Origin of the sequence: Pseudomonas sp. EA_105y_Pfl2_R69, from assembly GCF_963970915.1 — a bacterium.
Taxonomy (GTDB): domain Bacteria; phylum Pseudomonadota; class Gammaproteobacteria; order Pseudomonadales; family Pseudomonadaceae; genus Aquipseudomonas.
This window is the reverse complement of the sequence record NZ_CAXAOO010000008.1, coordinates 112089-167823: the sequence shown is the minus strand read 5'-3', so window position 1 is coordinate 167823 and position 55735 is coordinate 112089. Positions and strand designations below refer to the sequence as shown.

51 protein-coding genes (2 of these 51 only partly in view) are annotated in these 55735 nt (G+C 64.1%); 24 read left to right on the top strand and 27 right to left on the bottom strand.

Annotated elements, in window-relative coordinates:
• Positions 1-466: the 5' portion of a GntR family transcriptional regulator gene (locus AACY13_RS20030; protein ID WP_339463340.1), read on the bottom strand. 188 nt of this gene lie to the left of the window's left edge; only the first 466 of its 654 coding nucleotides appear in the window; its start codon is at positions 464-466; the stop codon falls past the left edge of the window.
• A 145-nt stretch (positions 467-611) separates the two neighbouring features.
• Complete coding sequence (locus AACY13_RS20025) at positions 612-1382, bottom strand: SDR family NAD(P)-dependent oxidoreductase (protein WP_445262597.1); 771 nt, start codon at positions 1380-1382, stop codon at positions 612-614.
• Positions 1383-1504: 122 nt separating this feature from the next.
• Between AACY13_RS20025 and AACY13_RS20020 the strand changes: the two genes are divergently transcribed.
• The gene (locus tag AACY13_RS20020) at positions 1505-2896 is read left to right on the top strand and encodes an aspartate aminotransferase family protein (RefSeq protein WP_339463338.1); all 1392 of its coding nucleotides are present in this window, start codon (positions 1505-1507) and stop codon (positions 2894-2896) included.
• A 126-nt stretch (positions 2897-3022) separates the two neighbouring features.
• Positions 3023-4390, top strand: a complete 1368-nt coding sequence (locus tag AACY13_RS20015) for a glutamine synthetase family protein (RefSeq protein ID WP_339463337.1) — start codon at positions 3023-3025, stop codon at positions 4388-4390.
• A 63-nt stretch (positions 4391-4453) separates the two neighbouring features.
• Here the strand turns inward: AACY13_RS20015 and AACY13_RS20010 are convergent, their stop codons facing one another.
• Together AACY13_RS20010 and AACY13_RS20005 are read right to left on the bottom strand one after the other, a co-directional pair.
• Complete coding sequence (locus AACY13_RS20010) at positions 4454-5044, bottom strand: NADPH-dependent FMN reductase (RefSeq protein WP_339463336.1); 591 nt, start codon at positions 5042-5044, stop codon at positions 4454-4456.
• Complete coding sequence (locus tag AACY13_RS20005) at positions 5041-5892, bottom strand: sterol desaturase family protein (RefSeq protein ID WP_339463335.1); 852 nt, start codon at positions 5890-5892, stop codon at positions 5041-5043. Before AACY13_RS20005 ends, AACY13_RS20010 begins: the two co-directional genes overlap by 4 nt.
• Positions 5893-5964: 72 nt before the next feature.
• Between AACY13_RS20005 and AACY13_RS20000 the strand changes: the two genes are divergently transcribed.
• The 4 genes from AACY13_RS20000 (at position 5965) to AACY13_RS19985 (ending at position 8885) form a co-directional block, all read left to right on the top strand.
• Positions 5965-6936: an AraC family transcriptional regulator ligand-binding domain-containing protein gene (locus AACY13_RS20000; protein WP_339463334.1), complete on the top strand. Its 972-nt coding sequence runs from the start codon at positions 5965-5967 to the stop codon at positions 6934-6936.
• Between the two features lie 108 nt (positions 6937-7044).
• Positions 7045-7776 carry a substrate-binding periplasmic protein gene (locus tag AACY13_RS19995; RefSeq protein ID WP_339463333.1) on the top strand — a complete coding sequence of 244 codons (732 nt, stop codon included), beginning with the start codon at positions 7045-7047 and terminating at the stop codon, positions 7774-7776.
• A 125-nt stretch (positions 7777-7901) separates the two neighbouring features.
• Complete coding sequence (locus AACY13_RS19990; RefSeq protein ID WP_339463332.1) at positions 7902-8387, top strand: acyl-CoA thioesterase; 486 nt, start codon at positions 7902-7904, stop codon at positions 8385-8387.
• Positions 8388-8480: 93 nt separating this feature from the next.
• Positions 8481-8885 carry a DUF3301 domain-containing protein gene (locus AACY13_RS19985; protein ID WP_339463331.1) on the top strand — a complete coding sequence of 135 codons (405 nt, stop codon included), beginning with the start codon at positions 8481-8483 and terminating at the stop codon, positions 8883-8885.
• Positions 8886-9149: 264 nt separating this feature from the next.
• Here the strand turns inward: AACY13_RS19985 and AACY13_RS19980 are convergent, their stop codons facing one another.
• The 3 genes from AACY13_RS19980 to AACY13_RS19970 form a co-directional block, all read right to left on the bottom strand.
• Entirely contained in the window at positions 9150-10028 is an 879-nt protein-coding gene (locus tag AACY13_RS19980; protein WP_339463330.1) for an alpha/beta fold hydrolase, read from the bottom strand.
• Between the two features lie 98 nt (positions 10029-10126).
• Positions 10127-11437 (bottom strand): serine hydrolase domain-containing protein, encoded by a 1311-nt coding sequence (locus tag AACY13_RS19975; RefSeq protein WP_339463329.1) that lies wholly within the window; start codon positions 11435-11437, stop codon positions 10127-10129.
• 76 nt (positions 11438-11513) lie between these two features.
• Positions 11514-12299: an alpha/beta fold hydrolase gene (locus AACY13_RS19970; protein WP_339463328.1), complete on the bottom strand. Its 786-nt coding sequence runs from the start codon at positions 12297-12299 to the stop codon at positions 11514-11516.
• A gap of 180 nt (positions 12300-12479) precedes the next feature.
• Here AACY13_RS19970 and AACY13_RS19965 point away from each other — a divergent pair, with 180 nt between their 5' ends.
• Positions 12480-13100 (top strand): TetR/AcrR family transcriptional regulator, encoded by a 621-nt coding sequence (locus AACY13_RS19965; protein WP_339463327.1) that lies wholly within the window; start codon positions 12480-12482, stop codon positions 13098-13100.
• Here the strand turns inward: AACY13_RS19965 and AACY13_RS19960 are convergent.
• Together AACY13_RS19960 and AACY13_RS19955 are read right to left on the bottom strand one after the other, a co-directional pair.
• On the bottom strand, positions 13097-14458 hold the full coding sequence (locus AACY13_RS19960) for a DUF1329 domain-containing protein (protein ID WP_339463326.1): 1362 nt from the start codon (positions 14456-14458) through the stop codon (positions 13097-13099). The two genes, AACY13_RS19965 and AACY13_RS19960, sit on opposite strands and share 4 nt — an antisense overlap.
• 12 nt (positions 14459-14470) lie before the next feature.
• Positions 14471-16213, bottom strand: a complete 1743-nt coding sequence (locus AACY13_RS19955) for a DUF1302 domain-containing protein (protein WP_339463325.1) — start codon at positions 16211-16213, stop codon at positions 14471-14473.
• 475 nt (positions 16214-16688) lie between these two features.
• Between AACY13_RS19955 and AACY13_RS19950 the strand changes: the two genes are divergently transcribed.
• A complete protein-coding gene (locus AACY13_RS19950; RefSeq protein ID WP_339463324.1) occupies positions 16689-17549 on the top strand; it encodes an extracellular medium-chain-length polyhydroxyalkanoate depolymerase in 861 nt (286 codons plus the stop codon).
• A gap of 53 nt (positions 17550-17602) precedes the next feature.
• Complete coding sequence (locus AACY13_RS19945) at positions 17603-18379, top strand: hypothetical protein (RefSeq protein WP_339463323.1); 777 nt, start codon at positions 17603-17605, stop codon at positions 18377-18379.
• 29 nt (positions 18380-18408) lie between these two features.
• Here AACY13_RS19945 and AACY13_RS19940 read toward each other — a convergent pair whose 3' ends face one another.
• The gene (locus AACY13_RS19940; RefSeq protein ID WP_339463322.1) at positions 18409-19371 is read right to left on the bottom strand and encodes a CobW family GTP-binding protein; all 963 of its coding nucleotides are present in this window, start codon (positions 19369-19371) and stop codon (positions 18409-18411) included.
• 214 nt (positions 19372-19585) lie between these two features.
• On the opposite strand from AACY13_RS19940, the gene AACY13_RS19935 reads away from it, so the two are divergent.
• Positions 19586-19939, top strand: coding sequence for an NADH:ubiquinone oxidoreductase (locus AACY13_RS19935; RefSeq protein WP_339463321.1), 354 nt, complete (start codon positions 19586-19588; stop codon positions 19937-19939).
• Between the two features lie 133 nt (positions 19940-20072).
• Here AACY13_RS19935 and AACY13_RS19930 read toward each other — a convergent pair whose 3' ends face one another.
• From AACY13_RS19930 to dksA, 4 genes are read right to left on the bottom strand one after another with little or no spacing between them, the layout of a single operon-like run.
• Complete coding sequence (locus AACY13_RS19930; protein WP_339463320.1) at positions 20073-20720, bottom strand: DUF1826 domain-containing protein; 648 nt, start codon at positions 20718-20720, stop codon at positions 20073-20075.
• Complete coding sequence (locus AACY13_RS19925; protein ID WP_339463319.1) at positions 20717-20842, bottom strand: hypothetical protein; 126 nt, start codon at positions 20840-20842, stop codon at positions 20717-20719. The genes AACY13_RS19930 and AACY13_RS19925 overlap by 4 nt, the downstream gene beginning before the upstream one ends.
• Positions 20843-20857: 15 nt before the next feature.
• Positions 20858-22063 carry a zinc metallochaperone GTPase ZigA gene (zigA, locus tag AACY13_RS19920; protein ID WP_339463318.1) on the bottom strand — a complete coding sequence of 402 codons (1206 nt, stop codon included), beginning with the start codon at positions 22061-22063 and terminating at the stop codon, positions 20858-20860.
• A gap of 4 nt (positions 22064-22067) precedes the next feature.
• Positions 22068-22496: an RNA polymerase-binding protein DksA gene (dksA, locus tag AACY13_RS19915; RefSeq protein ID WP_339463317.1), complete on the bottom strand. Its 429-nt coding sequence runs from the start codon at positions 22494-22496 to the stop codon at positions 22068-22070.
• Positions 22497-22572: 76 nt separating this feature from the next.
• On the opposite strand from dksA, the gene folE2 reads away from it, so the two are divergent.
• From folE2 to AACY13_RS19900, 3 genes are all read left to right on the top strand, one after another.
• On the top strand, positions 22573-23463 hold the full coding sequence (gene folE2, locus AACY13_RS19910; protein WP_339463316.1) for a GTP cyclohydrolase FolE2: 891 nt from the start codon (positions 22573-22575) through the stop codon (positions 23461-23463).
• 62 nt (positions 23464-23525) lie between these two features.
• Positions 23526-24029 carry a GNAT family N-acetyltransferase gene (locus AACY13_RS19905; protein ID WP_339463315.1) on the top strand — a complete coding sequence of 168 codons (504 nt, stop codon included), beginning with the start codon at positions 23526-23528 and terminating at the stop codon, positions 24027-24029.
• A complete protein-coding gene (locus AACY13_RS19900) occupies positions 24017-24253 on the top strand; it encodes a hypothetical protein (RefSeq protein ID WP_339463314.1) in 237 nt (78 codons plus the stop codon). The genes AACY13_RS19905 and AACY13_RS19900 overlap by 13 nt, the downstream gene beginning before the upstream one ends.
• Before the next feature lie 167 nt (positions 24254-24420).
• Here AACY13_RS19900 and AACY13_RS19895 read toward each other — a convergent pair whose 3' ends face one another.
• On the bottom strand, positions 24421-26352 hold the full coding sequence (locus AACY13_RS19895; protein WP_339463313.1) for a DUF2207 domain-containing protein: 1932 nt from the start codon (positions 26350-26352) through the stop codon (positions 24421-24423).
• Position 26353: 1 nt separating this feature from the next.
• Entirely contained in the window at positions 26354-26920 is a 567-nt protein-coding gene (locus AACY13_RS19890) for a LemA family protein (RefSeq protein ID WP_339463312.1), read from the bottom strand.
• 214 nt (positions 26921-27134) lie between these two features.
• On the opposite strand from AACY13_RS19890, the gene AACY13_RS19885 reads away from it, so the two are divergent.
• The 8 genes from AACY13_RS19885 (at position 27135) to AACY13_RS19850 (ending at position 34659) form a co-directional block, all read left to right on the top strand.
• The gene (locus AACY13_RS19885) at positions 27135-27539 is read left to right on the top strand and encodes a ribonucleotide reductase subunit alpha (protein WP_339463311.1); all 405 of its coding nucleotides are present in this window, start codon (positions 27135-27137) and stop codon (positions 27537-27539) included.
• A 252-nt stretch (positions 27540-27791) separates the two neighbouring features.
• A complete protein-coding gene (locus tag AACY13_RS19880; RefSeq protein WP_339463310.1) occupies positions 27792-28514 on the top strand; it encodes a hypothetical protein in 723 nt (240 codons plus the stop codon).
• Complete coding sequence (locus AACY13_RS19875; RefSeq protein WP_339463309.1) at positions 28511-29506, top strand: DUF6976 family protein; 996 nt, start codon at positions 28511-28513, stop codon at positions 29504-29506. The genes AACY13_RS19880 and AACY13_RS19875 overlap by 4 nt, the downstream gene beginning before the upstream one ends.
• 242 nt (positions 29507-29748) lie before the next feature.
• Positions 29749-31623 carry a DUF294 nucleotidyltransferase-like domain-containing protein gene (locus AACY13_RS19870; RefSeq protein ID WP_339463308.1) on the top strand — a complete coding sequence of 625 codons (1875 nt, stop codon included), beginning with the start codon at positions 29749-29751 and terminating at the stop codon, positions 31621-31623.
• The gene (locus AACY13_RS19865) at positions 31620-32345 is read left to right on the top strand and encodes a 3'-5' exonuclease (protein WP_339463307.1); all 726 of its coding nucleotides are present in this window, start codon (positions 31620-31622) and stop codon (positions 32343-32345) included. Before AACY13_RS19870 ends, AACY13_RS19865 begins: the two co-directional genes overlap by 4 nt.
• Positions 32346-33082: 737 nt before the next feature.
• The gene (locus AACY13_RS19860) at positions 33083-33700 is read left to right on the top strand and encodes a class I SAM-dependent methyltransferase (protein ID WP_339463306.1); all 618 of its coding nucleotides are present in this window, start codon (positions 33083-33085) and stop codon (positions 33698-33700) included.
• A gap of 131 nt (positions 33701-33831) precedes the next feature.
• On the top strand, positions 33832-34137 hold the full coding sequence (locus AACY13_RS19855) for a cupin domain-containing protein (protein WP_339463305.1): 306 nt from the start codon (positions 33832-33834) through the stop codon (positions 34135-34137).
• Between the two features lie 93 nt (positions 34138-34230).
• Positions 34231-34659 carry an LIC_13387 family protein gene (locus AACY13_RS19850; RefSeq protein ID WP_339463304.1) on the top strand — a complete coding sequence of 143 codons (429 nt, stop codon included), beginning with the start codon at positions 34231-34233 and terminating at the stop codon, positions 34657-34659.
• 988 nt (positions 34660-35647) lie between these two features.
• On the opposite strand, the gene AACY13_RS19845 is transcribed toward AACY13_RS19850, so the two are convergent.
• Positions 35648-37315 carry a BCCT family transporter gene (locus AACY13_RS19845; protein ID WP_339463303.1) on the bottom strand — a complete coding sequence of 556 codons (1668 nt, stop codon included), beginning with the start codon at positions 37313-37315 and terminating at the stop codon, positions 35648-35650.
• A gap of 274 nt (positions 37316-37589) precedes the next feature.
• On the opposite strand from AACY13_RS19845, the gene AACY13_RS19840 reads away from it, so the two are divergent.
• The gene (locus tag AACY13_RS19840; protein WP_339463302.1) at positions 37590-38330 is read left to right on the top strand and encodes a substrate-binding periplasmic protein; all 741 of its coding nucleotides are present in this window, start codon (positions 37590-37592) and stop codon (positions 38328-38330) included.
• 217 nt (positions 38331-38547) lie between these two features.
• Here the strand turns inward: AACY13_RS19840 and AACY13_RS19835 are convergent, their stop codons facing one another.
• The 3 genes from AACY13_RS19835 to AACY13_RS19825 all read right to left on the bottom strand — a co-directional run bounded on the left by AACY13_RS19835 (position 38548) and on the right by AACY13_RS19825 (position 42662).
• Positions 38548-39771, bottom strand: a complete 1224-nt coding sequence (locus AACY13_RS19835) for a PepSY-associated TM helix domain-containing protein (protein ID WP_339463301.1) — start codon at positions 39769-39771, stop codon at positions 38548-38550.
• A 68-nt stretch (positions 39772-39839) separates the two neighbouring features.
• Positions 39840-41930, bottom strand: a complete 2091-nt coding sequence (locus AACY13_RS19830; RefSeq protein WP_339463300.1) for a TonB-dependent siderophore receptor — start codon at positions 41928-41930, stop codon at positions 39840-39842.
• A gap of 216 nt (positions 41931-42146) precedes the next feature.
• A complete protein-coding gene (locus tag AACY13_RS19825; RefSeq protein WP_339463299.1) occupies positions 42147-42662 on the bottom strand; it encodes a DUF3617 domain-containing protein in 516 nt (171 codons plus the stop codon).
• A 291-nt stretch (positions 42663-42953) separates the two neighbouring features.
• Between AACY13_RS19825 and AACY13_RS19820 the strand changes: the two genes are divergently transcribed.
• Positions 42954-44849, top strand: a complete 1896-nt coding sequence (locus AACY13_RS19820) for a DUF294 nucleotidyltransferase-like domain-containing protein (protein WP_339463298.1) — start codon at positions 42954-42956, stop codon at positions 44847-44849.
• Positions 44846-45565: a 3'-5' exonuclease gene (locus AACY13_RS19815; protein WP_339463297.1), complete on the top strand. Its 720-nt coding sequence runs from the start codon at positions 44846-44848 to the stop codon at positions 45563-45565. Before AACY13_RS19820 ends, AACY13_RS19815 begins: the two co-directional genes overlap by 4 nt.
• 296 nt (positions 45566-45861) lie before the next feature.
• On the opposite strand, the gene AACY13_RS19810 is transcribed toward AACY13_RS19815, so the two are convergent.
• The 7 genes from AACY13_RS19810 to AACY13_RS19780 form a co-directional block, all read right to left on the bottom strand.
• Positions 45862-47517, bottom strand: coding sequence for a BCCT family transporter (locus AACY13_RS19810; RefSeq protein ID WP_339463296.1), 1656 nt, complete (start codon positions 47515-47517; stop codon positions 45862-45864).
• 344 nt (positions 47518-47861) lie between these two features.
• The gene (locus AACY13_RS19805) at positions 47862-48353 is read right to left on the bottom strand and encodes a GNAT family N-acetyltransferase (RefSeq protein ID WP_339463295.1); all 492 of its coding nucleotides are present in this window, start codon (positions 48351-48353) and stop codon (positions 47862-47864) included.
• 468 nt (positions 48354-48821) lie between these two features.
• The gene (locus AACY13_RS19800; RefSeq protein ID WP_339463294.1) at positions 48822-49241 is read right to left on the bottom strand and encodes a DUF1850 domain-containing protein; all 420 of its coding nucleotides are present in this window, start codon (positions 49239-49241) and stop codon (positions 48822-48824) included.
• The gene (locus AACY13_RS19795) at positions 49238-51265 is read right to left on the bottom strand and encodes a TRAP transporter permease (RefSeq protein ID WP_339463293.1); all 2028 of its coding nucleotides are present in this window, start codon (positions 51263-51265) and stop codon (positions 49238-49240) included. The genes AACY13_RS19800 and AACY13_RS19795 overlap by 4 nt, the downstream gene beginning before the upstream one ends.
• Positions 51266-51513: 248 nt before the next feature.
• Entirely contained in the window at positions 51514-52467 is a 954-nt protein-coding gene (locus AACY13_RS19790; RefSeq protein WP_339463292.1) for a TAXI family TRAP transporter solute-binding subunit, read from the bottom strand.
• Between the two features lie 584 nt (positions 52468-53051).
• Positions 53052-54404, bottom strand: a complete 1353-nt coding sequence (locus AACY13_RS19785; protein WP_339463291.1) for a sigma-54-dependent transcriptional regulator — start codon at positions 54402-54404, stop codon at positions 53052-53054.
• Between the two features lie 171 nt (positions 54405-54575).
• Positions 54576-55735, bottom strand: the 3' portion of a protein-coding gene (locus AACY13_RS19780; RefSeq protein WP_339463290.1) for a sensor histidine kinase. It continues 595 nt past the right edge of the window; only the last 1160 of its 1755 coding nucleotides appear in the window; its start codon lies beyond the right edge, outside the window; it ends in the stop codon at positions 54576-54578.

Sequence of the window (55735 nt, the reverse complement as noted above, 5' to 3'; positions counted from 1 at the left end):
CGACCTGCAGCCACAGTGATTCGATGCTGCGCAGCAACACCGGGTTACCGCAGGCACTGTAGAGGTGCAGGTGGAACTGGCTGTTGGCATCCAGATAAGCCTGCACCTGGCGCTGCTCGATGGCTTGATCCATGCGCGCCACGCATTCGCGCAACTCGGCCAGGTTGGCCGGAGTCAGACGCGGGGTGGCCAACTCCACGGCCAGGCCTTCGAGGCCCAGACGCACCTGGAAAATGTTCTGATAACGCTCGCGGGTCATCGGCGGTACGCGCACCGAGCGCTGCGGCTCGCCTTCCAGCGCGCCCTCGGCGACCAGGCGCTGCAGCGCGGCGCGTACCGGCATCGGACTGGTGCCCCAGGCGGCGGCCAGGTCACGGATCTTCAGGCGCTCGCCGGGATGGAAGCGACCGGCCAGCAGGGCGTCGCGCAGTTGGTGGTACAGCTGGTCCTGCAGATTATCGGCCATGCTTCTAGCGTCCTTGCGGCGGGGCGGGTAGTTGGGCCAGGGTCAGTAGGCAGTTGCGCATCTTGATTTCCTTGTTGGGTTTGGACGTAGGGTGCGCTGCGCGCACCGGGATTCGACTCGGGCTGGCTGGTGCGCACGGCGCACCCTACGGGGCCTTGTTTTCGATCAGGCAGTTGCCACCGTCGACTACCAATACTTCACCGGTGATATAGCTGGCCTCCGACGAGGCCAGAAAGGCTACCGCCGCCGCCACTTCCTCGGGCCGGCCGGCGCGGCCGAGCGGCGTGTACTCGGCGGCATGGCGCTCCTCTTCGGTGCTGGAACCGGTGGCGATCCAGCCCGGTGCCACGCTGTTGACCGTGATGCCCTGTTTGGCCACTTCCAGCGCCAGGCCCATGGTCAGGCCGAGCATGCCGGCCTTGGCCGCGCTGTAGGCGGATTCGCCGGGGTTGCTGCCGCGGGTGCCGGTGGTCGAGCTGATATTGACGATACGCCCGTAGCCACGCCGGCGCATGCCCGGCAGCACACCACGGGTGAGCAGGAAAGCCGTGGTCAGGTTGCGGCTGATGGACAGGTTCCAGGTCGCCAGGTCCATCTCGCTGACTTCGGCAAAGGGCTCGGGGCTGCCCTGCATGGCCATGCCGGCGTTGTTTACCAGCACGTCCACCTGCCCCCATTGCGCCTCGGCCCAGGCAACCAGCTCGGCGACCTGCTGCTCATCGGTCAGATCGGCGGCCATGGCCCGCGCCTCGATACCTTCGGCGCACAGTTCGGCGGCGCGCTGTTCGACCCGCGCACTGCTGGCGGTGAGCAGCACGCGCATGCCCTGCCGTCCCAGACGACGGGCGCAGGCCAGGCCGATACCACTGTCGCTACCGGCCCCGCTGACCAGGACCACGTGTTGCGTACCTTCCATTTTCATCGTCACCTGTGATCACAAATTTTGCCAAATTTAGCGCAATACCGCTCAGAAGGCACCTATTGACTTATTTGTGATCACAAATAATCATGTTCATAAATTCGAACAAGGTGTTCAACATGACTTCAAGTGGTATCAGCCCAGCCGCCGTAGCTACGTTCGCCAGCCGTGAGCGTCAACGCTTTATCGAGCGCAATCCCAAGTCCGTGGCCCTGGCCGAGCGCGCGCGCAACTCGCTGTACGGCGGCGTACCGATGCACTGGATGGCCGACTGGTCGACTCCGGTGCCGCTGTTCGTCGAACGGGCCAAGGGCGCGCGCTTCTACGACGTCGACGGCCACGAATACATCGACTTCTGCCTGGGCGACACCGGCACCATGTTCGGCCACTCGCCGGACCCGATCGCCAAGGCCATTGCCGAGCAGGGCAACAACGGCCTGACCACCATGCTGCCGGGCGAGGACGCGGTGGTCTGCGGCGAGCTACTGGCGGCGCGCTTCGGCCTGCCGTTCTGGCAGGTCACCGCCACCGCCACCGACTCGAACCGCTACGTGCTGCGCTGGGCGCGCGAGATCACCCAGCGCAAGACTCTGCTGGTGTTCGACGGCTGCTATCACGGCACCGTCGACGACGTGATGGTGCGCTGCATCGACGGCGAAACCGTGCCGCGCAGCGGCCTGATCGGCCAGGCCTACGACCTGACCCAGTACAGCCGCTCGATTCCCTTCAACGACCTCAAAGCGCTGGAAGCTGCGCTGGCCCAGGGCGACGTCTGCGCGCTACTCTGCGAGCCGGCGATGACCAATATCGGCATGGTCCTGCCCGAGCCTGGCTTTATGCAGCAATGCCGCGAGCTGACCCGTAAATACGGTGCGCTGCTGATCATCGACGAGACCCACACCATCTCCACCGATATGGGTGGCTGCACGAAACTGTGGAACCTGGAACCGGACTTCTTCGTGGTCGGCAAGCCGATCGCCGGCGGCGTGCCGTGCGGCATCTTCGGTTGTAGCGCGGCGATGGCCGAGTCCATGACTGAATCACGCAAACGCGCCAGCGAAGACAGTCACGGCCATGGCCACAGCGGCATGGGCACCACCCTGTCGGCCAACGCCCTGGCCATGCACTGCATGCGCGCCAACCTGGAACAGGTCATGACCCAGGCCGCCTACGACCACATGCTGCCGCTGGCCAAGCGCCTGGCCGACGGTTTCCGTTCGCTGATCGGCAAGCACGACCTCAAGTGGTCGGTGACCGAGCTGGGCGCGCGCAGCGAGTTCCAGTTCTGCCCGCAGTCGCCGAAGACCGGTGCCGAGGCCGAGGCGGCGTTCCACGACGAGCTGCAGATGGCCCTGCACCTGTACCTGATCAACCGCGGCATCCTGATCACCCCGTTCCACAATATGACCCTGTGCTGCCCGAGCACCACGGCGGCGGATGTGGACCAACTGATCGCCATGCTCGACCAGGCCCTGAGCGAGCTACTGGCCATCCCCGACGCCCGCGAATAAAAGCGCATCAGAACGTAGGGTGGATGACGCTGTTTTCATCCACCAATAGCCGCCCCTGGTGGATGGATAAAGCGCCATCCACCCTACGCCACGGTGCACATGCTGCACCCCAGGTGAGAGACCACCATGCAAATCGCCGATGTTCAGGAAGCCCACGACTTTCTCGCCCAGCACCCAGAAGTACGCCTGATTGAACTGATGCTGATCGACGCCAACGGCATCCCGCGCGGCAAGCTGCTGCACCGCGACGAGCTGCTGGCCATCTACGAGAACGGCCGGCCGCTGCCCAGCTCGATCCTGGCACTGACCATCCAGGGCGAGGACGTCGAAGAAAGCGGCCTGGTCTGGGAAGTCGCCGACGCCGACTGCTGGACCTATCCGCTGCCCGGCAGCCTGACCTTGCAACCCTGGCGCAGCACGCCCACCGGCCAGCTGCAGGTGAGCATGCACCCGACCCAGGGCCTGCCCGCCGCCCCTGCCGACCCACGGCATGTGCTGATCCGCGCCATCGACCGGCTCAAGGCAGAGGGCTACCACCCGGTAATGGCAGTTGAGCTGGAGTTCTACCTGCTGGATAAAACCCGCGACGCCAGCGGCCGCCCGCAACCGGCATTGCAGGCCAACGGCGTGCGCCCGCAGGCACCGCAGGTGTATGGCGTGTATGAGCTGGAGCAACTGCAGCCATTCATCGACGACCTCTACGCCGCCTGCGAAGTGCAGGGCCTGCCGGTGCGCACGGCGATTTCCGAATACGCCCCGGGCCAGCTCGAGCTGACCCTGGAGCACCGCTTCGATGCCCTGCAGGCTGTGGATGAAGGCGTGCGCTACAAGCGTCTGGTCAAGGGTGTGGCCAACAAGCATGGGCTGCAGGCCTGTTTTATGGCCAAACCGTTCGGCGATCAGGCCGGTAGCGGCCTGCATATGCATGTGAGTTTGGCGGATGAAAACGGCAACAACCTGATGGCATCCGAAGACCCGCAGGGTACGCCGCTGCTGAAATATGCGATTGGCGGCATGCTGGCCACGCTCAACGACGCCCTGGCGATCTTCTGCCCCAACGCCAACTCCTACCGGCGCTTCCAGGCCAATAGCTACGCGCCGCTGGCCAAGAGCTGGGGGGTGAATAACCGCACCGTGTCGCTGCGCGTACCGGGCGGCCCGGCCAAGAGCCGGCACGTCGAACACCGTATCTGCGGTGCCGACGCCAACCCTTACCTGGCGGCAGCAGCGATTCTTTCCGGTATCCACCATGGCATCCAGAACCAGATCGACCCGGGCGAGGAAATCATCGGCAACGGCTACGAGCAGGTCCGCGAGACCCTGCCGACCGACTGGCTGACCGCCCTGCGCGCGCTGGAAAACTCCAGCTGGGCCAAGGACGCATTGGGCGAGGAGTTCCTCAAGGTTTTCCTGGCGATCAAATGGGCCGAGTTCCGCCAGTTTATGGGCGAGGTCGGCGAGCAGGACTGGCGCTGGTACCTGAGCCACGCCTGAGTGGTGCAGCGACGCGCTGGACAAGCTGGGCGTTATCCAGCGCTGCCCGGCGCAGCGCGCTCGCTACATGCCGTTGCCGAACTGCGGCCGGCTCCAGTCGATACGCTGGGGCAGACCACGCAGGGCTTCGCGGTAGTGCAGCAGCACGTCCAGGGCCCAGTCGGCGCGTTCGCGGATGCGCTGGTCGTCGGCATCGGCCGCCGGCCCGTGATTCATCACGGCTTCGACCTGACGCACGATCAGCTGCTCGGGAATAAAGCAGATGCGGCAGTTCTTGTGGCTGGAGGCGCGCAGCTCGCTGAGCGGGTAAGCCCCACCCTGGCCCGACGACACCCCCACCAATAGCGCCGGTTTGTGCGCCAGCTCGGCGCGCCCGGCGTAGAGGAAGAAATTCTTCAGCGCCGGGCAGGCCATGCCATTCCACTCCGGGCTGAGCACCACCAGGGCGTCGGCCTCCTCCAGCTGTGCGGCCATGGCCGGCCAGGCGGCCACCTTCTCCTCGCTCGGCCACAGCGGCAGCGCGGCGTGCCCCAGATCCAGCACCTGACACTGCGCACCACGCGCCTGCAAACGCTCCGCCAGGTAGTGGGCGACCTTGGCGCTCTGGCTGTCGACGCGGCTGGAGCCGGCGAGCAGTACAATCTTCGCGCTCATTGCGCCACCTCTTGCGCCAGAGGCTCGGCGCGTGGCGCGGGCCGGCGTACCAGCGGCCAGAACAGTTCCTGCTGCCAGCTCACCGGTGCCATGTCCTCGATGCCGTAGTGCGCGGGGCGACGCCGGGTGATCTTGGCACTACCGAACAGCACGTCCCAGAAGAACAGCAGATTGCCGTAGTTGCCCTTGTAATGGGTCACACCGTCGTCGGCATCCAGACCATGGTGGGCGGAGTGGGTCGATGGCGTGGAGATGGTGCGTTCCAGCAGCCACATCAACGGCCGCAGGGCGCGAATCTTGTACAGCTTTTCGTCCCAGGCCACGCTGCTATGGGCACCGAAGATCACCAGCATCTTGACGATCAGGTAGGCGTAATACTCAGGGGCCAGGCCCAGGTAGATCAGCGCGGCGGAAAACCAGATGCCCGGCATCAGCAGGTAGTAGAAGCTGTTGTTGCGATAGACGATGCGCACACTCATATAGGGTGCCGAATGATGCGCGCGGTGCAGGTTGTAGAGCACCGGCACCTTGTGGCTAAGGCGATGCCACCAGTACTGGGTCATGTCGTCGAACAGTAGAAACAGCGCAATACCGGCCACCCACGGCAGGTCGGCAAGCGCCCCGCGCCACTCCGGCACCAGCTCACCCAGCCCGGTTCCGGCCAGAAACATGATCAACGGAAAGGTCAGGCCCAGCAGCAGGCTGGAGCCGATGATCTCCTGCAGCACATCGCGCCGCTGCCCGCGCGGCTGGAAGAAACAGCCCAGCACCAGCTCGAGGAGGATAAAGCCGAGGAAGATCAGACTGACCACGGCGATGGGATTATTGGCAATGGAGCTCAGGTTCATGGCAACCTCATCAGACAGGTTCCGGGTGCCCCCGGGTTGCCTTTATCAGACGCCAAGCGGCCCCCTGCGACCATGCGCGAAACGGACAACAATCGGCCAGAAGTGGCCAACCTGGCCAATCCGGCCACCCAGCGTTTCCATCGCGGAGCCATGGGCCAGGTGCTGCAACGCTACCTCAGTCAGCACCGGCCGCAGCAGGCGTACAGCCTGGTGCGCCTGGAGCAACTGTGGCAGCAGGCCGCCGAGCTTGACCCGGCCATCGGCTTGCACCTGTTCGGCCTGTTCACCCCGACGGACTGGCATCCACTGGCCCACCTCAGCCAGTTCTGCAGCAACATCGGCGAGTCGCTGCACTGCTGGCAGCGTTACGTGCGCCTGGGTTCGGACATGGATCAGGTGCGCCTGAGCGAGTACGACGGCGGCATCGTCCTCGAACTGCTGATCGACGCGCCGGCCGAACTGGAGCGCTTCCTGATCGAGCATTACACGGTGATGGCCCTGACCCTGATGCGCCAAGGCAGCGGCCAGGCACTGGCGAATATCCGCAGCGAGTTCCGTCATGCGCCGCCGAGTTATCAGGCGGACTATCTGCAGTGCCTGGGCCACATGCCGCGCTTCAACGCGCCGCGCAATGGCCTGTATCTGCCGCGCAGCGACCTGGCCGTGCCCATGCGCCAGCAGCACCCGGTGCTGGCCGAACTGATCTGCGAGGGCCTGGATCGCCGCCTGGCGCGACTGCAGCAACTCAGCGGCTGGGCGGCCCGAGTCGCCGAACAGGTGCGCAGCGACCTGCAGCATGAACGCCCTCCCAGCCTGGAAAGTTCCGCCAGCGCCCTGCATCAGAGCCCGCGCACCCTGCGCCGGCGCTTGCAGGAACAGGGCATGGGCTTTCGCGAGGTGCTCGACGCGGTGCGCGCCGAACTGGAACAGGGCCTGGAACTGCAAGGCCTGAACAGCAGCCAGATCGCCGCCCAACTCGGCTACGCCGACAGCCCCGCCTACCTGCACGCGCGCAAGCGCTGGCGCGAGCCGAAACAAGCCTAAGCGCGCAACCGCCCCGGACTGGGGGAGCAGGACGGGCGCGCTACCTGAGCCACGCACAAGGCGCATTTGAACTAAGCTGCATGGCATATGGGGCGGGGCGGGCGCGCAATGACACGATGGCTGCTGCTGGCAGTTTTACTGCTTGGCACCCTGGCCCGGGGGGAGCCCGTACGCGTGGGCATTGAGGCCCACGACTATTACCCCTACTACCGGGCCAAGGCCGAAGGTGCGCCTCAGGGCTATGCCGTGGAGCTGCTGCAGGCCTTCGCCAGGTATCAGGGACTCGAGCTGGAACTGCGCGCCCAGCCGATCAACCGCCTGTACCACAACCTGCTCGAGGCGCAGAGCCTGGACCTGCTGTTCCCCGACAATCCGTCCTGGTCGCGCCAGGCCAAGCACGGCAAACACCTCTACTACAGCGATGCCGCCGTGCAGATAGTCGACGGCACCCTGGTCCTCGGCGAACACCGTGGCCAGGGCCTGGCGCGCATCCGCAAGCTGGGCACGGTGCGCGGCTTCACCGCCGAGGCCTGGTTGCCGCTGCTCAACCAGGGCCGGGTAATGCTGGTCGAGGCTCAGGATATCCAGAGCCTGATTCGCATGCTCGAGCGTGGGCGCATCGATGCGCTGTACGCCAACCCCGAGGTGGTGCGCTACCACCTGGTGGAAATGGGCATGGGCGCGCAGCGCATGCAGCTGGATCAGCAACTGCCACTGAGCTACACCAGCTATCACCTCAGCAGCCCCAGCCAGCCCGAGCTGATCCGACGCTTCGACCGCTTTCTGGTCGAACGACACGACGAGCTGGCCGAGTTGCGCGGCCGTTTCGGTTTGCGCTGAGTGCGCTGACGGCCCATCGCCCTCCCCGCCGCTCACCCGCCACGGCTGCAAAAACGCCTTATCCATGTCACCCTGACGCCACGACGAGCAAGTCGCCTGCTCGCTCAATACCTGCGGAGTGCACCATGGAACACGGCAATACCCAGCTGTCGATGACCGTACTGATGACCCCGGACATGGCCAACTTCTCCGGCAATGTCCACGGCGGCACCCTGCTCAAATACCTCGACGAAGTGGCCTATGCCTGCGCCAGCCGCTATGCCGGCTGCTACGTGGTGACCCTGTCGGTGGACCAGGTGATTTTCCGCGAGCCCATCCATGTCGGCGAACTGGTGACCTTTCTCGCCTCGGTCAATTACAGCGGCCGCACCTCCATGGAGATCGGCATCAAGGTGATCACCGAGAATATCCGCGAGCGCTCGGTACGCCATACCAACAGCTGCTTCTTCACCATGGTGGCGGTCGACGAGCAGGGCCGCCCGGCCGCCATACCGGCCCTGCAACCGCACACCGCCGACGGCCACCGCCGCCAGCGTCAGGCCCTGCAGCGCCGGGAGATCCGCCACGAGCTGCAGCAGCGCTACCAGGCCCTGAGTGAAGAAAAGAGCTGAGCCCTGCCCAGCCGTGCCCTCGCAGGCCAGTGGCCGGGGCTAAGCATGCACGGGCAGATGGGTTAAGCTCGGCGTCTCGCTGTCGGAGCCACCATGATCGAGCTGTTTGATGTATTCCTGCTGATGCTGTTCGCCAGCGCCTGTGCCTGGCTCTGGCGCGGCCACGGCATCCGCGAACGCGCCCTGCTGCTGACCCAGCAGCACTGCAGCAAAGTCGATGTCGAACTGCTCGACGGCAACGTCGCCCTGCGCCGGCTCGCCCTGCTGCCCGATGCCCGCGGGCGCAAGCGCCTGGCCCGGGTCTATGGCTTCGAGTTCACCGTCACCGGCGAACAGCGCCATGAGGGCAGCATCACCATGTTCGGCCAGCAGCTGGGGCGCATCGAACTGGCTCCCCATCCCTTTCGTACGCCGCCGCCCGACAGCGCGCCGGTTATCGATCTGCAGCGCTGGCGCTCCAGCCGCGAGCATAGCGACGGCCGCCCGCCCGGCGATTGACCGGCCGTTGAAAAGGTTCTGTCACCCGGCACAAAGCCTGGCTTGAACATCAAGTGCGCAGCGGGTGCGTCAGGAAAGCGGTCATCAGCCTGCCGCGCCTGGTGGGCTCCGCAGCGGCTCTGTAGGCGCGGGCTTGCCCGCGATCAGCCCCCTTCGCGGCCGAGGCGGATGACGTTCTTTATCGATCCATAACCTGCGCAGAAGCGGTGGATGGATAAAGCGCCATCCACCCTACAAAAGCCGTCTGCAACACATAACGGCCGCTCAGCTGCGCTGCAGCAGAAAATTGCCCACCCGCGCCGCCGTATCCTCCGGCTGCTCCTGCATAAAGCAGTGCCCACCGGCCACCACATGGGCGCTGACATGACCGTTGCCGGCGCACCAGCGGGCCACCGATTTGGCCACGAAGGGGTAGCTGCGCTGACCGTAGAGCACCTGGGTCGGCGTCGTCACCTTGGCCAGCGACGGCCACAGGCGCTTGGGGAAGGAGCTGAAGATATCGGCCTCGCGGCTGGGCCGGCATTTCAGCTCGACGCCCTTGTCGCTGTCCTTCAGGGCATGCTGGACATAGGCGGCAAAGGCCTCCTCGGTCCAGCCGCGGAACATCCCGCGGCCATGCAGGGCGGCATGCGCGCTGGCGCGATCGGGCCAGCTGCTGCGGCGCTTGTGCGCCTTGCTGGCGAGGGTGTTGCGCCGGATCAGGCCGACCACATCGGACAACGCCATCACCCCGATCATGGCCGGGGTGAACAGCACCGGGTCGAGCAGCACCGCGCGCTGGAACTGCTGAGGTTGCTGGGCCAGCATCAGGCTGGTCAGCACCCCGCCGAAGCTGTGCCCAAGGGCGAAGCGTGGCACCGCGGCAAAGTCGCCATTGCCCGCGGCAAAGGCCTCCAGGGCCAGCTCGGCGCTGCGGTTCCAGCCGTGGAAGCGGCCTCCGTGATCCGTGTCGCCATGGCCCTGGACATCGCACAGCCACAGGTCGAAGTCCTCGGCCAGGCGTTGCAGCAAAGGCGTATAGACCCGCCCGCAGTAACCGTTGCCATGCAGAAAATGCAGCAGCGGCTTGCCCGAAGGCGGCGAATGCCAGCCGCGCAGGGTAAAGCCCGCGCTACTGTCATGGGACCAGGGTTGTAGATGCATAGGGCGGCTCACTATCGTCCAGAGCCGCTAGTGTAATGCCGCCACGCCCGCTGCCGGCTAGCAGGCTGTTGAAAACTCCCTGCGTTGGCAATGGCCTGCTAGCTTTTCCGCCCGCGCGCCCAATCGGCCAGGGCCTCCAGCGCCGGCCGGGTGGTGTTGAAGGTAGCCCCGCTGCTGGCCTGCGGGTGCGAGGACAGCCGCACCACCACCAGGCCGACCGCCGGGTTGATGTGGATCATCTGCCCATGAGCCCCCAGGGCCTCGTAGGCACCGTCGCGGTTGTGGCTGATCCAGAACTGGTTGCGGTAGGAATAGCCCGGCTGCCAGGTGCGCCCGCCCGCCTTGAAGGCCTCGCGGTCGCCGCCGGCGCGGATGGCCGTCAGCACCTCGGGGGCGATGATCTGCTGGCCGTTGAAGGCCCCGTCCAGGCGCAGCAACTCGGCCAGGCGCGCCAGGTCCCGCGGGCTGACATTCAGCCCCGCGCCGGCCCATTCCGCTCCGGCCGCATCGACCATCAGGTAGGCGTCCTGTTCCGCCCCCAGCTTGCCCCAGAGCCGCTCGGCGATCAGCTCGGCGCTGCTCTGCCCGGTGGCCCGGCGCAGCAGCCAGCCCAGCACCTCGGTATGGGCGGTACGGTAGTGGAACTCGACGCCGTGGCGGCCCTGCTCGCCGATGCTTGGCAGGTACTCATAGAGGCTGGCGGCCCCCTGAAAGCCGGGTGGAGCCGGGAGGATGCCCGCCGCCACGGCATACTTGAACAGGTCGGACTCGGGCCCGTCGAAGGTTTCGCGGTAGTCGACGGCCGCGGTCATGTTCAGCACCTGCTGCACCGTGGCCCCCTGCCAGCCGCTCTCGGCCAGCTCGGGCAGGTAGTCGCTGACCAGGGCTTCGCCATCGAGCACGCCCTCGTGCAGCAACTGGCCCGCCAGCAGACCGACCACCGACTTGCTCAGCGACCAGAGCATATGCGGCTGCTGCGCCTGCATGCCCGGCGCGTAAGCCTCATAGATCAGCTGGCCGTCGAGCAGGATCAGCGTGGCATCGGCGTAGGTGTCATTCAGGTACTGGGCGAAACCGAGTTCGCCGTCCGGGCCGGAAAAACGCAGGGCGTCGATTTCCGCGCGCAGGTCTTCACCCTGTGCCAACAGGCTCGGCGGACCGTTGCCGCGGGGCACGTTGCGGCTGGGCATCAGCTCGCGCATATGCTGAAAGGCCCAGCGCGCCTGCGGATAACGGGTCAGGTAGGAAGCGCGGCTGACCTGCCTGTCCGCTGCGGGGGGAAAGCCCTGCATCAACTGCAGTCGATCCATGCGCACCATCTCCGGCTCCGGTAGCTCCGGCTGCGCCAGCACCGAGGGGTTGCACAGGCTCGCGGCCAGGCCGAGCAACAGCGGGTAGGCGAATTTCATGGGCTAATCCTGGCCTGGGTAGGCGCGCTGCGGAATAAAAACGGGCGTCGTCAGACGCCCCAAGGTCACGCTCAACCTATTGCCGTGGCCGAATAAAGCGCTCGATCAGGCTGTTCAACTGCTCCGGCTGATCCAGCGGCGTGGCATGCCCCGAATCGCTCACCACCTGCAACTCGGCATTGCGCAGCTGGGCGACGTAGGCCTGCTTGTAGGCCAGCGGGGTGTAGTCGCGGTCGCCGGCGACGATCAGCATCGGCGTGTCGACGCCGTTGACCGCCGGCAAGGCCGACCAGCCGAGAATTGCGCGGATGGCGTGCAGGTAGGACACCCGGTCATTGGCCCCGATACGCATGGCGGTGCGCCGGCGCAGCTCGCCCTGCTCGGCATAAGGAAACAGCTTGCGCGCCAGCAGCCGGCCCATGGCCTTGAGGCCGAACAGGCGGATCAGCCCCAGACGCAGCAGCACCTTGGCGCGCAGGCTCCAGGAATCCAGGGGAAAGCTCGGCGCGCTGTTGATCACCACCAGGCGGCCGACCAGCTCCGGCTGCTGCGCCAGCAGCTGGAAAGCGACCATGCCGCCCATGGAGATGCCCACCAGCACGCAGCCAGAAATGTCCTGGACACGAATAAACTCGGCCACATCGTCGGCCAGTTCGGCCACGCTGACCGGGCCGCGCAGGGGCTCGCTGGCCCCGTGGCCGCGCAGGTCGAGGGCGAAGACTTCGGCGAAACGTGACAGCGCATCGATCTGTGGCTGCCAGTCCTGGGAGGATGAACCCAGGCCGTGCAGCAGCAATACCGGCAGGCCGCGGCCCTTGCGGATATAGGCACAGCGGCCATTGCGTAATTGAATATAGTGCATGGATAAACTCCTTTTAATACAAACTTCGGTGCGTGCTTATTCCTGCCATCCTGAATCGCGAGAATAATCAGGAAACATCGATTAAATGGGGAAGATTGCCAACTTAGTTATTAGCTGAGCGTTTGCCTTATCCCGGTGGAAAACCTAGAATCGGCCTGCGTCTTATAGAGAGTTCTCCCCATGTACAGCATTTCCAGCCCGACTCAGGCTCGCAGTAAAAAAGCCCTTGAGCGCTTTCTCAACGTGGCTGCCGAACTGCTCGCGGACAACCGTTTCGAAGACACCGGCATCTCCCAGATCGCGGTGCTGGCGGAGTCCTCGGTGGGCACCTTCTACCGCCTGCTGGGCGACAAGGACGTGCTGCTCTACGCCGTGCACGAGCGCTTCGTCGAGCAGGGCCGCAGCGCCATCGACAGCCTGGTGCAGGACCTCAGCCAGCGCGAGCTGCCGCTCAGCGGCCAGATCGAAGCCTTTATCCAGGGCATAATCGCCCTGTTCGAGGGCCGCGAAGGCCTGCTCCGCGCCCTGGTTCGGCGCAGCTCGGCGGACCTGCAGTTCCGCCAGCGCTTCCACCAGCTCAATGCCTATATCGGCCAGACCTTCTGCGCCATCGTGCTGGCCCGGCGCGATGAACTGCGCCACCCGCAGCCGCAGCAGGCCGCCGACCTGGCGGCGCATATGCTGCTGGCCAGCCTGAATTACCTGACCATGGTCGGCACCCTCGGCGAAACGCCTCGGGAAGTTATTCCCGAGGAACTTTCCCGGCTGATCTGTAACTACCTGGAAGTTGCCAAACATTAACGTCGGCTGTCCCGGCGTAATTGCGCAGGGGTAAAGTCCGAGGGTTTCAAGGCAATATCAAACTGATTGGCCGGTTCTTCATTGGACAATATGCCGATGACATAACGACCGCCGATCAGGTCATATACCGCATCGCCCTTGGTCCAGATCAGCGGCTGATCGTAGAGGTTGATGGTGTAGGACTCGCCGACCCGCCACAGGGTGTCGCGGTTGTCGTAGTGGTCGACCACCAGGATCTGATAGCTGTCCTCGTCGAAATACATATCGCGCTGCTTGTACTGGTGGCGCATCCCCGCCTTCAGCGTGGCCCGTACATGCCAGACCCGGTGCAGCTCGTAGCGCAGCAGGTCCGGATTGACGTGGCCGCGTTTGACGATATCGCTGTACTTGTTGCTCTTGGCCGCCAGGCGGTAGCTGTTGTAGGGCACATAGAGTTCCTTCTTGCCCACCAGTTGCCAGTCGTACTTGTCCGGCGCGCCGGAGAACATGTCGAAGTTGTCGGTGGTGCGCATGCCGTCCGACGAGGTGCCGGGCGAGTCATAGGCCACGTTCGGTGCCCGCCGCACGCGGCGCTGGCCGGAGGCATAGAGCCAGGCCAGGCGCGGCTCCTTGACCTGGTTGACGGTCTCGTGCACCAGCAGTTCGGTGCCGGCCAGGCGCGCCGGGGCCAGGACCGACTGGCGGAAGTAGAACAGCACGTTGCCATTGCTCTGGCTGTGATCGCCGGCGGCTTCGTTGAACAGGAACAGGTCCTCGATCTTGGTCATGAAATAGTCGCCGCTGGCCTGGGGCACGGCCTGGGCGTAGTAGCGCTTGACGCTGTCGCCGCGGTAGCGCACCAGGTGGTTCCACAGCACTTCCAGGCCCGACTGCGGCAGCGGGAAGGGCGTGGCCAGCTTGAAGTCGGCGATGCCGTTGCCGTTTTCGATCAGCTTGGCCGAGGTGGCGTTGTGCTTGGCTGCGGCATACACCTTGTCCGGGTAGGAGGCCGAGCGCCGGGTCGGGTAGACGTTGAGCTTCCAGCTGTCGCTGAAGCGGGTGAGCATGGCCAGCTGGCCGGGACTGAGCTGTTCGCGGTACTGCGCGGCGTTGGCCGCGGTGATGCTGAACAGCGGCTGATCGCCGGCATAGGGGTCGCGGTAGCCCAGAGCCGGATCGAAGGCGTTGCCATCGCGGGCCAGGCCGCCGTCCCAGGCGGGGATGGTGCCGGCGGCATTACCGGCCTTTTCCGCGCCGATCGGGGTCAGCTCCTGACCGAGGCGCGCGGCCTGCGCCGCAGCCACCTGGGCCTGAACCAGACCCGCACTCAGCAGCAGGGAACCGAACAGGCTGGCGCGCAAGAATCCTGAAGTCTTCATGGTGATCACGTCCTAGAAACTGTATTTGATGTTGAAGCCGAGGTAGTCGCGGTCGCTGCTCTTGTTGGCCAGGCCGCCGCCGCTGTAACCGACATATTTGACCCCAACCGTCAGGGACTCCTGATAGATCGCATCGAGGCCCAGCGAATAGCTTTTGCGCTCTTCCAGCAGGCCGTTGGTCAGCTGTGGCGCAACGCCATTGATGCCGTACTGATAGCTGACGCTGGGCACCAGATTGACCACGTTGAACACGTTGCTGTAGGTCAGCGACAGGCTGCTTTGCGCACCCCAGGCACTGGACGTGGCACCGTAGTAATCGACATCCGACTCCAGGCCCTGCACCCGGCTGCCGACCACCTCCGTCAACAGGGTGGCGGCATTGGCCCCGAGCAGGTTGTTAAAGCTGTAGATACCCACCAGCGAGGCTTGCCACATGGCCTTCTCTTCGAAGCCATCGAGGCGCGTGCCCACCTCCATGCCGGCCAGGTTGCCCAGCAATGCAGTCGGCAGGTATTCACCCAGGCCGAGGGCAATCGGCGCATTGGGCCGGTAGCTCAGTTCGCCAGCCAGCGACAGGCCATTGAAGACGCTGTCGCCGCCGATGCTGGTGTTGAAGCTGAGGCCATAGAGGTGGCGCTTTTCCAGGTATTCGGCGTAGTAGCTGGAGCTGGTGCCGACCGGCAGCGCGCCCACCACAGGCAGCACCACCGGCTGGCCCACCGTCAGGCCGAGCATCGGCAGGTTCATGTTGTAGCGCAGGTAGTAGAAGCCCAGCTCGCTGTCGTTCAGCTCCGGCACCATCCAGCGCATGGCCACACCAAACTGCGCGGCATCATCGGCGTCTACATCCTTGCCCCGCGGGATATAGGTCGTCGGCAAGTAGCCGCGCAGCAGGTCATTGACGAAGCCTGGCCCAAGGCTATCGGCGAAGGCTTGAGCCTGCTCGGGGCTGTCAAAGGCTTGACCACCGAGCAACGGTTCCTGCAAAGGGGGGAGCATCAGGTAATTGCAACCACCACCGAGCACATCCAGGGTGGAGAAATAGGTGCCGCAAGGGTCGATCTTGGTTTCCTCCCAGGCGCTACCGGGCTGCCAGTAACCCTCGATGGACAGGCCGTCGCTCAGCTCGAACGAGGCATAGCCCATCAGGGTCGGCATATAGGCTTCTTTCAGCTCGGAGCCTGGCGCGCGCAGGGCGTTGAGGTCCACCGGGTTGGTCGCGCCGATGCCGTTCTGATAGAACAGCCCTTCGCCCCAGTTGATCACCTGCCGCCCGAGGCGGGCATTCAAGGCGCGCTCGCCAACCGTCCAGCTGCCGTAGACGAAGGCATCCAGCAGATCGATGCTGGAGCCGGCATCGTCCAGGCCCTTGTTCGAGATCTCGCGGTGGCGACGGTTATCGTCCTTCAGTTCGAAATCGTAGAAGCCGCGGCCACGCAGGAAGATGCCGTAATCGTCCTGAAAATTCAGGTCCATCTCGGTCACCACCTTGGCCACCTCGGAGAACAGCGCACCCTTCTTGAAGTTGAGGTTGCCGTCGTCGGAGTTGATCAGGGCGCTGTTGTCGCCCTTGCCGCCATTGGCGCGGGCGATCAGCCGGCGATCCTGGCTTTCCATGCGGTAGTTCACCCCGTAGGACAGGGTGGTATCCAGGGACAGCGCCCAGTCCCCCGAGCGCGTCTGAAAGGCATTCGCCTGGCTCGCCGCCAGCACCGCCAAGCAACCCGCCGCCCATGCTGATCTCTGTGTCGCCACGATGATCTCCTGCTGTGTTGTTTTTATCGGAACCGGAACATCGGTTCCGATAAAATAGTAGTCCATTGACCTTTTGGCAAGCCCGGCAAAGATTTTTTTCTTCCGGTGGTGGCCGGCGCTAGAGAGTCCGCGGCGCTGCAGCGCCTGAACTTGGCGGGTCGGCTCACTTGACGGAATCGGAATTCAGGTTTCTATTTAATGGGCGACAGCAAGGAAGCACCCCGTGTGCGTCAGGAGGACACCCCTAGAGGGTGCTTACAAAAGTAGCGAGCGATGGCCAGGCAAGGCGCAACGACCGACGGGAGTAACAGCCGTAGGCTGGTCCGAAGGACAAGCGCCAGCGCGTAAATCAGCCGAGAAAGCGGAGTGTACGAGTAGTACATGAGCATTTTGAGGCTGAGTTCAACGCCGCATGGCCGAGCGCAGTAATTTGTAAACATCCTCTAAAAAACCAATAAGAAAGTGGAGAACCACCATGCCTATCACTGCCAAACCGCCTGTCCGCTGGCTGGGCCTGATCGCCCTGCTGGCGTGCTGTTTCGCCACCCCGAGCTGGGCCGACTCGCCCTGCAGCGAACGCAAGAAAAGCCTGTTCCTGCCCGGCAAGGTCAGCTGTAGCCACCAGTCGACCTGGATTTCCTCAGGCCCCCTTACCCTGCGCAAGGTGATCTACCAGACCCCGGCCGGTACGCCACCGGCGGGCGGCTGGCCGGTGGCGTTGTTCTATCAGGGCTCGTTCTTCGCCCTGGACGACTTCGTCTATTACAGCAACGAGTGGCTGGGCAAGCTGTACAACGAGGGCAAGACGATCAAGGCACTGCTCGATCAGGGCTATGCGGTGATCGCCCCCAGCGCCCCGGCCGACCTGTTCTGGCACACCAATATTCCCGGCCTGTCGGGCGAGCTGTACCCCACCAGCACCGATTTCACCTTTCTGACCAACCTGTTCCAGGCCATCGACAACGGCCATTTCGGCCCGCTCAACGGTCAGCGCAAATACGCCACCGGGATCTCTAGCGGCGGCTACAACACCAGCCGCATGGCGGTGTCCTTCCCTGGACAGTTCAAGGCTCTGGTGGTGCATTCCGGTTCCTACGCCAGCTGCAGCGGCCCGCTTTGCTCGGTGCCGGATACGCTGCCGGCCGACCATCCGCCGACCTACTTTATCCATGGCTTCGTCGACGCCGTAGTGCCCTGGTGGAGCATGGATATGTACTACGACCGCCTGCTCCAGCAGGGCATTGCCACCGGCCGCTACACCGAACCCCTGGGCCAGCACGAGTGGTTCGACGCCTCGCCGGGCAAGGTACTGGCCTGGTTCAACGCCCACCCCTGACCCTTCACCCAGCAGCGGCCGGGCGCAGGCTCGGCCGCCTCCAGGATGCCCCCATGATTGCTTACCACCTCCGCCTGTTCGGCCTGCTGGCCGCCCTGCTCGCCTGCACCGCCGGCCAGGCCGCCGCCACACAACAGGCCGCAGCGCTGCAGCAGATACGCCTGAACCTCAGTGGCTCGCTCGGGGATTTCTACCTGCTGTATGGCGTAGACAACGACCCCGCCCACCTCGCGGCGGCGCGGCGGCGCGGCAGCCAGATCGACAGCCTGCTCGGCCAGCTTGCGGCCCCCAACGACAGCGCCGGGTTGCCCGTGCTGGAGCAGCTGCGGCGGCAATGGCCGGCTTACCGCACGCTACTGCTCGAGCTGACAAACAGCCTGCAACAGCGGCAAACCCCGAGTGGCGGAGCGATAGCCGAACTGCTTCGCCAGCATCACCAACTGACGCAACTGGGCGAGACCCTGAGCGGCTATTACCCGACGCCGGCGAACCCACTGGCGGGGCAAAGCCAGGCGCTGGCCATGCAGTTGCAGACCCTCAACAGCGACTACCTCGCCCACAGTGTCGGGGCCAATGTTCTGGGTGGCGACAAGGAGCCCCTGGATAGGCAAACCCAGGCCTTTAGCCAGGGGCTGCAGCAACTGCAGCAGACCCGACCGGGCGGTGAGGCGCAGCGCCTGCTGCAGAAGATTGAGCGCAAGTGGCGCTATATCGAACCCTCGCTGCGGCACTATCAGCAGGACAATATCCCCTCACTGGTCAACCGCTACAGCAGCCGAATCATCGAAGAGCTGGCGCTATTGCCAAGCCTGGCCCAAGCCGCACAGTAGGCGTCCGCCCTTGGCCTGGCAGCCCTGCATCACAGCCGGCAAGCGACAAACCCCGCCTGCAACGCCGCCACATCCTGCGCCGCGGCGAAGATCAGCTCCAGGCGCGAGTCCTTGCGCCACTCGCTGTTCTGCCAGTGCAGGGGCTGGCCATCCAGGGCATTGGCCGAGAGCCAGCCGGCATTGGTCTGCAGCACCAGCTTGGCTCGTCGCCAGGCCAGCCCATGCAGCCACTGCTGCACCTGCATCAGCTCGAACTGCTGACTCGGATGCCAGCGCCAACCGATGCTCCACCCCTCAACCTGCGCCTGGACCTGGCAGATCGGCTCCGCCGGGCTGCGCCACAGTTGCGGCAATGTCGCGGCACCTGCGAGCAGATCATCCAGCGTGCCGCCGCTAGCGGCCCGGGCAGCAAAACCGGGTAGCTGGCTCAATGGCAAGGTGCCCTGGGTCGTCCACAACAGCGGCCGCGCGGGCAGCTGCGCTTGCAGCCGCGCCCTGGCCGCCTGATCGAGGTTTTCGGCCTTGTTCAGCAGCAGCAAACCGGCACTGCTCAAGGTCGCCTGCTGACTCTCGGGCAGCGCCGCGCCGGCGGCCAGGTCCATGGCATCCAGCACCAGCACCGGCTCCTGCACCGCCAGTACATCCAGCCAGGGCGGCTCGCGCAATTGCTCCAGCAGTTGCAGTGGATGGCCCAGACCGGAGGGTTCGATCAACAGGCGATCCGGTTTGGCCTTGCGCAACAGGCGACTCAGACCGACCTGAAAAGGCACTCCATTGACGCAGCACAGGCAACCGCCGGCCACCTCGCCCAGGGCGATGCCGTCGTCGTCGGTGGTCAGCAGGGCGGCATCCAGGCCGACCAGGCCGAACTCGTTGATCAGCACCGCCCAGCGCTCGCCGGCCGGGCGCTGCGCCAGCAGGTTGCGGATCAGGCTGGTCTTGCCCGCGCCCAGGGGGCCGGCAATCAGGTGGGTGGGGATATTCTTCAACATGGGCCTATGGTGCGGCTTTGCCTGCCGGGAGAGAACCCCGCGCAGGGCGCAGACTGAATAAAAGCCGCATGCTAGAGTCGGCAGACTGACTGTTGGCCAGGCCAGCGCTCGCACTGGCCACGATAGCGTTTCGCGGGCATGGGCTAGGCGCCCCCGCCGCTCCTACAGAATCCACCTGTACCTGGCAATTGCCTGTTGATCGAGGTCTTTAACGATGCGCGCCGTTCTACTGCTTGGCTTATCCCTGTTATCCACTCTGGCCTGGGGCGAGGCCTGTGTGGTGCATAGCCAGGCCGAGCGCCTGGATGTGAAGGTCTGCCAGCAGAACCGCAGCATCCCGCCCAACCTGTTTCGCAGCGGCTTCTGCCAGCCGCAACTGAAGGGCCAGAAGGTCGAAGTGGCCTTTGTCGAGCAATGCCCCATCGGGGCCTTCGGCGTGTGCCGCAACTCCACGGTGGGCGGCACCCCGTACAAGCAGGACGTGCATTATTACGGCGTTGCCACGGACGCCGCCTACCTCAAGCCCTTCTGCGAGCAGCAGAGCAAGGGTGTGTGGATGGCGCGCTAAGCGTCATCAAAGCGTAACCCTGTCTATGTTCTAGTTGGCCTGGATACCTCCCCTTGCATGCCGGGTCACGCGCCGGTATGCCTTTCTGGTGTTTAAGGCTGCTTTATCCGCAGCCTATTTTTTTGCCTGATACTCAGGCCAGCCAGTCCAGGGTCAGCAGCAATCGGCGCTGACCGGCCGGTGGTTGCGGTGAGCGGTGGATCAAACCGCCGCCCTCATTGCCGAGCCATTTCTCGCCCTTGGCCAGCAGCACATGGCCTGCATCGGCACGCTCGATCAGCGCGGCATCGCCGGGTTCGGCCGCCGGGTCGCCGAGGTGACGACGGGCCATCACGCCTTCCGCCAGCCACTCGCTGCCAACCCCGGCGTAGCTGGTGATCAGCCGCACCGGCACATGATCGACGTGAAAGCGCGGGCACATGGCCTTATCCAGAATGCGCAGGCGCAGGCCGATGCGTGTAGCGTCGAACAGGCAGGCAAAGGCGCTGACCAGCCAGCTCAGATCCTGCACAAAGGCCGTCTGCCCCGGCAGATCGCCGTAACCCTCGAGCAGGCCACTGAGGTTCGGCGGGCTCTCCGGACTGGCCAGCTCGAGCACGCTGGATTGCCCCAGCGCCTCGCCCCGGGCCAGCAAGGCCGTGGCGAAATCGCCGATCTGCGCCGGCAACTGGCGCTGCCAGACGGCCAGATTGACCTCATCGCGCAGCACCTCGCCAAGCACCTCGATCTGCTCGCCGCCGACCTGCCGCAACGGCTGACCGGCGGTTCCCGCCGCCCTCATCCGGCGCTGCGCGCCACCTTGATCCACAGGGATGGGGTGAATGCGGCAATCCCGCAGGGAGCGGGAGCCGCCTCCCAAAGGGAGAAGGGCATATTGATGGCGTCGCTGCGCGACTTTCGCATTTATGGACGCCAGCATCAGGCGACCTCCTCATGCCAGGATCCGAAGGGGTCCGGCAGCGCCCGCCAGGCGTCCACGCCTAGGGCCATTTCCGCATCGCTCAGCAGGCAGGCATCCAGCTCCGCGGTCAGCTGGGCGAAATCGATGTTCTGACCGATAAACACCAGCTCCTGGCGACAGTCGCCGCTCTGCGCCTGCCAGTTCTTCATGATCGCCTGCAGGCCTTCGTCGTCCTCGGGCCACTGGCTTTTCGGCACAAAACGCCACCAGCGCCCGGCAAAACCATGGCGCATCAGGCCGCCGGCCTGGGACCAGCTGCCGGCCTCCTGGTATTTGCTGGCCAGCCAGAAGAAGCCCTTGGAGCGCAGCAGGCGGCCATTGCTCCACTCGCGGTTGATGAAATTGAAGAAGCGCTCGGGGTGCAGTGGCCGGCGCGCGCGGTAGGCGCTGGAGGCGATGCCGTATTCCTCGGTTTCCGGCACATGCTCGCCGCGCAGCTCCTTGAGCCAGCCCGGTGCCTGGGCGGCGCGCTCGAAGTCGAAACGGCCGGTGTTGAGGATCTTGGAAAGCTCCACCGCGCCCATGGCCATCGGCAGAATCTCGGCATGGGTGTTGAGGCCACGCAGGATGGCCATCAGCTCTTCGCGCTCATGGCTGCCGATCAGGTCGATCTTGCTCACCAGCAGCACATCGGCGAACTCCACCTGCTCGATCAGCAGATCGGTGATCGAACGCTCGTCCTCCTCGCCCAGGGTTTCGCCGCGGCTGGCCAGGCTTTCGGCCTGGTGGAAATCACGCAGAAAGTTCATCCCGTCGACCACCGTCACCATGCAATCCAGGCGCGCCAGATCGGCCAGGCTCTGGCCGTCTTCGCCACGGAAGGTAAAGGTCTCGGCCACCGGCAACGGCTCGGAAATGCCGGTGGACTCGATCAGCAGGTAGTCGAAGCGACCGTCCCGGGCCAGGCGGCCGACTTCCTCCAGCAGGTCTTCGCGCAGGGTGCAGCAGATGCAGCCGTTGCTCATTTCCACGAGTTTTTCTTCGGCGCGGTTCAGGCTGACATCACGCTGAACTTCGCTGCCATCGATATTGATCTCGCTCATATCGTTGACGATCACCGCCACTTTCAGACCTTCGCGGTTTTTCAGGATGGCGTTGAGCAAGGTGCTTTTGCCGGCACCGAGAAAGCCGGACAGCACGGTTACGGGAAGGCGATTGGTCATGGTTTCAGGCTCCATCGGTGTGACGCAGGTGTTTTTCGCGCTGTTCCTGGCGCTCCTTGGCTTCGACGCACAGGCTGGCGGTGGGCCGCAGCAGCAGACGCTTGAGGCCGATCGGTTCGCCGGTTTCGACGCACCAGCCGTATTCGCCGCGGGCCAGCCGGTCGAGGGCTTCGTCGATCTTGTCGAGCAGCTTCTTTTCCCGTTCCAGCAGGCGCAGTTGCCACTGCCGCTGTTCCTCGGCGCTGCCGATATCGGCGGGGTCGCTGCTGGTTTCGCGCTCGCGCAGGCCTTCGAATTCTTCGCCGATGCGCCTTTGCAGCTCGCCGCGCTGGCTGAGCAACAAGGCGCGGAAGAACTGCTGCTGAGCGGTATTCATATAGTCATCCGCCGGCTGGGCGAGCAGCTCGGCGTGGGTAAGTGGGGTTGCGGTCATCATCAGGATTCACTGGCTTTGCGATTTACTTGTTATAACATAACATTTAAATCCACAACCGAGCGGCAGATTTCTGATGAACGCACTGACATTGCCGGATATAGCCGCGCAAACGCCGGCCCACGAACAAGCCCTGGACTGGGTCGGCATGCAGGGCATCGCGCTACCTATCAACCTGGCCGGGCAACGCATCAATGCCCGCGCCGATGTCGGGGTCAGCCTGGATGACGGCAGTGCCCGCGGCATTCATATGTCGCGCCTGTACCTGGCCCTGCATGCCCTGGAGCACAGCGCGCTAAGCCCGGCGACGCTGCAGCAGCTGCTGGGCGAGTTTCTCGACAGCCATCAGGACCTGTCGCGGCAGGCGTCCATCAGCCTGCGTGGCGAGGTCCTGCTCAGCCGCCCGGCCCTGGTCAGCCCCCTCGCCGGTTGGAAGTCCTACCCCTTCGAGGTGCGTGCACGTCAGGGTTTATGGGGGTTTCACGTGGAACTGCAGGTAGAAGTGGCCTATTCGTCGACCTGCCCCTGCTCCGCCGCCCTGGCCCGCCAGCTGATCCAGCAGCGCTTTCTCGAGGACTTCGCCGGCCAGCCGCTGGAGCATGCCCAGTTGCTGGCCTGGCTGGGTTCGCCCCAGGGCATCGTCGCCACGCCGCATAGCCAGCGCAGCACCGCCACCCTGCAGGTGCGCCTGAACCAACAGGCCGATGAACTGCCCTTGATCGAGCTGATCGACCGCGCCGAACAGGCCCTGGGCACCGCCGTGCAGACCGCGGTCAAGCGCGCCGACGAGCAGGCCTTCGCCCTGGCCAACGGGCAGAACCTGATGTTCTGCGAAGACGCCGCGCGCCGTCTGCACAGCACCCTGCTGCTGCAGCCCGGGTTGAGCGCCTTCAGCCTGCGTGTGGTGCATGCGGAAAGCCTGCACGCCCATGATGCCGTGGCCGCCAGCGCCTGGAACTGGGGTTAAGACGATTTACCAGGCCAGCACGCAGCGCTACCCTGCCGGGTAAGCCATTGCAGGTAACCCAGATGACAGAGCCCCTGCCCGCCGCGTTCAGTCTGCGGGCCTACCAAGCCCGCGACCTGCCAGCCATCGTCGGTCTGTTTCAGGCCGCGGTCAGCCAGCTGACCGCGCAGCACTACGACAGGGCGCAGCGTCAGGCCTGGGCTCCAGCGCTTTCTGACATGCCTGCATGGCAAACACGTTTAGCCTCACTTGACCTGCTTATCGCCGAAGATGGCCAGGCTATCGCCGGTTTTATCGGTTTCACCAGTAACGGCCATATCGATTTGCTATTCACCGCCCCCGTCTATGCCCGCCAGGGTGTCGCCACGGCCCTGTATGCGGCGGCCGAACAACGCCTGCGGACGGCCGGAGCCCGCGAGCTGTTTACCGAGGCCAGCCTGACGGCGCGGCCATTCTTTGCCCGCCAGGGCTTTTCTGAGGAACAGGCACAGACGGTGACGCGCGGCGCTGTTACCTTGCCGCGCTTCGCCATGCGCAAAATCCTGGAGCCGCAATGGACACCCTGACGATTATTCTGCTGGCAGCCGTTGTGCTGGCGGCCTGCGCCCTGGCGCTGTGGAGCTGGCATAACCAGCGCAAGCTGGAGAAGCTGGATGAGCGGATCAGCCGGCAGAGCGAGCTGATCGAGCAGCTCGACAGCGTGCTGGAAAACCCCCAGCTCAGCGAGGCCGAGCAGCTGGAGAAAAGCGAGGCCCTGCTGGCCAAGCTGCAGGAAACCCGCAAGCCTTAGTCCCCTAGGATCAGTCGCGATCAGACGACGCGACCCCATCCCCTGTAGGAGCGGCTGGGCGGCACTCCGCCCTGGCCGCGATGTTGTTGCATTGACCGTGATCGCGGGCAATAACTGGGCGTCCCCCCGCTCCTACAAAAGCGCGCAACAGATAACTAAACCGCGCCCTACCAGCCGCCGCCTCCTCCGCCGCCACCGCCGCCACCCGACGACCCACCACCGGATGATCCACCACCGCCGCCCGATGAACTGCTCGAGGGCGGCGATGAAGCCAGCGCCGTGGCGCTGCTCAGGCCGGCAGCCAGGGCGCTGCTCATGGCCAACGGGGTGCTGAACTGACTGCGGCTGTGGTACCAGTCGGGTCGATAGTCACGCTGCGCCGGGTCGATCAGGCCGCTGGCCAAAGCCGCACTGAAACGCGCGCTCCACTTGTCCTCCACGCCCAGGGCCATGGCATAGGGCAGGTGTTTCTCGTACAGCGCGATGCTCATCGCCGGGGCATTGCCGGCCAGCGCCAGGGCGTCGCTCTCGGCCAGCTGCAGGTAGTCGCGGTAGCCCTCCAGGCCGTCGAGCAGTCGCCGCCCCTCGACCGACGGGGCCGGCAGCAGGTAATAGAACAGCATCACCACCAGCACATAGACGCAGAGCAGCAGCAAGGCCGGCAGCGACGCCACCTCGCTGAGCATCCACAGGCCGATCGGCAGCGGCCAGACAAACATCAAAGCCGCCAGACTCAGGCCGATCCGCCTACCCCAGGTGGGTTGTTGCCAGGCCATGCGCAGGACAAACAGCGACGGCACGCCAAAGCCCAGGGTAAACATCACGCCGCCAAAGCCGACGCCCCACTCGTCCGCGCCACGGACCCCGGCAAACACCATCAACATGCAGGCGGCAATCGCCCAGAACAGCCCCCAGGCCCAGATGCCGCGGTTATGACTGAACCAGTGCTTGCCCTCGCTCTTGAGGCGGTTGATCACATGCTCCTGAGCCTCCGCCAGGCGGCGTTCGTAGCGAGCGCCAAGGACCAGTGGCTTGCTGTCCTTGTCCTTGGGAAACAGCAAAGCCAAAGGCTCCCGCTCATTGGCTTGACGCTGATCATCCGGCGCGGCCCCCAGCGAGACCACAAACCCCTTGGCCCTGGGCCTGTCCTGCAACTGAATCAGCCGGCGTATGGCCCAATCGGTGAAGCACACACTGAGCACCCGCGCCGAGTCGTAGACGCCACGCAAGCCGCGGTGCCAGAGGTAGCCGGCCTGCACCGCGCTGATGCCCTGCGGAGCCTCGAACAGCGGGATGATCAGGCCCTTCTGCGGATCGCGGCCGACCCGCTTCCAGGCGCGCAGGTAGAACAGCACCAGGCCGACCAGCAACAGCGCGCCCAGGCACAGACCGAGGTTATCCAGCAGCAGGCGAGCACTTCGCTGCCACATATTCGGCCGCGCCACCAAGCCCGCCGGCCAGTCCACGGCAAGCGTCAGGCCGTGTTGCGCCGGCAAGACTTGCGAAGTGACCAGGCGCAGATGATCGTCGCCCTGCTCGACCACCTCGTACGCCTTGCCCTGTTCGCCATCACCCCCGGTATAAGCCGCCAGCTGGCCAATTCGCGCACCTGGCGGCAGCTTGACCTCGACCGAGGCCTTAAGAATCGGGAAGACCCACTGATTACCGGTGACGTTCCAGTACAGCTCGTCGCGGCCTTCGTGATGCAGCAGCTGCCGCTCGACCCGATAACGCAGCTCGTACTGGTAGCGCCCCGGCTGCAGCCGGTGGGACGCCGAGCCGATGTAGTAGCGTACCCAGGCACCGTTGCGCTCGGTTGTCACCTGCTCGGGCTGGCCGTCGCGGGTCACGCCCAGCAGGCTGATCGGGCCGCTTTTGTTCAAGCCCAGGGCCTGCCTGTAGCTGACCGGCAGATCGCGGTAGATACCGCGCTTGATCTGCTCGCCCTCGGCCTGCACGGTAATTCGCTCGGTCACCAGCAGGCTGGCGTCTGCCTGCACCTGCAGGGTCACGGCAAAGTCTTCGATCACCTCGTCCGCGGCAACCCATAACGGCAGCAGGCACAGGCTCAACAGCGCAACGCGCATTCCTTGCAACATGTCAGAACTCCATTTTTGGCGACTGGGCATCACGCGGGTCATCCAGGCTGAAATACTCGGCCTGGCTAAAAGCAAACGGCCGCGCCACCAGGTTGCTCGGCACCGACTCGACCAGCACATTGAGCTCGCGCACCGCGCCATTGTAATAGCGCCGGGCCATCTGGATATGTTCCTCGACCTCGCTGAGGTTGCGCTGCAGGTCGAGAAACTGGCCATCGGCCTTGAGCGCCGGGTAGCCCTCGACCAGGGCGAACAGCTGGCGCAGCTGGGTGCTCAGATGCGCCTCCACCGGCGCACGCTGGCCCAGCGGCGAATCGGCCAGCTGCACCGCGCGCATGCGCTCCTGCACCAGCGCCTGCAGGCTGTCCTGTTCGTAGCGCATATAGTGCCGCACACATTCCACCAGCGCCGGAATCAGGCTGGAACGGCGCTTGAGCTGCACATCGATACCGCTCCAGGCCTCGGCCACCCGCGCGCGGTTGAACACCAGGCGGTTGTAGTAATAAATCCCCAGACCGCCCAGCCCCAGCAGCACGGCCAGCCCCCACCAGAATCCCGCCCCTTGCATAGCCACTCCTTGATCAGCAGGCCGTTGAACATCATCAGTTCGCCCGCGTTATCCGCCCGCCGGCTAACACCATAGCCGGCACCGACCGCGCGTGCGGCACTGTTACGCGATCGGCGCGACGCGCCGTCTATACCTTAAGAGATATGGTCAGGGTCGGCACCCCATGGCAGTGTGGCTTATCGCAGCGCTTATTTTCTCGTACGGATGGACTGTCATGGATATTGCCGAATTCGCCGACCTGCTGGCCGCCGCCAAGGCCCAGCCGGAACCGCAACGCTTGCTGCTGGTGTTCGTTTGCGCCGAGCTGCCGGAAGACGCCAGCGCAGAGGAACGCCAGCGCCACGCCGAGAACCAGGGCGGCTCGCTCAAGCCGGTGCTGTGCGTCGACAAGCTGCCGGACGAACTGGTGGATTTTGCCGGGCTGCTGGCCGAGTCCAGCCGCACCGGGGTGGCCTGGGACCTGGTGTTCGCCGCCGGCCTGGGCGGACGCGCGGGCATGGTGCCGAGCAGCGACGAGGCCGAGCAGCCCTTGAAGATGATGGTCGGGGCCATCGAAGCCGGCAGCATCGGCAACTTTATCGCCTTCGACCGCACCGGGCAGGCGGTGAGCTTTTACTAGGCGGCTGTCCGAGAATATGAAATTTTGTAGGTTGGGCTGAGCTCCGCGAAGCCCAACAGGGTGGTTTTGTTGGGCTTCGTTCCTCAGCGCCAACCTACATTTGCAGTCGATTGCCATTCTCGGACAGCCTTCCAGGAGGCTGTCGCCGTACTAGTGCACAAGTCGCAACGACTTAGTGCCAAGGTCCCCTGGCTCGCTGCGCCCCCCCATGTGAAGGTCCCTGGACTGTTAAACCACAACAGGGAGGTCCGGGTGAAAGACGCAGAATTGTGCCGCTGGCTACTGGAAGTGAACGAGCCCTGGGAGGTCAGCCGGGTGCGTGTCGATACCCACAGCCGCGAGCTGCATGCCTACCTGAGCAGCGGCAAGAGCTGGTTCGGTCGCTACCTCGGCGAACAGCCGCGCTCACGCTGGCGGCATGTCAATATCGGTGCCTACAAGACCTATATCCACGCCAGCCTGCCCGAGCAGCACGGCCAGGCCGCGCAAGCCTTCCTCGGTAAAAGCGCCAGCGACTTCACCCATGGCCTGGCCCGGCGGGTGATCCAGTGCCTGCAGGATGGCCTGCGCTATCGCCAGGTCTGCGCCCTGCTGGATATCGACATCCACCTCGCCTGGCAGATCAAGCACGCGATCGAGTCGGGCCAGCTGAGCACGGCGGATACCGAGCTGCGGGCGCGCCTGCAACTGGACGATCCGGCCGGGCAAGCCGCCAGCAGCATTCCCGCCAGCGACGACCGCGCATGGCTGCGCCTGCTGGCGCTGGATTGTCCGTTCGAGATCCGCCTGCTGAGCCTGAAACTGCTGCTGGCCCGCGCCCGTCAGGACTTCGCCAGGGCCCATGACCCGGATATGCGGATCCTCAGGATCAACGAACTGCGGCGCTTCTTTATCAAGCACGAAAAGCATCTGCAGCACGAGATCGCCCAGCTGAACAACGAACCGCAGCAGGCCACGGAGGGCGACCAGCCATGAACCACGCCAGCGCGACAAGCGCACTGCTGGACCTGCGCCAGGCCAGCGCCTTGATCGAACGCGGCGAAACCCTGGCCATCGCCGGCCACCTCGACTGCCTGACGGCGCTGCCCAGGGGCAACTGGATCGGCGGCACCACCCCCTACTTCATGGCCAGCGAGGGTGGCACCTGTCGCCTCGACCGGGTGTTCGTCCAGCCGTTCGGCCAGCGGGCCGGGGAGATCCTCTGCTATGACCGCGAGCGGCTGCCGCACATGCTCGAAGACGCCCCGGAAAATGGCTTCAGCATCGTCATTCTGCCGGCCGCCAGTGCCGTGCTCGAGGACTATGCCCGCGAGGCCCCCGACTACCCCGACATGTACATCAAGCCGATTGTCGGCTGGGTCGCGGGCGTGCACCTGGATCAGCTGGGCAGCGCCCAGGCCCAGGTGATCGACGGCCGCAGCGGTCGCTGTTACACCGACCAGGCCATCGTCCTGCACATCCCCCTGCCGCCCGAGCAGGCGGCGCTGGTGCATGCGGTGAACCTGTTCACCCCCGGCGCGGGGCCGACGCTGCGCTTCGCCGAGACCGGCTTTGCCGCCCGCGACTGCCTGATCGATGGCGTGCGCGGCAGCTTGCTCGAGCTGATCCGCACACGCGGCATCGACACCCGCCTGCCGCTGGTGGCCGACTACTGCGGGGCCATGATCAATGTCAGCATCCTGGCACTGGAGTCCGAGCCGGGGCTGGTGTCCTTCTACGCGCCGGTGTTCGCCGGGGTCGACTACCGCTTCGCCGACGCGGTCGAGGACTACAGCGCGCGCTTCCTGCAGGCCATGCCCAGCGACGGCGGGCCCATCCTGTTCGGCTGCAACTGCATCCTCAACTACCTCTATTCGCAGTTGCAGGGCCGCCAGACGGCGCGCCTCACCGGCCCCATCACCTTCGGCGAAGTCGCCTACCAGCTGCTCAACCAGACCGCCGTCTACCTGACCCTCGAGCACAGCTGAAGCCATGGCCGGGCGCTGCCGGGAGCCAGCCCCGGCAGCGAAACAGTCGCGTGCTCGCGCCGGGGCAGGTTATGGTTAGCCCATACCGCTCATCCGCCACCCTGCCGCCGCTGTTCGAGCCGCCGGCCGTCATGTGCAAAAGGCGGCGAGTCTTTCCGGCGCTCCCGCGCGGCCATAAGCGCCGTGAACCCGCACAGGCGTAGCCGGCGGCGGTCGGCCCGCCCCACCTTCAAGAGGCCCCCATGCAGATCGAGTTACTGGAGATCCGCGACCACCTGCAGCGCTTCCCGCCCTTCGATGCCCTGCCCGAGGACAGCCTCGACGCCATCGCCCGCCAGGTCGAGGTGGCCTACTTCAAGGCCGGCAGCGACATCCTCCTGTACGGCGCACAGATTCATGAGCTGCACTATGTGCGCAGCGGCGCGGTGGAAATCTACCGGCGCAACGGCGAGCTGTACAACCGCCTGAGTGAGGGCGACATCTTCGGCCAGGCCGGCCTGCTGCGCAGCAACAAGGTGCGCTTCCCGGCGCGGGCCATCGAAGACAGCCTGATCTACTTTATCCCCGGCGAGCTGTTCGGCCAGCTGTGCGAGGCCCACGACAGCTTTGCCGACTTTGTCGAGGCCGAGGGCCAGTCACGGCTGAAATCGGCGGTGGAAAGCCAGGGTCAGGCCAGCGAGCTGACCCAGCTCAAGGTGCGCAAGCTGATCTCCCGCCAGCCGGTCTGCGTGCCGCTGCACACCTCGGTGCAGCAGGCCGCCCAGGTGATGACCGAGCAGAGCGTATCGTCCCTGGTAATCACCGACGGCGAGGCGGCCGGCGCCGCCATGGTCGGCATCCTCACCGACCGCGACCTGCGCACCCGGGTGCTGGCAACCGGGCTCGACAGCGCGGCACCGGTAAGCCAGGTGATGTCGCCCGACCCCATCACCATCCAGGCCGATGACAGCGTTTTCGAAGCCATGTTGTCCATGCTGCGCCACAATATCCATCACCTGCCGGTGGTGCAGCGGCGTCGCCCCCTGGGCCTGATCAACCTGTCCGACATCATCCGCTACGAGTCCCACAGCAGCCTCTACCTGGTCAACAGCATCTTCAACCAGGCGAATGTCGCCGGCCTGCAGAACCTCCTGGCGGACCTGCGCGGCACCTACGTGCGCATGGTCAACGACAATGCCACCGCGCAGATGATCGGCAGTGCCATGAGCGGCATCGGCCGCGCCTTTACTCAGCGCCTGCTGGAGCTGGCCGAACAGCAACTCGGCCCGCCGCCGGTGCCCTACTGCTTTATGGTGGCCGGCTCCATGGCCCGCGACGAACAGCTGCTGGTCACCGACCAGGACAACGCCCTGGTGCTCGACGACCGCTTCGACCCGGCGCAGCACGACGCCTACTTCGCCGCCCTCGCCCAGTTCGTCAGCGACGGCCTGGCGGCCTGCGGTTACAGCTACTGCAAGGGCGGCATCATGGCCAGCAACCCCCAGTGGCGACAGCCGCTGCGGGTCTGGCGCGACTACTTCCAGCAGTGGATCGACCAACCCAACCCGCAAACCCTGCTCAACAGCTGCATCTTCTTCGACCTCGACGGCGTGCATGGCGAACGCGAACTGGTGGAAAACCTCCAGGACCTGCTCGCGCAGAAAGCCAGCAGCAACCCGGCCTTCCTCGCCGCCCTGGCGCGCAACGCCCTCAACCGCACGCCGCCGCTGGGCTTCTTCCGCACCTTCGTGATGGAGAGCGACGGCCAGCAGAAGAACATCATCAACCTCAAGGGTCGCGGCAGCGCGCCGCTCACCGACCTGATCCGCGTGCACGCCCTGGCCTGCGGCAGCAAGGCGCAGAACTCCCTGGAGCGCCTGGACGCCATCGCCCAGACCAAGCTGCTGCAGCCCGAGGCCATCAGCCAGCTGCGCTACGCCCTGGAGTTTCTCAGCCTAGTGCGCATCCGCCATCAGGCCCGGGCCATCGAGGAAGGCCGCGAACCGAACAACTACATCGAGCCGGAAAAGGTCTCCGCCAGCGAGCGGCACAACCTCAAGGAAGCCTTTCAGGTGCTCAGCAACGCGCAGAAATTCCTCCGCTTCCGTTACCCGGCGCAAGCGAGTCAGGCGCTATGAGCGGCCTGGCCAAGGCCGGCACCGCCGAACTGTTCGACTGGGCCGGGCACCTCGCCAAGCTTGCCGAAAGCGCCAGCGACCCGCGCCTGCAAGCCTTCTACCGCGCCGGCACGGTAAGCGCCGACACCCCCCTGGAACAGGTGCCGCTGCTGGCCCTGGACGTGGAAACCACCGGCCTGGACGCCAACCAGCACGCCATCGTCAGCCTCGGCCTGCTGCCCTTCAACCTGCGCCGCATCCGCTGCGGCCAGGCGCTGTACTGGGTGGTCAAACCGGCCTGCGAGCTGAGCAGCGAGTCGGTGACCTACCACCACATCACCCACTCGGACATCCGCCACGCCCCGCGCATGGGGCAGATACTCGACGAGCTGCTGACGGCCATGGCCGGCAAGGTGATGGTGGTGCACTACCAGAATATCGAGCGCAGCTTTCTCGACCAGGCGCTGCGCCAGCAAGTGGGGGAAGGCTTGCAATTCCCGGTGATCGACACCATGCAACTGGAAGCGCGCCTCTACCCCAAACGCCAGCCCGGCTGGCTGGGCCGGTTGCTGGGTCGCCAACCAGTCTCCATCCGCCTGGCCGACAGCCGCCTGCGCTACAACCTGCCGCAGTACCAGGCGCACCATGCGCTGACCGACGCCCTGGCAACTGCAGAGTTACTGCAGGCGCAGGTCGCCGCGCGGTATTCGGCGGATACGCCGGTGGGGGAATTGTTGAGTTGAGAGCGCGCTTTTGTAGGAGCGGTGGGGACGCCTAGTCCTTGGCCGCGATGCTCTGCGCCCTCCTGCGTATTCGGCACACCATCACGTTTGCTGATGCCTCTAGCACCGTAGGGTGGGTTGAGCATCGCGATACCCATCATTACCCGGCTATTACAAAGGCGTTCGGCACAACACCCTATGCGCTGATGCTTCGTGTTGCGCCCCCTCGGGCGCGTCACTTGATTCGCTACGCTCACCCTTAGGGCCAGCCTGCGGCTGTTACTGCGCTTCGCTCCGTTTCCCTCGCTCCGGTATTGCTCCGGGGGCCGGCGTACATGGGCCATCCCTGGCCCATTACGCCTCTCGCCGCATCCATACGGCTCGTCCCCCGACGCAACACCTGCGCTCGGACTCCTGACGGGGATTTAACGCGCGGTTGATATTTCGGCGGCTGACGGAAAAAAGAGCAAAGGCAAAACCTGGCCGTATCTCCGTCATCGACCGCCGTAATGGACAGCCTCGGCACTAATGGACTAGCTTTGCCCCAAGCCTGCCAGTATTTCGCCAGCAGTCCGGGCTTGCCGTTCTCTCTGTCGCGTTTTCCCCAGGTGCCGCTGCCCTTACCGCGGCTACCTTCGAGCCAGACAAGGATTTATAAGGCGATAAGGAAGCTTATGCGATGCGCACCGCGGCAGACCGCGACATATATGCCGCCTAATTAATAGTTAGCTTTGGGGCAAAACTGGAATATATGACAAATGAAAGACTCAAAGAAATTTTGGGATAAATCTGCAGAAAAGTATATTAAAAGCCCCATTAAAGATGAAGCTACATATCAACAAAAGCTAGCAATTACCCAAGAGTTCCTGAGGTTGGATTCGAAGGTGCTAGAGTTCGGCTGCGGCAGCGGTGCCACCGCAATTTACCATGCCCCTCATGTTGAATATGTTGTTGCTACAGATATATCTGACAAAATGATAGAGGCGGCTCAGAGAAAAGCGCTCGAAGCTGGAGTAAAGAACATTTCTTTTCAGCAGGGCACACTAGACAGCCTAAAGCTCAAAAATGAAAGTTTTGACGCTGTGTTGGGGCTAAATGTGTTACATCTTTTGGCCGATGCAGATGGTGCAATTGCTAATGTTCATCGAGTTTTAAAAAGTGATGGTGTATTTGTTTCAAGCACATCACTAATAGCAGAAATCAATTTGGTTTTTCGATGGTTGATCTCTGGAATGCAGTTTCTTGGTTTGGCTCCTTATGTCAGTCGATTTACAAAGATCCAGCTTATTTCTAAATTAATGAATTCAGGTTTTACTATTGAGCGAGAATGGCAAACAAGCCATGAATCGATATTCATAGTCGCTAGAAAAGGCTAGTCAAGACGTTGTGTGCAAGCTAACAAGCGGCTGTTATCGCCCCTTCGGGGCTGGGACGGCCTTTTCGCCGCTTCGCGGCTGCAAGTCCGCCCTAAAGCCGGGCGTTATGTACCACAAGGAAGGAAATACGTATGCCAGGGAAGTATCCGCAAAGAATCAAAGAACTACCGTTATTTGATGGACGCTTTGATGCCTATCAACTTGAAGCGAAAAATAGCACTGTTCTTTTTGCCTCGTACCCGCCTGGAACATCTATTCCGCCTCATACCCATGAAACAGATAATCATGGTGTGATTACACGCGGCGAGCTAATACTTACCATGGATAATAAAACCACCAGAATCGGCGTTGGTGAGTGGTATCACGTGCCTGCAAATGTTGAGCATTCAGCATCATTTGAGGTGGCCACAGATGAAGTCGAGTTTTGGTTTGTGTGAGTACATAACAATTGGTATCGCTCATTTCGCCCACTAGGGCGGGCTAAAGCCCGCCCCTTAGCTTAATCGCTATGCCAGTACAAGGAGCTCCGCATGCTTACAAAATATTTATATATCGCAGGCTGCATCCCATTTCTTGCTCTTGGCATCCTGCATACGCTCTACACAATCGCAGACACGTACAATCCTAAAAAGCTAATACCATATAAAGCTGGTGTTATGGGACTCATGAAAGAGTCAACCTTAGCCATCACCAAAGAAACAAATGTGTGGCGTGCCTGGGTTGGCTTTAACATCAGCCACGGTATCGGCATACTGTTTTTCTCAACCACTTATTTATACCTATCAATCTTTAACACACCCTTCCTTGCAGGCTCTCTATTCTTTATGAGCGCGGCACCAATTATTTCATTAACATACCTTGTACTGTCTAAAAAATATTGGTTCAGCATTCCTACCGCAGGCTCAGCTATCGGTCTACTCTGTTTCGTTGCCGGGGCATTTTCGCGGGTATATGCATAACAAAGGGCACATGCCTGACCCTTAGCTTAATCGCCAGGTTGCATGGAGAACCCCAGCATGAGCACCTTCAAAGCCTGGCAGTAAAGGGGACAGATTTATTTTCTCCGTCGCCGGCTTCTACTGGTTTCGCCCTTACGGCGAGTTACTTTCTCTTTGCTTGTGCAAAGAGAAAGCACACCCGACATCCGGGTTTCGCTTCGCTCAACTTCCCTCACTCCGGTGCTGCTCCGGGGGCCGGCTTACAAGGGCCGTCCCTGGCCCTTTAAGCCTCTCGCCGCACCCATGCGGCTCGTCCCCCTGCACAACACCTCCACTCGGCCTCCTGACGGGACCAGGACGCGAGCTTACGAGATTTCCCTAGTCTCAAGCTTACGGCGTCTGTTTTTTGCTTTGCTTTTGAGCAACGACTGCGCAGACGACGCCCAAATCCCCTTCAGGAGGCCGAATGGAATCGCCGCGTAAGGGGTTGAGCGACATGGATGTCGCGAGAGCCGCGATGGGCCAGGGATGGCCCTTCGTCGGTGGGCCGCATCCGGCGTGCCCCTGGAGTGGTGATGGAGTGAGGGAACCTCGGCGTAGCCGGGGCCGTATGTAGGGGTGCCCTTCTTTTTGGTTACTTTTTCTTGGGCAAGCAAGAACAACGTAGCGAAGCGAAGTAACAGCCGCAGGCTGGCCCGAAGGGTGAGCGCAGCGAATCAAGTGACGCGCCCGAGGGGGCGCAACACTAAACATCAGCAAACGCGCTGCAATGCCGAACACCAAAGCGTCGCGGCTAAAGCCCCTCCCACATGTGCTCAACATTGACCCATGCGCGGCTTCCCCTCCCACAATCCATCAGCGCACACGATGCTGTGGGTGCCAAGCAAAGCATCGCGGGCAAGGCTAGGCACCCCCGCCGCTCCTACAGGTGGCCGGTGCCCGCCGCGCAAACCCCGCGCATAAAAAAGCGCGCCCGTAGGCGCGCTCTGGTATTACCCGACAGTCGTGGTCAGCGCGGTTCGCTCATCAGGCCTTTGACGATCGATACGCAGCCCACCAGCAGCACGATGGTAAACGGCAGGCCGGTGGATACCGCCATGGCCTGCAGGGCCACCAGGCCGCCGCCGAGCAGCAGGGCGATGGCCACCGCGCCTTCCATGATGGCCCAGAAGGCCCGTTGCGGCACCGGTGCATTGACCTTGCCGCCGGCGGTGATGGTGTCGATCACCAGGGAGCCGGAGTCCGACGAGGTGACGAAGAACACGATCACCAGCACGATGCCGATAAAGGAGCTGATCTCACTCAACGGCAGCTCGCCGAGCATGGCGAACAACTTCAGCTCCAGGGCCGCATCCTGCACCCCGGTAAAGCCGTCACCGAGCAGTTGGCCGATCGCGGTGCCGCCGAAGGCGGTCATCCACAGCACCGACACCAGCGACGGCACCAGCAGCACGGCGATGAGGAACTCGCGCACCGTGCGGCCGCGGCTGACCCGGGCGATAAACATGCCGACAAAGGGCGACCAGCTGATCCACCAGGCCCAGTAGAAGGCGGTCCAGCCCTGGCTGAAGTTGGCGTCTTCACGGCCGACGGGGTTGGACAGCTCGGGCAGATAGGCCAGGTAACTCCCCAGGTTGCTGAAGAAACCGGTGACAATCGCCAGCGTCGGCCCGGCCAGGATGATAAAGCCGAGCAACAGGATGGCCAGCACCATGTTGATTTCCGACAGGCGCTTGACCCCCTTGTCCAGGCCCGCCAGTACGGAGAGCAAGGCGATCGCGGTGATGCCGGTAATCAGCAGCACCTTGCTGATGTCGGTGGCGGCGATGCCGAACAGGTGGTCGAGGCCGGCAGCCGCCTGCTCGGCACCCAGGCCCAGGGAGGTGGCCAGGCCGAACAGGGTGGCGAACACCGCGAGGATGTCGATCACATGCCCCGGCCAGCCCCACACCCGCTCGCCCAGCAGCGGGTAGAAGATCGAGCGGATGCTCAGCGGCAGGCCCTTGTTGAAGGAGAACAGCGCCAGGGCCAGGGCGACGATGGCGTAGATCGCCCAGGGATGCAGACCCCAGTGGAAGATGGTGGCCGCCATCGCCAGGCTCGCGGCCTCCTGCGCATTACCGGCGGCCGCGCCCAGCGGTGCCCAGTCGGTACGCAGGCCGTCTTCGCCGACGCTGATCCCGCCCATGGCCGAGCCCAGGTGCGACATCGGCTCGCCTACGCCGTAGAACATCAGGCCGATGCCCATGCCGGCGGCGAACAGCATGGCAAACCAGCTTGCGTAGCTATGGTCCGGCGTCGCCTCCTTGCCGCCCAGGCGTACCTTGCCCAGGGGCGAGACGATCAGCCCCAGGCACAGCAGCACGAAGATGTTGGCCGCGCCGATAAAGAACCAGGCCAGGTTGCTGGTCAGCCAGTTGCGAATGGCGCTGAAAATCGGTTCGACCTCGGCCTGCAAGGCCAGGGTCAGGACCACGAACAGCAGAATGGTCAGCGCGGAGATGCTGAACACCTTGCCGTGGATATCCAGGTTGAACAGGAACCTGCCCTTGATATTGTCCTGTCCGACCACATAGTCGGTATCGATCAGGTTGGCGGCCCCGCTCGGGGCTGGAATGCCACCCGGTATTTCCGCTTCTGGCTGCGGGGTCGTGTCAGAGGAAGGGTCTTTTCCCATATGGAATGCTCCTTAGGCGTGTGGCTACATTTCGCGCATGAGGACGGATTGCCCTACTCGTACAGCTGCCAAACCGGCAGCTGCGCCAAACAGGGTAGCAGCCACAGCCCATCCCTGCAGGCACAAAGCCAGAATTGGCGGCCATTGCGGCCAGTTCAGCGCCCGCTTAACTGGCCATAACGTCAGATATTTCCGGCTTGAGCTCCCCCAGGAGCAGGCAATTGGCTATGGTTGCTGTAGCCCCCCTATGCCGTCATGTCGAGAGTCTGCCCCAATGACAGTCCTTCTTCCGCTGCTGGTCTGTCTGACGCTTGCCTTCAGCCCTGCCCTGCGCGCGCAGACCTTTACCGTGGGGGTCGAACTGCAGCCCTATATGCCCTACTCGAATGTGCAGGACGGTCAGTATCTGGGCTATGGCCGCGACCTGCTGGACGCCTTCGCCGCCCACCAGGGCCATGAGTTCGTTTACCGGCCCCTGCCCGTGCGGCGTCTGCTCAACGACTTTCTCGGCGGCCGGGTGGATTTGAAATACCCCGACAACCCGCGCTGGAACGCCGATATCAAGCGCGGCCATCAGGTGCACTTCAGCCGCGCGGCGGCACCGGCCATCGACGGCATACTGGTCAAACCCCAGCACCTCGATCAGGGCAAGGCGCGTCTGCGCCGCCTCGGCACCCAGCGAGGCTTCACCCCCTGGCCCTATCTGGAGGACATCGAGGCAGGGCGGATCATCCTGATCCAGGCCAACCAGATCGACTCGCTGCTGGCCATGGCCCTCAGCGACCGAGTCGACGGCGTCTACCTCAACCCGCAGGTGGTGGCGCACCACCTGCGCAGCAACGGCATGGACAGCAATGCCCTGGTGTTCGACCGCAACCTGGCCTATCAGGATGACCACTACTTTCTCTCGAGCATCCAGCACCCCGAGCTGATCGAGCAGTTCGATGCCTTTCTCAGCAGCCAGGCCGAGCAAGTGCAGGCCCTGAAGGCACGCCACGGCATTGTCGAGCCATAGCGCCAGGCTACCAGGCCCTTACAAAACCATGTGCCAACTCCCTGTTGCATGGGGCGCTTGGGGGGAGTGACCTGCTTGCACGGGCCAATGGGTAGGGTGACGCGGGGCCGCCCAGGCCGTGCGCACCGAGAATTTGCAGCCGTCCCTGGTGCGCACGGCGCACCCTACGAGATACCCGCTTCGCACTTAAGCGCCGGCGCTGACGCCGAAACATCGCCTAACGCAACGCGCCCTGAGCCAGCAGGTCGCTGTGCCGGCTGCGTTGCCCGCTGCGCACCCGCGAGCGGCGCTTCTTCGCCCAGATCACAATGCCGGTCAGCGACAGCATGGCCACCGCCAGCCCCAGCAGCGACACCAGGATGCGCCCCGGCAAACCGAGAATGCGCCCGGAGTGCAAGGGAAACTGCGCCTGCATAAAGATATCCCCGGCGCTGCCGCTGCCCGGTATCAGGGTGCCGGCGATGGCCCCGCTCTGGCCGTCCAGGTACAACCAGGGATTGCCCAGACCGCCATCGCCGTGGTCGTTTTCCGCGGTGTAGAAACCCACGCCGTAGACATCGAACTCCGGCGAATAGAACACCCCGCCGGGCGGTTTCTCCAGGCCCAGGCGCGTCGCTTCGGCGGCCGCCAGGCTGACTGCCTCGGCGCGGCTGATGCCCGGTTGCGGCTGCTCGTCGAGGCTGACCGGGGTGCGGCTGGCGAAGGGGCTGGGGGTCAGCGGCGAGAACAGCTCAACCAGCGGCCGGGTCACCTGCACATTGAGGTTCATCGACACCGAGGTCACCGCCAGGATCAGCAGCAGGCCCCAGATCCACACACCGCCAGAGCGGTGCAGGTCGAAGTTGAGCTTGTAGCCGCCCTGCTGCCAGCGAAAGGCGAACGACTTGCGCCAGGCGCGCCAGCTGGGAAACGACAGCCACAGGGCGATAAAGCAATCCAGGGTCCAGACGATGGCGATAATGCCAAACAGCAGAATGCCCAGTTCGAGGCCGAAGCCGTCGGGGATATGCAGGCTGTAGTGCAGCTTGTAGAGGAACGGCATGAGGTTTTCGCGACTCAGCGATAGCGCGCCCCACATGCGCCGGCCCTGCTCCTCGCCGGTCACCGGGTCGAGGGCCAGCTGGTTGAAATCCAGCTCATAGGCCTTGCCGGTGGCCGGGTCGATGCGCGGATTGACGCTGACGCCGAAGGCGTGACCCGGCTCGGTGTACAGCGGCATAAAGCCGACCTGCAGCCGCGGGTCGCGCGCCTCCAGCTGGGCGGCCAGGGCCTGCGGCGTCTGCGCCGGGCCCTCGCTGCGGGCCTCGAACAGCTGCGGGTTAAGCCATTCGTCGACCTCGTGATCCCAGGAGATCACCGCCCCGGTCAGGCCGGAGACGAACAGGAACACGGCGATAAACAGGCCGAACCAACGGTGCAGAACAACAAAGGCGGAACGCATGGGCTTTCTCGTCGGGGTAGGCGGCCATGCCTGCCGCAGCCTTGCGAGCCGCGGCAGGTGCCGGTTTGCTAGTAGTTCCAGCTGACTGTCATGCTGGCGTTGCGCGGGGCACCGTAATAGGCCTGGGTCCAGTAGAGGCTGGTCAGGTACTTCTCGTCGGTGAGGTTGTTGAGGTTGGCCGACACCGTCCAGTTGCGGTCGATCTCGTAGCTGGCCATCAGGTTGACCAGGGCGTAGGCGTCCTGCTCGGCGATGCCGTTACGGATATCGTCCTGCCAGCTCATGCTGGCCCCGACCTTGAGCTGCTCCAGCCCCGGGATGCGGTAGGTGCTGGAGGCGCGCAGCATATGCTTCGGCGAGTAGGTGACGGCGTGCTTGTCCTCGGCATCGCGGATATCGACGAAGGTGTAGCCGGCGGTGGCTTGCAGGCCCTGCAGCAGTTCGCCGGAGACTTCCACCTCGTAGCCTTCGCTGGTGATGCCCTCCTCGCCTTTATAGAAGACGGTGCCAGCGTTCATTCCGGCCACGGCGGCGACGTTGTCCTGCTCGGTGCGAAATACCGCCAGGCTCAGGTTGACCTTGTCGTCGAGCAGTTCGGCCTTGATCCCGGCCTCGTAGTTGACCCCTTCGACCGGGGCCAGGCGATTACCGCTGACATCCTGCTTGGTTTGCGGGTCGAAGATCTCGGTGTAGCTGGCGTAGACCGAGTACTGCTCGTTGAGGTCGTAAATCAACCCGGCATAGGGCACCACTTCGTTGTTGTACGAGGTGGACTTGCTCGTGCCGTAGTTGCTGCCATCGCTGTCGACATCGACCACACGCACACCGGTGATCAGGCTCAGGCTGTCGCTCAGGCTCCAGCGCGCGGCGGAATAGACGCTCTGCATGCGGTCGGTGAAGTCGCTGCCATCGGTGCCGGCATCGTTCAATGGCCGCGGGTAGCTGCCGCTCCAGTCTTCCAGCGGCGGCAAGGCCGTGCCGGTGGAGGAGTCGTACCAGGACATATCCTCCAGCTCGGATTTCGACCAGCTGCCGCCCACTACCAGTTCATGCTCGCGTCCGGCCAGGGCGAAGGGGCCGCTGGCGTAGAGGTCGGCGATCAGCTGCTTGTTCTTCTCCTGGTATTCGGAGGGGTAACTGAACAGGCCCAGACCGGTGTCGCGGTCCGGGGTGCCGTAGACATAGAACAGCGAGCTGTCGGCCTTCTTCTCGACATGGGTGAGCACGGCCTTGGCCTGCCAGCCGTTGGCGAAGTTGTGCGCCAGCTCGGCGAAGCTACGGTTTTCCTGCACGTCCCAGTAGGCCCAATCGGCCGAGGTGCTGGTGGAACGCGAATAATCGGTGGCCGAGCCATCGCTGAAGTTGAGCGGCAGCGCGCCCCACATCGGGCTATTGGCGTCGCTCTTCTGCAGGGTGTGGCCGAGGGTGAACAGGGTGCTGTCGTCCAGGTCCACCTCGATCACACCGTGGAAGATGTTCTTCTCGCGGGAATAGCGATCCAGGTAGGAGTCCTTGTTTTCGTTGGCGTAGACCGCGCGGCCACGGACGTTGCCGGACTCGCTCAGCGCGCCGGAAACGTCGACATCGATGCGCCGCTTGTCCCAGGAGCCGGCGGTCAGGTCGACGCGCGCCTGGGGGGCCAGGGTCGGCCGCTTGCGCACGAAGTTGATGGTGGCCGAAGGGTTGCCGGTGCCGGACATCAGGCCGTTGGCCCCGCGAATTACCTCGACCCGCTCGAAGATTGCGGTATCCAGATCGCCCTCGACGTTGCCGTAGACGAAGGGAACGCCGATGCCGTCGTACTGGAAGTTGGTGATGTCGAAGCCGCGAGCGCTGTAGTAGGTGCGGTCGGTTTCGACCTCCTGGACCTGAATTCCTGTGGTGTACTTCAGCGCGTCGTTGACGCTGCTCAGCTTGAAGTCCCGCAGTTGCGCGCCGCTGATGGTGGAGATCGACTGTGGGGTCTGCCGCGGCGTCAGCTCCAGCTTGGTGGCGGCGCTGCTGGGCGCGGCCTTGTAGCTGTCGGGCTGAGCAGCCTCGCTGCTGCCGACGACGGTCTGAGCATCGAGTTGCACCGCGGTGTCGTCGGCGGCCAGGACGTGGTTGAAGCTGCAGGCGGCGGCGATGGCCACGGCCAGACGGGTCTTTCTGCAAAACACAAGGACTCTCCCCAATGCGAATATCGAATGCCTGCAGGGTCGTCCTTGCTTGCAGGAGGCGCTTACAGCACGCGCGCATCGGCTGCCCAGGCATGCCGATGCAAATGCTAATAATTATCGATTGGATTTTCGCAGCAGCGTACCGCCCTCGTCAACGCAATTGAGGTTTATTATCTTTTAGCATTAATTATCGATGGACTCGCAGGGCACCGCCGCTCAGCGCGGCTGCAGACCGCCACAATCGGCCGAGATCCAGCGCGCATGGCTCTGCATGCTGCTGTTCTGGCCGCCATAGCTGCCCTGCACCCGGGTGGTGAACTCCTTGTCGCTGACGAAGCGCGTCTCGCCCTCGCCCTGGCCGTCCGGGCAACTGAAGCGGAATTTCCACAGCTCGGCGCTGCGCTCGCTGATCTCGTGGCGACAACCGGACTTGGGGTCTTGCAGGGGAATCTCCTGGGCCTTGATCTGTGCCTCGCTCATGCACACGCGCACGCCCTGGTCACCCAGTTGCACGCCCTGCTGGGCCAGCATCTGCTCCATCATCTGGCGCTGCTCGGGGGGCAGGTTTTTCAGCTGCTCGAGCATTTGTTGCATGTCCGGCAGCGTCTGGCCGTCGACCTGCACAGTGGTCGAGCTGACTTCCCACAGACCGGGCTGAATCTCCTGCGCCGTGGCCAGCGCGGGCAATAGGCACAGGCCCAAGGACAGGCTTTTCAATACTGAGGCGCGCATGGCAAGACTCCATAGGTTCGCTATCGACCCTGCAAGCGTAGGTTGAGTTAGCGACCCAGGCCGGCGTTTGATGAAACCCCGGTGCGCACAGCGCACCCTACGGGGTCACGTTTTCGCGATATATCTGCAGTTATGCGTCCAGACGCGCCGGGGGCCCGGCCATTTCTGCTTGCAACCGACACCCAGCTGCCTGACAACGACCAGCGCAGCCACGCCCCGCGCACCGCGGCTGCCCGCCCTGCCGGGCCTATGCTTCAATGCCTGCCATACGCGCCCGCCAGGACCCTCCGCATGCAGGTCGAGCTGATCGAAGTACGCGACCACCTGAGTCGCTTCGCCCCTTTCGATGGACTGCCGAACGACGTCCTCGACCAGATCGCCCAGCAGGTCGAGATCGGCTACTTCAAGGCCGATAGCGATATCCTCCATTACGGCGATCCGATCAAGGACCTGCACTACATCCGCAGCGGCGCGGTGGAGATCTACCGGCGCAACGGCGAGCTGTACAACCGCCTGGCCGAAGGCGAGGTGTTCGGCCAGTTCGGCTTGCTGCGCGGCAAGAAAGTCCGCCTGCCGGCCCGGGCGATCGAAGACAGCCTGATCTATTTCATCCCCGGCGCGCTGTTCGAGCAGTTGTGCGAGGCCCATGAGGCCTTTGCCGACTTCGTCGAGGCCGAGGGCCAGTCGCGGCTCAAGTCGGTGGAAGAATCCCAGGGCAATGCCAGCGCCCTGATGAAGATCGAGGTGCGCAAGCTGGTCACCCGGCGCACCGTCAGCGTGCCGCTGGGCACCTCGGTGCAGGATGCGGCGCGGGTGATGACCGAGCACGGGGTGTCTTCCCTGGTAATCCTCGGCGCGCCAGACAGCGTCGGCAACGCCGGCCAGGGCCTGGCGATGGCCGGAATCACTACCGATCGCGACCTGCGCACCCGGGTGATGGCCGAGGGCCTGGCCCTGGACACCCCGGTCGAGCAGATCATGTCGCCCAACCCGATCACCATCCAGGCCGACGACTCGGTGTTCGAGGCCATGCTGTGCATGCTCCGGCACAATATCCACCACCTGCCGGTGGTGCACCGCCAGCGGCCGATCGGGGTGATCAACCTGTCGGACATCATCAAGTACGAGTCGCAGAGCAGCCTGTACCTGGTCAACAGCATCTTCAACCGCCAGTCGGTGGCGGAGCTGCAGGCCCTGGTGCCGGACCTGCGCGCCACCTTCCTGCGCCTGGTCAACGAGCAGGCCACGGCCCATATGATCGGCAGCGCCCTGTCCGGCATCGGTCGCAGCCTGACCCAGCGCCTGCTGGAGCTGGCCGAGGAGAAGCTGGGACCGCCGCCGGTACCCTACTGCTTTATGGTGCTCGGCTCGATGGCCCGCGACGAGCAGCTGATCGTCACCGACCAGGACAACGCCCTGGTGCTCGACAACCGCTTCGACCCACGGGTCCACGATGAGTATTTTCTCCAGTTGGCGACCTTCGTCAGCGACGGCCTGGCGGCCTGCGGCTTTACCTACTGCAAGGGCGGGATCATGGCCAGCAACCCCAAGTGGCGTCAGCCGCTGCGGGTCTGGCGCGGTTACTTCACCGAGTGGATCGAGCGGCCCAACCCGGAAACCCTGCTCAACAGCTGCATCTTCTTCGACCTCGACAGCGTCTACGGCGAGGCCGAGCTGGTCGAGAACCTCAAGAGCCTGGTGGCGCAGAAGGCCAGCAACAACCCGCTGTTTCTCGCCAGCCTGGCGCGCAACGCGCTCAATCGCACCCCGCCGCTGGGCTTCTTCCGCACCTTCGTGATGGAGAAAGACGGCCAGCAAAACAACACCATCAACCTCAAGGGCCGCGGCACCGCGCCACTCACCGACCTGATCAGGGTGCACGCCCTGGCGGCCGGCTCCAAGGCACAGAATTCGCTGGAGCGCCTGGACGCCATTGCCGCCACCAAGCTGCTCACCGAGGAAGCCATCAGCCAGCTGCGCTACGCCCTGGAGTTCCTCTCCATCGTGCGCATCCGCCACCAGGCCATGGACCTGCAGGAAGGCCGCGAGCCGGACAATTACATCGAACCGGAAAAGGTCTCCGCCAGCGAGCGGCACAACCTCAAGTCGTCCTTCCAGGTGCTGAGCAATGCGCAGAGATTTCTGCGTTTCCGCTACCCGGGGCAGTCGCAGAATATGCCGCTATGAGACGCCACCGCGCGGCCGCGCCGCCCGACTGGCCGACGCTGTTCGCCGAGCTGGCGCAGAGCGCCCAAGACCCGCGCCTGGCACGCTTCTACCAGGCCGGCACGGTAAGCGCCGACACCCCGCTGGAACAGGCTCCGCTGCTGGCCCTGGATGTCGAGACCACCGGCCTGGACAGCCGCCGCGATTCGATCGTCAGCCTCGGCCTGGTGCCCTTCGACCTGCAGCGTATCCGTTGTCGCGAGGCCAACTACTGGGTGGTCAAGCCGGTGTGCGAACTAAGCAGCCAGTCGGTCACCTTCCACCACATCACCCACTCGGACATCCAAAGCGCACCGCGCCTGGACGCCGTGCTCGAACCCCTGCTGACAGCCATGGCTGGCAAGATCATGGTGGTGCACTACCGCCCGATCGAGCGCGGTTTTCTCGACCAGGCGCTGCGGCATTTGCTCGGTGAAGGGCTGCAGTTCCCGGTGATCGATACCATGCAGCTGGAAGCCCGGCTGCACCCGCGCAAGCGCCAGCCCGGCTGGTTGCGCCAACTGCTCAACAAGCCGTCGGTGTCGATCCGCCTGGCCGACAGCCGCCTGCGCTACGGCCTGCCGCTGTACCAGGCCCACCACGCCCTGACCGATGCCGTGGCGACCGCGGAATTGCTGCAAGCCCAGAGCGCCACCCATTACCCGGCCAGCACAGCGGTAGGCGATCTGTGGAATTGAGCGGGTTATAGCGCATCGCCCACCAATAGGCGCGCCCGAAGGCGTAATGCTGTTCACATAAGAAAAATGCCCCTTCCCCTTGCCAGGGAAGCGGCATTTTTTTGCGGTTTGAGCCGCGAATCGGGTCCGGTAGCGGAGAGTGCCAGACGGGTAGCCCGGATAAGCCTTGGCGCAATCCGGGAACAACCGGCCACGCGGTGCGCACAGCGCACCCTACGCAGGCACGCGGCCTATCGTAGGGTGCGCCGCGCGCACCGGCCTCGAGGCCAATGCTTGCGGCGCACCCACGAGGCAGGTCAGCGCGGCTCGCTCAGCAAACCCTTGACGACAGCCACACAGCCCACCAGCAGGACGATGGTGAACGGCAGGCCGGCGGACACCGCCATGGCCTGCAGGGCCACCAGGCCGCCGCCGAGCAGCAGGGCGATGGCCACCACCCCTTCCAGAATCGCCCAAAAGGCCCGCTGCGGCACCGGCGCGTTGACCTTGCCGCCGGCGGTGATGGTATCGATCACCAGGGAGCCGGAGTCCGACGAAGTGACGAAGAACACCACCACCAGGACGATGCCGATAAAGGAGCTGATCTGAGTCAGCGGCAGCTCGCCGAGCATGGCGAACAGCTTCAGCTCCAGCGCCGCATCCTGCACCCCGGTGAAGCCATCCGTGACGAACTGACCCAGGGCGGTGCCGCCGAAGGCGGTCATCCACAACACCGAAACCAGCGACGGAACCAGCAGCACGGCGACCAGGAATTCGCGCACCGTACGGCCGCGGCTGACCCGGGCGATAAACATGCCGACAAAGGGCGACCAGCTGATCCACCAGGCCCAGTAGAACGCGGTCCAGCCCTGGCTGAAGTTGGCGTCTTCACGGCCGAACGGGTTGGACAGGGCCGGCAGGTGGGTCAGGTAACTACCCAGGTTGTCGAAGAAACCGGTGAGGATCGCCAGGGTCGGGCCCACAATAATGATGAACAGCAGCAACAACAGCGCCAGCACCATGTTGAATTCCGACAGGCGCTTGACCCCCTTGTCCAGGCCGGCCATCACCGAGCACAGGGCAATAATGGTGATGCCGATGACCAGCAGCACCTTGCTGGTGTCGTTGGCCGTAATGCCGAACAGGTATTCGAGACCGGCCGCCGCCTGCTGGGCACCCAGGCCCAGGGATGTGGCCAGGCCGAACAGGGTGGCCAGCACCGCGAGAATATCGATCAGATGCCCCGGCCAGCCCCACACCCGCTCACCCAGCAGCGGGTAGAAGATCGAGCGGATGCTCATCGGCAGGCCTTTGTTGAACGAGAACAGCGCCAGGGCCAGCGCGACGATGGCGTAGATCGCCCAGGGGTGCAGACCCCAGTGGAAGATGGTGGCGGCCATGCTCAGGCTGGCGGCGGCCTTGGCATCGCCGGCCGCGGCACCCAGCGGCGCCCAGTCAGTACGCACGCCGTTCTCGACGCTGGTACCGCCCATCGCAGAGGAGAAATGCGACATCGGCTCGGACACGCCGTAGAACATCAGGCCGATGCCCATGCCGGCGGCGAACAGCATGGCGAACCAGCCGGTGTAGGAGTAATCCGCGGTCGCCTCCTTGCCGCCCAGGCGCACCCTGCCCAGGGGCGAGACGATCAGACCCAGGCACAGCAGCACGAAGATGTTCGCCGAGCCGAGGAAGAACCAGGCCAGGTTGCTGGTCAACCAGTTGCGCACAGCCGTGAACAGTGGCTCCACCTCGCTCTGCAGGGCCAGGGTCAGGACCACGAACAGCACGGTTAGCAACGCGGAAATGCTGAAGACCTTGCCATGGATGTCGAGGTTGAAGAGGTACTTGCCCTTGATGTTGTCCTGACCGATGACGTAGTCGGTGTCGATCAGGTTGCTCGCCCCGCTTGGGGCCGGGATGCTCTCAACGACCGGCGGCAGGGTTGCGCCCTCGGGTGGATAGTTAGCCATCTGCAGTAATCCTCGCTTCTTATTATGCTTCTGTTGAAGTGCCCATAAGGGCAAACGGCGGACATGCCCACTGATAGCTAACCGGGCCCATTCCACTCTCATTGCGGAGGTTAGCAGCGAGGCATCGGGCGATCGGTATCGAAACCGTCATGCAGTGCTACAGAAACGTCATCGGCAGGTTCTGGGCTTGAACACTGCATCCGCGTTGTGGTCGTCCAGGATTGCTCCCCCGAGGCAAGCGCCTCCGCGCCCCGGCCTGACAACACAGAAGCGATCCGTCCGCCGATGGCTTACGGCGCGTCAAATAGCAAGGTCTCGACCCCGAGGCCGCCACACGCCCCGTCCTACGGGCTCACTTCCTCGCGATAGAGCTGCAGGCCGCGCGCCTGGTAGTTGGCCAGGGCGCTGGGGTGATCGAGGCTGCAGGTGTGCACCCAGACCCGCGTGGTGCCCGGCCAGGCCCAGGCGGACTGCAGGGCGTGGGTCAGCAGCGGGCCGCCAAAGCCCTGGCCGAAGAAGGCCTCGGCCAGGCCGAAATAGAGAATTTCCACCGCGCCGTCGGCATCACGCAGCAGCTCGTAATAACCGGCAATTGCGCCCTGGTGATAGGCCACCCAGGTGCGATGGCCGGGTTGCTCGATCAGCTCGCGCCACTGCGCATCAGTCCAGCTCAGCTTGTCGGTCCACTGCCAGGGCTCACCGACCAGCTGGTAGAGAAAGCGGTTGAACTGAAACTGCTTGTGCGCGCATTCGACAACGCTCAGCCCGGCCGGCAGCGCCTTGGCGCGAATCTGCTCGGGGTGCTGCATTTCCAGGTAATAGGTGGTGTAGCTCATCTACGGCGAATCCTTACTAAATTGTTTGCCATCTCGAGGACAGCTCAAGACGCCGCTTGGGCGTTGGCTAATCAATTTGTTTGCGCCCCCTCGGGCGCGTCACTTTCTCTTGCTGCGCACAAGAGAAAGTAACCAAAGAGAATGCGCCCCTGCATCCGGGTTTCGCTCCGCTCAACTCCCCTCCCTCCGGTATTGCTCCGGGGGCCGGCGTAAAGGGCCATCCCTGGCCCTTTACGCCTCTCGCGGCATCCATGCCGCTCGTCCCCCTGCGCAACACCTGCACTCGGCCTCCTGACGGGGACCATGCACGAGCCTGCAATTCCTGAATCCAACTCTACAAATTTTCTGCAGCGGCAACACTACCTATAAAACTGCCCGTGCAAACGAACAAAACCCCCACCGGCTATGCCAAATGGGGGTTCTCCTCTTTTAACGCCAGGGCTTGTGGCCCCGGAAGCGGACGCGATCTTAACCCTCGTCCTGACCGGCAGCAGATGCCGGGGAGCTGAGCTCACAGCTCCAGAGTTCCAACGCCGGCTGGGTCGCTTGTGGCGGGCCGAGCCATTCACTCATCGAGTGGCAACGCTGGTTGAAACACAGTTGATAATCCCCTGCCTCGGGGGTTCGCCCCAAACGCAGTGGTTGCAAGGGGGGTAGCTGACGCTGGTAATGCCAGCTGCCCTCGCGCAGTTCGGCACCGTCTGGAATCTCCATACCGGCCCCGGAACCCTTGACCCGCGCCTCGCCGAGGAGCAATCCCTCAGGCGTCACGCGGTAATCCTCTTCCCAACGAATTTTCTCGATCGTATGCGTCCAGGCCAGGGTAAAGGCCGGCACGGGCAACTCGGCCCATACCGCCCCGGCCAGGCCCAGACACAGGCCGATCACGCCGCCGCCACCTGGCCGCGATGGGCGCGCCAGAAGTGCTGGGCGATAAAGATCGCCGCCAGGGCGAAGCCGATCTCGTCACTCATCGGCGTGGCCAGAATCAGGCTGGCACCGGCGGCGAAACCGAGTGCACGCTCCCACCAGGGCATCTTCGCCTGCAGGAAACCGGTAAAGATCGCGCCCCAGATGCCAATCGCCAGGGCCGCCTTGCCCACCACATAGAGGGTCGCCAGCAGGCTGTCGCCCTGCAGCATCAGCGCCGGTTCGTACACCGCCATAAAGGGCACGATAAACCCGGCCACGGCGATGCGAATCGCCCACAGGCTGATCTTCAGGCCGCTCTCCTTGGCGATCGGTGCCGCGGCGAAGCAGGCCAGCGCCACCGGCGGGGTGAGGTCGGCCATGATGCCGAAATAGAACACGAACATATGCGAGACGATCAGCGGCACGCCCAGCTCCAGCAACGCCGGCGCGGCAATCGAGCTGGTGATGATGTAGTTGGGAATGGTCGGAATGCCCATGCCCAGCACCAGGCAGGTAAGCATGGTGAGGATCAGCGAGAGGAACAGGTTGTCCTGGCCGATGGCGAGGATATAGCCGGCGAAGGTCGAGGCCACTCCGGTCAGCGAGACCACGCCGATGATCACCCCGACCAGGGCGCAGGCGATGCCCACCGGCACCGCATGGCGCGCGCCTTCGACCAGCGCGTGCAGGCAGATGGTCAGGGTGTCGCGGCCGCCCTTGATAAACCAGCACACCGCGACCAGCATTGCCACCACGCCGAACACCACGCCGATGCCGAGCTGGAAGAAGCCGGCGCAGAGCACGCCCAGGGCGATCCAGAAGGCGAAGCGCATGACCTTGGACGACACCCGCAGGATGATCGCCGAGCCGAGAATCACGATGGCAGTCAGGGCCAGGCCGACCATCCCGGAGAACAACGGCGTGCGCCCGGAGAACAGCAGGTAGATCAGCACGAACAGCGGAATCAGCAGGTACCAGCGCTGCTTCACCGCCGCCCAGGGATTCGGGCACTGGTCCTTCGGCAGGCCGCGCAGGTTGGCGCGCTTGGCTTCCAGGTGAACCATCCAGAACACCGAACCGAAGTACAGCAGGGCCGGCACCAGCGCCGCCTTGGCCACCTCGAAGAACGGCACGTTGATGGTTTCGGCCATGATAAAGGCTACCGCGCCCATGATCGGCGGCATGATCTGGCTGCCCATCGAGGACGTCGCCTCGACGCCACCGGCGAACGCCGGCTTGTAGCCGAAACGCTTCATCAGCGGAATGGTGAACTGGCCGGTGGTGACCACGTTGGCCACGCCCGAACCGGTGATGGTGCCCATCAACGCCGAGGACACTACCGAAACCTTGGCCGGGCCGCCGAGCTTGTGGCCGAACAGGCCCATGGCGAAGTCGGTGAACAGCTTGATCATCCCGGCCTGTTCGAGGAACGCGCCGAACAGGATAAACAGGAAGATATAGGTGGCCGAGACATAGGTCGGCGTGCCGTACAGCCCTTCGGTGCCGAAAGACAGCTGGTTGACGATCTGGTCCAGGGCGTAGCCGCGGTGCATCAGGTCGCCGGGCAGGTACTGGCCGAACAGGCCGTAGACCAGAAACAGCGCACAGATCAGCGGCAGGGCGATACCCATGACCCGCCGCGCCGCCTCGAACACCAGCACGATCAGGGTCAGGCCGATCAGCATATCCGCCTGGGTCAGATCGCCGGAGCGCTGGATCAGATCGGCTTCGAAATACCACTGGTAGAACGCCGTGGCCATGCCGGCCAGGCCGAGCAGCCAGGCCATGGGCTGCCAGGGCTGACCGCGGCCGCGCAGCGGGAAGCAGAGAAACACCACCATCAGCAGAAAGCCGACGTGCACGGCTCGCAGGATCTGGCTGGACACCGGATGAAAGGCTGCGGTGACGATCTGGAAAATGGAAAACAGCAGCGCGACATAGAACAGCGCTTTCGGCCAGTCGCCAGGATTGGCGGCGAGACCTTGGTTGTGGTCGCTCATGGAGCTCATGCCCTCGTTACAGCATAGGAAGCACAAGAGTCGCCAACAAAACCTGCCGTGGCGCGCACGCCGGTTTTATTTGCAGCTCTACAGACAATGATGCCTGGGTAGGATGGGTTAGCCGCGCAGCGGCGTAACCCATCGAGTGCTGGTGAAGCCTCTCACCAGGCTCACACCGTGCAGTATGGGTCGGGCCACGCAGGTATCGCGTGCTCAACCCATGCTACCCGGCAAACCCTTCGGCAGCCTTACAGCGCGCCGACTTCCTTGTAGAAGCGCTCGGCACCCGGGTGCAGCGGAATCGGCAGGTCCTTGGCCGCGCCTTCCAGCTTGATGTCCTTGGCCGCCGAGTGGGCGTTGCCCAGGCGCTCGAGGTTGTCGAACATCAGCTTGGTCATCTGGTAGGCCACGTCCTCGGACACGCCGTCATGGCTGACCAGGATGTTGGTAATCGCCACGGTCGGTACGTCGCTGTCCTGGCCGTCATAGGTGCCGGCCGGAATCGAGGCGGCCTGGTAGGCGGCATTGCCGATCTTGGCGGTGATTTCAGCCGGGATGGCGACGAAGTTGATCGGCAGGGTGGCGGCCAGATCGCGGATTGCCGCCATGCCCAGACCCGAGGATTGCAGGGTGGCATCCAGCTGGCGGTTCTTGATCAGCTCGACCGACTCGGCATAGGGCAGGAACTCGACCTTGCCCATGTCTTCATAGCTCAGCCCCGCCGCGGCGAAGATCGCCCGGGCATTCAGCTCGGTGCCGGACTTCGGCGCGCCGACCGAGATGCGCTTGCCCTTGAGGTCGGCCAGGGTGTTGATGCCCGACTCCTTGTTGGCGACGATCTGGATGTAATTGGGGTAGGTACCGGCGATGGCCCGCAGCTTTTTCAGCGGAGCCTTGAAGCCGGCATCTTCCACGCCATTCCAGGCGTCGGCCACGGAATCACCCAGGGCCAGGGCCAGTTCGCCACGGCCGGACTGCAGCAGGTTGAGGTTTTCCACCGAGGCCTTGGTCGCCTGCACCGAGGTCTTCGAACCCTCGATACCGTTGCTGTACAGCTGCGACAGGCCGACGCCGATCGGGTAGTACACGCCGCTGGTACCGCCGGTGAGGATATTGATAAAGGTCGGCGCGGCGAGGACCGCGGTGCTGGCAGTAAAGGCCGCAGCAGCGGCAAACAGGCTGAAACGTTTGGTCATTCGCATGGATCAATCTCCGTCGTTGTTATGGCTTTATGCAGAGGTTTTCACTGTAGACGCTACCAGCCACTATGGCCGTGCAACGCCTGGTTTAGCTGAATGGCAGAAAGAGGCAGATGCCCGCGTACGACCTGAGTCGAGCGCACAAGAGAGGGGTAGTGATGCCGGATGCGCCGAACGCGCAGATGTTGCAGGGCAGTTCATGGGGTTCACCTCTTGTCTTTCTTATGCGTGCCAGCGCAATCGAGTGCGCGGCTGACAAGAGCCATAGCAGATGCCGTGCCAGTGAGGAAAAAGCCCGCGCTAGAGCCTTTACGTTTCGCAGCACGACAATCCTACACGCCGCAACAAGCGGAAAACCGCCAATGGAAAAACCTGGATAAGCGAAATTCCGCTGACTGCATCACCGTAGCCCGAATGCAATCCGGTGCAGCGAATCGCGCTACCCGGATTTCATCAGGCTACGGGCTATCAGCTATGTAGGGTGGATCGGGGCGCGTAGCTGACGCTGTTTTCATCCACCATCGCAGGCGGTGGATGGATGAAGCGTCATCCACCCTACATAGTTCTTGCATCCTGGCTACGGGCTTTCAATCTTCGTCGCTACTGCCGGCAGGCCGATAACTGCTGCGCTGCAAACCGTGACGCTGCATCTTCTCGTTGAGGGTGCGGCGCGGTAGCTGCAGCAGCGCCATGACCTCGGCGATATTGCCCTGGCAGTGCTGCAGGGCGCGGTGCAGGCACTGCGCCTCGAAGGCTTCCATCTGCTCGGCCAGGGATTGTGCCGGCAATCCCCCCGCCTCCTCGACCTGGGCGCTCAGGCCCAGGGCGTGACGCTCGGCGGCATTGATCAGCTCGCGCACGTTGCCCGGCCAGTCATGCCCGAGCAGGCGCGCCAGTTCGCCGGGCGGCAGGGCCGGCATCTCCCGCTGGTGGCGCTGCGCGGCCTGCTGGGCGAAGTGCTCGAACAGCAGCGGAATGTCCTCGCGGCGCTCGCACAGCGGCGGAATGCGCAGGCTGGCGACATTCAAGCGGTAGTACAGGTCCTCGCGAAAACGCCCGGCCTTGACCTCATCGAGCAGGTCCGGCTTGACCGCACTGATGACCCGCAGATCGACCCGGATGCTCTTGTTCGAACCCAGACGTTCGAGGGTTTTCTCCTGCAGCACGCGCAGCAGTTTGACCTGCTGGGCCAGGGGCAGGCTTTCCACCTCGTCGAGAAACAGGGTGCCGCCATCGGCGTGTTCGATGCGGCCGATGCGCTTGCCCTGGGCTCCGGTAAAGGCACCGCTTTCATGGCCGAACAGCTCGCTTTCGAACAGATGCTCGGGAATTGCCGCGCAGTTCAGCGCGACGAAGGGCTTGCCGGCGCGGGAGCTGAAATCATGCAGACAGCGCGCGACCCGCTCCTTGCCGCTGCCGGTGTCGCCGCGCAGCAGGATGTTCACCGAGGTGCCGGCCAGCTCGAGGATCTGCCGGCGCAGGCTTTCCATCGGCTTCGATACGCCGAGCAGCTGCGCCTCGATATGGTCCTTGCGGGCGAACTGCTCGCGCAGCTGGCGGTTCTCGCAGACCAGGCGGCGCTTGTCCAGGGCCCGGCGCACGCTGTCGAGCAGGCGTTCGGGGGTAAAGGGCTTTTCGATAAAGTCATAGGCCCCCTGACGCAGGGCCTGCACGGCCATGGGTACGTCGCCGTGACCGGTGATCAGGATCACCGGCAGGTCGCGATCCAGCTCCAGCAGCTTGTCCAGCAGCTGCAGGCCGTCGGTGCCGGGCATGCGCACATCGCTGACGACCACGCCGGCAAAGTCGCGGTCGATGGCCGCCAGGGCCTGGGCCGCGCTGGCGCAACTGCGCACATGCAGACCGGAAAGCTCCAGCCACTGCTGCACGGCTTCACGGATCGCCGCTTCGTCATCGACCACTATCACTTGACCCGTCATACCACCTCCCATTCGATACGCCGAGTGTAGGGTGGGTTAGCGCCGCAAAACCACCCTGGTATATGCAGCCTGACCCATGAGGTGGCGTGCTTCGTAGGGTGGATGGCGCTTTATCCATCCACCAACGCTCGCCCTATGGTGGATAAAAAGAGCGTTATCCACCCTACATGCTTACGCAGCCGGTGCGGCCGGCAGACGCAGGGTGAAAATCGCGCCCCGCTCGCCATTGGCCGCCTCCAGGCTGCCGCCCAGTTCGCGGACGATACCGTAGGACACCGCCAGTCCCAGGCCCAACCCCGCCCCCACCGGCTTGGTGGTGAAGAAGGGTTCGAAGACATGCGCCAGCGCCTCGGCGGCGATGCCGCCACCGCTATCGGCGACGCTCAGCAGGCAGGTGTCGGCCTGGCGCTGGATGCGGATATGCAACTGCCGCGACTCGGCGGACGCCATGGCATCCAGGGCGTTGTGCAGCAGGTTGAGCAGCACCTGTTCGAGGCGGATGGCATCGCCAAGGACCATAGCGTCATGCTCGATCTCGCAGTTCAGTTCGACATGTTCGCTGCGTATACGCGGGGCCAGCAATTGCAGGGCCTGCTCCAGCACATCGTTCAGACGCAAGCGCTCGCTGAGGCCCGCCGGGCTCTTGCGGGCGAAAGTTTTCAGGTGCCCGGTAAGCCCGGCCATGCGCTGCAACAAGCCGTCGATACGCTGCAGGCCCTCGCGCACATCGGCCTGGCGGCCGCTGTCGAGCAGCAGGCGCAGGCTGCCCAGCTGCATCTGCATGGCGGTCAGCGGCTGGTTGATTTCATGGGCCATGGCCGCCGACATCTGCCCCAGGGCGGCCATCTTCGCCGCATGCACCAGGCCTTCCTGGGCCTCGCGCAATTCCGCGGTGCGCAGCGCCACTTCGCGCTCCAGACGCTCGCGGATACCGGCCTGCAGGCGCTGGTTCTTGCGCCGCTGGGCGAGAAACAGCAGGAGAAAGGCCAGGGTCATCCACACCCCGGCGGCGGCCAGGCGATAGCTGCGCACGCTGTCGACCAGGGTCTGCGGCTCGAGCAGCAGGTGCAGGGTCCAGCCTTCGCCCTCCAGGGCCAGGCGTTGCCAGAGGTAATCGCGCGGCCCGTCCGGGCCCTCGACCCGCCGCCACTGGCTGTCGCCATCGATCTGCCGGCGCAACGTGCTGGGCAGAGGCTGCAGGGCCTGCTCGGCGTACTTGCGCACCTCCACCAGCTCGGCGCGGGCCTGCTCGCTCAGCTCGCTCAGCACGCGAAAACGCCAGGCCGGCTTGTTGCTGAGAATCACCACCGAGTAGCTGTCGGCCACCAGCA

What these genes read in the sequence shown, in the direction of transcription:
- AACY13_RS20025 (WP_445262597.1), bottom strand. Translation starts at nt 1,382, where the DNA reads ATGGAAGGTACGCAACACGTGGTCCTGGTCAGCGGGGCCGGTAGCGAC.
- AACY13_RS20020 (WP_339463338.1), top strand. Translation starts at nt 1,505, where the DNA reads ATGACTTCAAGTGGTATCAGCCCAGCCGCCGTAGCTACGTTCGCCAGC.
- AACY13_RS20015 (WP_339463337.1), top strand. Translation starts at nt 3,023, where the DNA reads ATGCAAATCGCCGATGTTCAGGAAGCCCACGACTTTCTCGCCCAGCAC.
- AACY13_RS20010 (WP_339463336.1), bottom strand. Translation starts at nt 5,044, where the DNA reads ATGAGCGCGAAGATTGTACTGCTCGCCGGCTCCAGCCGCGTCGACAGC.
- AACY13_RS20005 (WP_339463335.1), bottom strand. Translation starts at nt 5,892, where the DNA reads ATGAACCTGAGCTCCATTGCCAATAATCCCATCGCCGTGGTCAGTCTG.
- AACY13_RS20000 (WP_339463334.1), top strand. Translation starts at nt 5,965, where the DNA reads ATGCGCGAAACGGACAACAATCGGCCAGAAGTGGCCAACCTGGCCAAT.
- AACY13_RS19995 (WP_339463333.1), top strand. Translation starts at nt 7,045, where the DNA reads ATGACACGATGGCTGCTGCTGGCAGTTTTACTGCTTGGCACCCTGGCC.
- AACY13_RS19990 (WP_339463332.1), top strand. Translation starts at nt 7,902, where the DNA reads ATGGAACACGGCAATACCCAGCTGTCGATGACCGTACTGATGACCCCG.
- AACY13_RS19985 (WP_339463331.1), top strand. Translation starts at nt 8,481, where the DNA reads ATGATCGAGCTGTTTGATGTATTCCTGCTGATGCTGTTCGCCAGCGCC.
- AACY13_RS19980 (WP_339463330.1), bottom strand. Translation starts at nt 10,028, where the DNA reads ATGCATCTACAACCCTGGTCCCATGACAGTAGCGCGGGCTTTACCCTG.
- AACY13_RS19975 (WP_339463329.1), bottom strand. Translation starts at nt 11,437, where the DNA reads ATGAAATTCGCCTACCCGCTGTTGCTCGGCCTGGCCGCGAGCCTGTGC.
- AACY13_RS19970 (WP_339463328.1), bottom strand. Translation starts at nt 12,299, where the DNA reads ATGCACTATATTCAATTACGCAATGGCCGCTGTGCCTATATCCGCAAG.
- AACY13_RS19965 (WP_339463327.1), top strand. Translation starts at nt 12,480, where the DNA reads ATGTACAGCATTTCCAGCCCGACTCAGGCTCGCAGTAAAAAAGCCCTT.
- AACY13_RS19960 (WP_339463326.1), bottom strand. Translation starts at nt 14,458, where the DNA reads ATGAAGACTTCAGGATTCTTGCGCGCCAGCCTGTTCGGTTCCCTGCTG.
- AACY13_RS19950 (WP_339463324.1), top strand. Translation starts at nt 16,689, where the DNA reads ATGCCTATCACTGCCAAACCGCCTGTCCGCTGGCTGGGCCTGATCGCC.
- AACY13_RS19945 (WP_339463323.1), top strand. Translation starts at nt 17,603, where the DNA reads ATGATTGCTTACCACCTCCGCCTGTTCGGCCTGCTGGCCGCCCTGCTC.
- AACY13_RS19940 (WP_339463322.1), bottom strand. Translation starts at nt 19,371, where the DNA reads ATGTTGAAGAATATCCCCACCCACCTGATTGCCGGCCCCCTGGGCGCG.
- AACY13_RS19935 (WP_339463321.1), top strand. Translation starts at nt 19,586, where the DNA reads ATGCGCGCCGTTCTACTGCTTGGCTTATCCCTGTTATCCACTCTGGCC.
- AACY13_RS19930 (WP_339463320.1), bottom strand. Translation starts at nt 20,720, where the DNA reads ATGAGGGCGGCGGGAACCGCCGGTCAGCCGTTGCGGCAGGTCGGCGGC.
- AACY13_RS19925 (WP_339463319.1), bottom strand. Translation starts at nt 20,842, where the DNA reads ATGCGAAAGTCGCGCAGCGACGCCATCAATATGCCCTTCTCCCTTTGG.
- zigA (WP_339463318.1), bottom strand. Translation starts at nt 22,063, where the DNA reads ATGACCAATCGCCTTCCCGTAACCGTGCTGTCCGGCTTTCTCGGTGCC.
- dksA (WP_339463317.1), bottom strand. Translation starts at nt 22,496, where the DNA reads ATGACCGCAACCCCACTTACCCACGCCGAGCTGCTCGCCCAGCCGGCG.
- folE2 (WP_339463316.1), top strand. Translation starts at nt 22,573, where the DNA reads ATGAACGCACTGACATTGCCGGATATAGCCGCGCAAACGCCGGCCCAC.
- AACY13_RS19905 (WP_339463315.1), top strand. Translation starts at nt 23,526, where the DNA reads ATGACAGAGCCCCTGCCCGCCGCGTTCAGTCTGCGGGCCTACCAAGCC.
- AACY13_RS19900 (WP_339463314.1), top strand. Translation starts at nt 24,017, where the DNA reads ATGGACACCCTGACGATTATTCTGCTGGCAGCCGTTGTGCTGGCGGCC.
- AACY13_RS19895 (WP_339463313.1), bottom strand. Translation starts at nt 26,352, where the DNA reads ATGTTGCAAGGAATGCGCGTTGCGCTGTTGAGCCTGTGCCTGCTGCCG.
- AACY13_RS19890 (WP_339463312.1), bottom strand. Translation starts at nt 26,920, where the DNA reads ATGCAAGGGGCGGGATTCTGGTGGGGGCTGGCCGTGCTGCTGGGGCTG.
- AACY13_RS19885 (WP_339463311.1), top strand. Translation starts at nt 27,135, where the DNA reads ATGGATATTGCCGAATTCGCCGACCTGCTGGCCGCCGCCAAGGCCCAG.
- AACY13_RS19875 (WP_339463309.1), top strand. Translation starts at nt 28,511, where the DNA reads ATGAACCACGCCAGCGCGACAAGCGCACTGCTGGACCTGCGCCAGGCC.
- AACY13_RS19870 (WP_339463308.1), top strand. Translation starts at nt 29,749, where the DNA reads ATGCAGATCGAGTTACTGGAGATCCGCGACCACCTGCAGCGCTTCCCG.
- AACY13_RS19865 (WP_339463307.1), top strand. Translation starts at nt 31,620, where the DNA reads ATGAGCGGCCTGGCCAAGGCCGGCACCGCCGAACTGTTCGACTGGGCC.
- AACY13_RS19860 (WP_339463306.1), top strand. Translation starts at nt 33,083, where the DNA reads ATGAAAGACTCAAAGAAATTTTGGGATAAATCTGCAGAAAAGTATATT.
- AACY13_RS19855 (WP_339463305.1), top strand. Translation starts at nt 33,832, where the DNA reads ATGCCAGGGAAGTATCCGCAAAGAATCAAAGAACTACCGTTATTTGAT.
- AACY13_RS19850 (WP_339463304.1), top strand. Translation starts at nt 34,231, where the DNA reads ATGCTTACAAAATATTTATATATCGCAGGCTGCATCCCATTTCTTGCT.
- AACY13_RS19845 (WP_339463303.1), bottom strand. Translation starts at nt 37,315, where the DNA reads ATGGGAAAAGACCCTTCCTCTGACACGACCCCGCAGCCAGAAGCGGAA.
- AACY13_RS19840 (WP_339463302.1), top strand. Translation starts at nt 37,590, where the DNA reads ATGACAGTCCTTCTTCCGCTGCTGGTCTGTCTGACGCTTGCCTTCAGC.
- AACY13_RS19835 (WP_339463301.1), bottom strand. Translation starts at nt 39,771, where the DNA reads ATGCGTTCCGCCTTTGTTGTTCTGCACCGTTGGTTCGGCCTGTTTATC.
- AACY13_RS19825 (WP_339463299.1), bottom strand. Translation starts at nt 42,662, where the DNA reads ATGCGCGCCTCAGTATTGAAAAGCCTGTCCTTGGGCCTGTGCCTATTG.
- AACY13_RS19820 (WP_339463298.1), top strand. Translation starts at nt 42,954, where the DNA reads ATGCAGGTCGAGCTGATCGAAGTACGCGACCACCTGAGTCGCTTCGCC.
- AACY13_RS19815 (WP_339463297.1), top strand. Translation starts at nt 44,846, where the DNA reads ATGAGACGCCACCGCGCGGCCGCGCCGCCCGACTGGCCGACGCTGTTC.
- AACY13_RS19810 (WP_339463296.1), bottom strand. Translation starts at nt 47,517, where the DNA reads ATGGCTAACTATCCACCCGAGGGCGCAACCCTGCCGCCGGTCGTTGAG.
- AACY13_RS19805 (WP_339463295.1), bottom strand. Translation starts at nt 48,353, where the DNA reads ATGAGCTACACCACCTATTACCTGGAAATGCAGCACCCCGAGCAGATT.
- AACY13_RS19795 (WP_339463293.1), bottom strand. Translation starts at nt 51,265, where the DNA reads ATGAGCGACCACAACCAAGGTCTCGCCGCCAATCCTGGCGACTGGCCG.
- AACY13_RS19790 (WP_339463292.1), bottom strand. Translation starts at nt 52,467, where the DNA reads ATGCGAATGACCAAACGTTTCAGCCTGTTTGCCGCTGCTGCGGCCTTT.
- AACY13_RS19785 (WP_339463291.1), bottom strand. Translation starts at nt 54,404, where the DNA reads ATGACGGGTCAAGTGATAGTGGTCGATGACGAAGCGGCGATCCGTGAA.